Annotated in this window: 55 protein-coding genes and 1 pseudogene; 24 read left to right on the top strand and 32 right to left on the bottom strand. The window is 34.3% G+C overall.

Features of this window, described 5'->3' with window-relative positions:
* Positions 1 to 34: 34 nt before the first annotated feature.
* From ACM39_RS14120 to ACM39_RS14040, 17 genes are all read right to left on the bottom strand, one after another.
* A complete protein-coding gene (locus ACM39_RS14120; protein WP_048511703.1) occupies positions 35 to 943 on the bottom strand; it encodes a T9SS type A sorting domain-containing protein in 909 nt (302 codons plus the stop codon).
* Between the two features lie 174 nt (positions 944 to 1117).
* A complete protein-coding gene (locus ACM39_RS14115; protein ID WP_048511702.1) occupies positions 1118 to 2497 on the bottom strand; it encodes a dipeptidase in 1380 nt (459 codons plus the stop codon).
* A 169-nt stretch (positions 2498 to 2666) separates the two neighbouring features.
* Positions 2667 to 2945 carry a hypothetical protein gene (locus ACM39_RS14110; RefSeq protein WP_048511701.1) on the bottom strand — a complete coding sequence of 93 codons (279 nt, stop codon included), beginning with the start codon at positions 2943 to 2945 and terminating at the stop codon, positions 2667 to 2669.
* A gap of 55 nt (positions 2946 to 3000) precedes the next feature.
* Complete coding sequence (locus tag ACM39_RS14105) at positions 3001 to 4143, bottom strand: class I SAM-dependent methyltransferase (protein WP_048511700.1); 1143 nt, start codon at positions 4141 to 4143, stop codon at positions 3001 to 3003.
* A 106-nt stretch (positions 4144 to 4249) separates the two neighbouring features.
* Positions 4250 to 4693: a DinB family protein gene (locus ACM39_RS14100; RefSeq protein ID WP_048511699.1), complete on the bottom strand. Its 444-nt coding sequence runs from the start codon at positions 4691 to 4693 to the stop codon at positions 4250 to 4252.
* Entirely contained in the window at positions 4690 to 5853 is a 1164-nt protein-coding gene (locus ACM39_RS14095) for a methylmalonyl-CoA mutase family protein (protein WP_048511698.1), read from the bottom strand. The genes ACM39_RS14100 and ACM39_RS14095 overlap by 4 nt, the downstream gene beginning before the upstream one ends.
* 42 nt (positions 5854 to 5895) lie before the next feature.
* Positions 5896 to 6252, bottom strand: a complete 357-nt coding sequence (locus tag ACM39_RS14090) for an FtsB family cell division protein (RefSeq protein ID WP_048511697.1) — start codon at positions 6250 to 6252, stop codon at positions 5896 to 5898.
* 2 nt (positions 6253 to 6254) lie between these two features.
* Complete coding sequence (gene udk, locus ACM39_RS14085) at positions 6255 to 6869, bottom strand: uridine kinase (protein ID WP_048511696.1); 615 nt, start codon at positions 6867 to 6869, stop codon at positions 6255 to 6257.
* Positions 6870 to 6985: 116 nt separating this feature from the next.
* The gene (locus ACM39_RS14080) at positions 6986 to 7288 is read right to left on the bottom strand and encodes an ATP-dependent Clp protease adaptor ClpS (protein WP_048511695.1); all 303 of its coding nucleotides are present in this window, start codon (positions 7286 to 7288) and stop codon (positions 6986 to 6988) included.
* A 14-nt stretch (positions 7289 to 7302) separates the two neighbouring features.
* Positions 7303 to 8661: a hemolysin family protein gene (locus tag ACM39_RS14075; RefSeq protein ID WP_048511694.1), complete on the bottom strand. Its 1359-nt coding sequence runs from the start codon at positions 8659 to 8661 to the stop codon at positions 7303 to 7305.
* Between the two features lie 104 nt (positions 8662 to 8765).
* Positions 8766 to 9635 (bottom strand): ATP synthase F1 subunit gamma, encoded by an 870-nt coding sequence (gene atpG, locus ACM39_RS14070; RefSeq protein ID WP_048511693.1) that lies wholly within the window; start codon positions 9633 to 9635, stop codon positions 8766 to 8768.
* An 85-nt stretch (positions 9636 to 9720) separates the two neighbouring features.
* Positions 9721 to 11298 carry a F0F1 ATP synthase subunit alpha gene (gene atpA / locus ACM39_RS14065; RefSeq protein ID WP_048511692.1) on the bottom strand — a complete coding sequence of 526 codons (1578 nt, stop codon included), beginning with the start codon at positions 11296 to 11298 and terminating at the stop codon, positions 9721 to 9723.
* 18 nt (positions 11299 to 11316) lie between these two features.
* Positions 11317 to 11856: an ATP synthase F1 subunit delta gene (atpH, locus tag ACM39_RS14060; RefSeq protein WP_048511691.1), complete on the bottom strand. Its 540-nt coding sequence runs from the start codon at positions 11854 to 11856 to the stop codon at positions 11317 to 11319.
* 2 nt (positions 11857 to 11858) lie between these two features.
* Positions 11859 to 12356 carry a F0F1 ATP synthase subunit B gene (locus ACM39_RS14055; protein WP_048511690.1) on the bottom strand — a complete coding sequence of 166 codons (498 nt, stop codon included), beginning with the start codon at positions 12354 to 12356 and terminating at the stop codon, positions 11859 to 11861.
* Between the two features lie 86 nt (positions 12357 to 12442).
* Positions 12443 to 12637 carry an ATP synthase F0 subunit C gene (atpE, locus tag ACM39_RS14050; RefSeq protein ID WP_048511689.1) on the bottom strand — a complete coding sequence of 65 codons (195 nt, stop codon included), beginning with the start codon at positions 12635 to 12637 and terminating at the stop codon, positions 12443 to 12445.
* A gap of 38 nt (positions 12638 to 12675) precedes the next feature.
* Positions 12676 to 13776, bottom strand: coding sequence for a F0F1 ATP synthase subunit A (gene atpB / locus ACM39_RS14045; RefSeq protein WP_048511688.1), 1101 nt, complete (start codon positions 13774 to 13776; stop codon positions 12676 to 12678).
* A 59-nt stretch (positions 13777 to 13835) separates the two neighbouring features.
* A complete protein-coding gene (locus ACM39_RS14040; RefSeq protein WP_131701463.1) occupies positions 13836 to 14207 on the bottom strand; it encodes a hypothetical protein in 372 nt (123 codons plus the stop codon).
* A 216-nt stretch (positions 14208 to 14423) separates the two neighbouring features.
* Between ACM39_RS14040 and ffh the strand changes: the two genes are divergently transcribed.
* Both ffh and ACM39_RS14030 read left to right on the top strand, forming a co-directional pair.
* A complete protein-coding gene (ffh, locus tag ACM39_RS14035) occupies positions 14424 to 15785 on the top strand; it encodes a signal recognition particle protein (protein ID WP_048511686.1) in 1362 nt (453 codons plus the stop codon).
* A gap of 27 nt (positions 15786 to 15812) precedes the next feature.
* Positions 15813 to 16076, top strand: coding sequence for a TM2 domain-containing protein (locus ACM39_RS14030; protein WP_048511685.1), 264 nt, complete (start codon positions 15813 to 15815; stop codon positions 16074 to 16076).
* An 80-nt stretch (positions 16077 to 16156) separates the two neighbouring features.
* Here the strand turns inward: ACM39_RS14030 and ACM39_RS14025 are convergent, their stop codons facing one another.
* The 5 genes from ACM39_RS14025 to ACM39_RS14005 all read right to left on the bottom strand — a co-directional run bounded on the left by ACM39_RS14025 (position 16157) and on the right by ACM39_RS14005 (position 20423).
* On the bottom strand, positions 16157 to 16801 hold the full coding sequence (locus ACM39_RS14025) for an outer membrane protein (RefSeq protein WP_048511684.1): 645 nt from the start codon (positions 16799 to 16801) through the stop codon (positions 16157 to 16159).
* Positions 16802 to 16849: 48 nt separating this feature from the next.
* Positions 16850 to 17533 carry an outer membrane beta-barrel protein gene (locus ACM39_RS14020; protein ID WP_048511683.1) on the bottom strand — a complete coding sequence of 228 codons (684 nt, stop codon included), beginning with the start codon at positions 17531 to 17533 and terminating at the stop codon, positions 16850 to 16852.
* A gap of 75 nt (positions 17534 to 17608) precedes the next feature.
* Positions 17609 to 18223 (bottom strand): outer membrane beta-barrel protein, encoded by a 615-nt coding sequence (locus ACM39_RS14015; RefSeq protein WP_048511682.1) that lies wholly within the window; start codon positions 18221 to 18223, stop codon positions 17609 to 17611.
* Between the two features lie 433 nt (positions 18224 to 18656).
* Positions 18657 to 19313: a porin family protein gene (locus ACM39_RS14010; protein ID WP_048511681.1), complete on the bottom strand. Its 657-nt coding sequence runs from the start codon at positions 19311 to 19313 to the stop codon at positions 18657 to 18659.
* Between the two features lie 153 nt (positions 19314 to 19466).
* Positions 19467 to 20423 carry a PhoH family protein gene (locus ACM39_RS14005; protein WP_048511680.1) on the bottom strand — a complete coding sequence of 319 codons (957 nt, stop codon included), beginning with the start codon at positions 20421 to 20423 and terminating at the stop codon, positions 19467 to 19469.
* Positions 20424 to 20555: 132 nt separating this feature from the next.
* On the opposite strand from ACM39_RS14005, the gene ACM39_RS14000 reads away from it, so the two are divergent.
* The 7 genes from ACM39_RS14000 (at position 20556) to rplI (ending at position 27254) form a co-directional block, all read left to right on the top strand.
* Positions 20556 to 21383, top strand: coding sequence for an S-adenosyl-l-methionine hydroxide adenosyltransferase family protein (locus ACM39_RS14000; protein WP_048511679.1), 828 nt, complete (start codon positions 20556 to 20558; stop codon positions 21381 to 21383).
* Between the two features lie 63 nt (positions 21384 to 21446).
* Entirely contained in the window at positions 21447 to 22763 is a 1317-nt protein-coding gene (locus tag ACM39_RS13995; protein ID WP_048511678.1) for a dihydrolipoamide acetyltransferase family protein, read from the top strand.
* Positions 22764 to 23009: 246 nt separating this feature from the next.
* Complete coding sequence (locus ACM39_RS13990; protein WP_048511677.1) at positions 23010 to 24359, top strand: chloride channel protein; 1350 nt, start codon at positions 23010 to 23012, stop codon at positions 24357 to 24359.
* Between the two features lie 102 nt (positions 24360 to 24461).
* Complete coding sequence (locus tag ACM39_RS13985) at positions 24462 to 25808, top strand: T9SS-dependent choice-of-anchor J family protein (protein WP_048511676.1); 1347 nt, start codon at positions 24462 to 24464, stop codon at positions 25806 to 25808.
* A gap of 137 nt (positions 25809 to 25945) precedes the next feature.
* Entirely contained in the window at positions 25946 to 26287 is a 342-nt protein-coding gene (rpsF, locus tag ACM39_RS13980; RefSeq protein ID WP_048511675.1) for a 30S ribosomal protein S6, read from the top strand.
* Positions 26288 to 26316: 29 nt separating this feature from the next.
* Entirely contained in the window at positions 26317 to 26619 is a 303-nt protein-coding gene (gene rpsR, locus ACM39_RS13975) for a 30S ribosomal protein S18 (protein ID WP_034711446.1), read from the top strand.
* Positions 26620 to 26735: 116 nt separating this feature from the next.
* Positions 26736 to 27254 (top strand): 50S ribosomal protein L9, encoded by a 519-nt coding sequence (gene rplI, locus ACM39_RS13970; RefSeq protein WP_048511674.1) that lies wholly within the window; start codon positions 26736 to 26738, stop codon positions 27252 to 27254.
* A gap of 58 nt (positions 27255 to 27312) precedes the next feature.
* Here the strand turns inward: rplI and ACM39_RS13965 are convergent, their stop codons facing one another.
* Positions 27313 to 28116: a helix-turn-helix domain-containing protein gene (locus ACM39_RS13965; protein WP_228377121.1), complete on the bottom strand. Its 804-nt coding sequence runs from the start codon at positions 28114 to 28116 to the stop codon at positions 27313 to 27315.
* Positions 28117 to 28253: 137 nt separating this feature from the next.
* Between ACM39_RS13965 and ACM39_RS13960 the strand changes: the two genes are divergently transcribed.
* The 4 genes and pseudogenes from ACM39_RS13960 to ACM39_RS13945 all read left to right on the top strand — a co-directional run.
* On the top strand, positions 28254 to 29591 hold the full coding sequence (locus ACM39_RS13960; protein WP_228377120.1) for a TolC family protein: 1338 nt from the start codon (positions 28254 to 28256) through the stop codon (positions 29589 to 29591).
* Between the two features lie 4 nt (positions 29592 to 29595).
* Positions 29596 to 30642 (top strand): HlyD family secretion protein, encoded by a 1047-nt coding sequence (locus ACM39_RS13955; RefSeq protein ID WP_048511671.1) that lies wholly within the window; start codon positions 29596 to 29598, stop codon positions 30640 to 30642.
* A 165-nt stretch (positions 30643 to 30807) separates the two neighbouring features.
* On the top strand, positions 30808 to 32370 hold the full coding sequence (locus ACM39_RS13950) for a hypothetical protein (RefSeq protein ID WP_131701462.1): 1563 nt from the start codon (positions 30808 to 30810) through the stop codon (positions 32368 to 32370).
* Between the two features lie 21 nt (positions 32371 to 32391).
* Positions 32392 to 33774 (top strand): annotated as a pseudogene (locus ACM39_RS13945) (aldehyde dehydrogenase); the annotation flags it as partial.
* Between the two features lie 87 nt (positions 33775 to 33861).
* On the opposite strand, the gene ACM39_RS13940 reads toward ACM39_RS13945, so the two are convergent.
* Positions 33862 to 34425 (bottom strand): thioredoxin family protein, encoded by a 564-nt coding sequence (locus tag ACM39_RS13940; RefSeq protein WP_053073331.1) that lies wholly within the window; start codon positions 34423 to 34425, stop codon positions 33862 to 33864.
* Positions 34426 to 34504: 79 nt separating this feature from the next.
* Between ACM39_RS13940 and ACM39_RS13935 the strand changes: the two genes are divergently transcribed.
* The 3 genes from ACM39_RS13935 to ACM39_RS13925 are packed head-to-tail and all read left to right on the top strand — an operon-like array spanning position 34505 to position 36969.
* The gene (locus tag ACM39_RS13935) at positions 34505 to 35389 is read left to right on the top strand and encodes a lysophospholipid acyltransferase family protein (protein WP_048511668.1); all 885 of its coding nucleotides are present in this window, start codon (positions 34505 to 34507) and stop codon (positions 35387 to 35389) included.
* A 6-nt stretch (positions 35390 to 35395) separates the two neighbouring features.
* Positions 35396 to 36379 carry a glycosyltransferase family 2 protein gene (locus tag ACM39_RS13930; RefSeq protein WP_048511667.1) on the top strand — a complete coding sequence of 328 codons (984 nt, stop codon included), beginning with the start codon at positions 35396 to 35398 and terminating at the stop codon, positions 36377 to 36379.
* 35 nt (positions 36380 to 36414) lie between these two features.
* Positions 36415 to 36969 carry a 3'-5' exonuclease gene (locus tag ACM39_RS13925; RefSeq protein WP_048511666.1) on the top strand — a complete coding sequence of 185 codons (555 nt, stop codon included), beginning with the start codon at positions 36415 to 36417 and terminating at the stop codon, positions 36967 to 36969.
* 106 nt (positions 36970 to 37075) lie between these two features.
* Here ACM39_RS13925 and apaG read toward each other — a convergent pair whose 3' ends face one another.
* The 8 genes from apaG to glgB all read right to left on the bottom strand — a co-directional run bounded on the left by apaG (position 37076) and on the right by glgB (position 48113).
* Complete coding sequence (gene apaG, locus ACM39_RS13920; RefSeq protein ID WP_228377119.1) at positions 37076 to 37450, bottom strand: Co2+/Mg2+ efflux protein ApaG; 375 nt, start codon at positions 37448 to 37450, stop codon at positions 37076 to 37078.
* 98 nt (positions 37451 to 37548) lie between these two features.
* Positions 37549 to 38793 (bottom strand): 2-oxoglutarate dehydrogenase complex dihydrolipoyllysine-residue succinyltransferase, encoded by a 1245-nt coding sequence (gene odhB, locus ACM39_RS13915; protein ID WP_048511664.1) that lies wholly within the window; start codon positions 38791 to 38793, stop codon positions 37549 to 37551.
* A 39-nt stretch (positions 38794 to 38832) separates the two neighbouring features.
* Positions 38833 to 41646 (bottom strand): 2-oxoglutarate dehydrogenase E1 component, encoded by a 2814-nt coding sequence (locus ACM39_RS13910; protein WP_048511663.1) that lies wholly within the window; start codon positions 41644 to 41646, stop codon positions 38833 to 38835.
* Positions 41647 to 41770: 124 nt separating this feature from the next.
* Positions 41771 to 42811: an SRPBCC domain-containing protein gene (locus ACM39_RS13905; protein ID WP_048511662.1), complete on the bottom strand. Its 1041-nt coding sequence runs from the start codon at positions 42809 to 42811 to the stop codon at positions 41771 to 41773.
* A gap of 120 nt (positions 42812 to 42931) precedes the next feature.
* The gene (locus ACM39_RS13900; RefSeq protein ID WP_048511661.1) at positions 42932 to 44200 is read right to left on the bottom strand and encodes a glucose-1-phosphate adenylyltransferase; all 1269 of its coding nucleotides are present in this window, start codon (positions 44198 to 44200) and stop codon (positions 42932 to 42934) included.
* Between the two features lie 16 nt (positions 44201 to 44216).
* Positions 44217 to 44696, bottom strand: coding sequence for a hypothetical protein (locus tag ACM39_RS13895; protein ID WP_131701461.1), 480 nt, complete (start codon positions 44694 to 44696; stop codon positions 44217 to 44219).
* Positions 44697 to 44748: 52 nt separating this feature from the next.
* A complete protein-coding gene (locus ACM39_RS13890) occupies positions 44749 to 46155 on the bottom strand; it encodes a glycogen synthase (RefSeq protein ID WP_048511659.1) in 1407 nt (468 codons plus the stop codon).
* An 8-nt stretch (positions 46156 to 46163) separates the two neighbouring features.
* Positions 46164 to 48113, bottom strand: a complete 1950-nt coding sequence (gene glgB, locus ACM39_RS13885) for a 1,4-alpha-glucan branching protein GlgB (protein WP_048511658.1) — start codon at positions 48111 to 48113, stop codon at positions 46164 to 46166.
* A gap of 219 nt (positions 48114 to 48332) precedes the next feature.
* Between glgB and ACM39_RS13880 the strand changes: the two genes are divergently transcribed.
* The 8 genes from ACM39_RS13880 to ACM39_RS13845 all read left to right on the top strand — a co-directional run bounded on the left by ACM39_RS13880 (position 48333) and on the right by ACM39_RS13845 (position 57267).
* Positions 48333 to 49454, top strand: coding sequence for an alpha/beta hydrolase (locus tag ACM39_RS13880; protein WP_048511778.1), 1122 nt, complete (start codon positions 48333 to 48335; stop codon positions 49452 to 49454).
* Positions 49455 to 49458: 4 nt separating this feature from the next.
* Positions 49459 to 50874 carry a leucyl aminopeptidase family protein gene (locus tag ACM39_RS13875; protein ID WP_048511657.1) on the top strand — a complete coding sequence of 472 codons (1416 nt, stop codon included), beginning with the start codon at positions 49459 to 49461 and terminating at the stop codon, positions 50872 to 50874.
* A gap of 140 nt (positions 50875 to 51014) precedes the next feature.
* On the top strand, positions 51015 to 52226 hold the full coding sequence (locus ACM39_RS13870) for an acetyl-CoA carboxylase biotin carboxylase subunit family protein (protein ID WP_048511656.1): 1212 nt from the start codon (positions 51015 to 51017) through the stop codon (positions 52224 to 52226).
* Between the two features lie 37 nt (positions 52227 to 52263).
* Positions 52264 to 52977 (top strand): alpha/beta hydrolase-fold protein, encoded by a 714-nt coding sequence (locus tag ACM39_RS13865; RefSeq protein WP_048511655.1) that lies wholly within the window; start codon positions 52264 to 52266, stop codon positions 52975 to 52977.
* Between the two features lie 55 nt (positions 52978 to 53032).
* Positions 53033 to 53986, top strand: a complete 954-nt coding sequence (locus tag ACM39_RS13860) for a RimK family alpha-L-glutamate ligase (RefSeq protein ID WP_048511654.1) — start codon at positions 53033 to 53035, stop codon at positions 53984 to 53986.
* A 29-nt stretch (positions 53987 to 54015) separates the two neighbouring features.
* Positions 54016 to 55134: a carboxylate-amine ligase gene (locus tag ACM39_RS13855; protein ID WP_048511653.1), complete on the top strand. Its 1119-nt coding sequence runs from the start codon at positions 54016 to 54018 to the stop codon at positions 55132 to 55134.
* Between the two features lie 35 nt (positions 55135 to 55169).
* Positions 55170 to 56003, top strand: coding sequence for a type 1 glutamine amidotransferase (locus ACM39_RS13850; protein ID WP_048511652.1), 834 nt, complete (start codon positions 55170 to 55172; stop codon positions 56001 to 56003).
* A 79-nt stretch (positions 56004 to 56082) separates the two neighbouring features.
* Complete coding sequence (locus tag ACM39_RS13845) at positions 56083 to 57267, top strand: hypothetical protein (protein ID WP_048511651.1); 1185 nt, start codon at positions 56083 to 56085, stop codon at positions 57265 to 57267.
* Positions 57268 to 57671: the final 404 nt, after the last annotated feature.

Raw genomic sequence — 57671 nt, 5'->3', positions numbered from 1 at the left:
GAGTGTTTTATCCATACTAATATTTATCAGTAAATTATTTTTTAATGAATTTTTCAGAAACTATTCCTTTTTTGGTTTCTATATTAATAATATAATTCCCAGATTGAAGCTGGCTTACATCAACTTTATCATTATTTAAAACAGTATTAACTTTTCTTCCGCTAGAATCAAAAATTTCAACATTATTTATCTTATTTTTTGAATTAATAATAAGATAATCTGTAGTCGGATTCGGGAAAATAGAAATTTCTTTTATTGAGCTAAATACTTCTGTTGTTCCCAATACTGCTGACTGCCCTTCAATAGAAAATGCCAAACCATTAAGAGCTGCTGTCCCTGTCAGCGCAAAAAGGCTAGTCCATGAAGTAGCACCTGCTCCAAAAGCATTACTAGGATCCACTAATTTAGCCGGATTTCCTGTAACCTGACCTGCAAACCAATTAAATCTTGTCGTTCCCGTATATGCTGTTAAATTTGTTTTTGCAGCAAATACTAGCCAATAAATAGTATTTGATTGTAAAACTAAGGGTGTGCTAAGTGCTGCTGTCAAATCAATTTCAAAAGTATAGTTGGATGTACCCGTTTTTACGAGATTGTATCCGGCAGCACCTTTTGCAATATTAATAGCAGCCAGTGGGGTAACGGCAGCATTATTCGGAATTCCTGCAGGACTTCCTGCATTATTTGCATAAATATACAACATTGCACCGGTAGCGACAGTAGTTTCAAGAGTTCCGTCGTTCTGAAAGCCCTGAATCTTTATTTTCGTTATCTGGCTGGTTGCTGTTAATGTAAAATCATCAGCAGTAGCAACGAAACTTCCATTTGATAAAACATCCGAAACAATGCCATCAGTAGTGGTAGTAGGTTGTGAATAAATAACAGTTTGTGCATTCAGCCCTATTGTACAAAACAATAAGCCCAATAAGTAGTGTTTTCTCATGGTAAAAGTTTTTTATATTTTAAATAAAGCTAATTAAAAAAATTCACCCAAACAAGAAAATTAACACATAAATCATCTAAAGGCTTAGAAAACAATTATTTATCACAATACATCTACCAAAATACAATTTCATTATAAAAAATCCTTAAGCACTGATACTTAAGGATTTTTTTATTACTTCGAATAATTTTCGAAAAACAATGGAATACTTTCAATTCCTTTATAGAAGTTAAATAATCCATAATGTTCATTAGGAGAGTGGATCGCATCGGAATCAAGACCGAAGCCCATTAAAACAGACTTAGCTCCTAAAATCTGCTCAAACATGGCTGTAATTGGAATGCTTCCGCCACCCCTGTACGGAAGAACCTCTTTTCCGAAAGATGCTTCCATTGCCTTTTTAGCGGCTAAAAACTCTTTAGTATCTGTTGGCAAAACGTAAGGCATTCCTCCATGATGCGGAGTAACTTTAACCTTTACATTATCCGGAGCTATTTTATTAAAGTACTTTGTAAACTTTTCAGTAATTTCTTCCGGAGTCTGATAAGGAACCAAGCGCATTGAAATTTTAGCTGAAGCTTTAGAAGGAATCACTGTTTTAGCTCCTTCTCCTGTGTAGCCTCCCCAAATACCATTGCAGTCCAGAGTAGGACGGATTGAAGTTCTTTCAAGTGTGGTATAGCCTTTTTCGCCTTCTACTCCATTCAAACCGATTGATTTTTTAAATTCTTCGGGATTATCTTTCAATTTATTCATTTCAGTTCTTTCTTCTTCAGAAAGATCTTCTACGTTATCATAGAAACCATCGATAGTAATTTGTCCGTTTTCATCAATCAATTTAGTAATCATTCTTGAAAGCACATGAATAGGGTTTGGAACTGCGCCACCATAAAGCCCTGAGTGTAAATCCCTGTTCGGACCTTCAATTTCAACTTCCACATAGCTCAGACCTCTTAAACCTGTTGTTACAGTCGGTTGTTCATTACTGTAAATATGTGTGTCAGAAATTAAAATACAATCACAAGATAATTTCTCTTTGTTCTCATTAACGAAATCTCCTAAGCTTACAGAACCAACTTCTTCCTCTCCTTCTAAAATAAATTTAACATTACAAGGAAGAGTATTTGTCTTCATCATTGCTTCAAAAGCCTTCAAATGCATAAAGAACTGACCTTTATCGTCAGCGGAGCCTCTCGCAAAAATCGCTCCGTCCGGGTGAAGCTCAGTTTTCTCAATATAAGGTTCGAAAGGTGGCCTTGTCCATAATTCTAACGGATCAGCAGGCTGTACATCATAATGACCGTAAACCAAAACTGTCGGTAAGTTTTTATCTAAAATTTTCTCTCCGAAAACGATAGGGTAACCATTGGTTTTACAAACCTCTACATTATCAGCTCCTGCATTTTTAAGGTGTTCTGCAACCACATCCGCACATTTCAATACATCATCTTTGTAAGCCGGATCTGCAGAAATAGAAGGAATTCTCAATAACTCAAATAATTCATCCACGAAACGCTGTTTGTTTTCGTTAATGTAATTTAATGTCTCTTGCATTGTAAAATTTTGTTTTGCTAAAAGTAAAAAAAATGACCTGCAGGAACAAACAAAAACATATAATTTTCCTCAGGTTTATTATTTTCCGATAATAAAACGATTACCGGTTTTTATATAACAAAAAAATGTCCCACATTTCTGCAGGACATTTTTTATATTGTACTAATAATTAGTGTTCAGCTTTAGGTGTTTGAGCCTCAGTTGGTTTTGCAGTGGAAGTTGCACTGTCTGCTTTTGGAGCTTCAGCTTCATGTTTTTCTCCAGTTGCTTCTTCTTTGTGTGTAGCAGCAGCTTCATGACTGTGAGCTTCTCCTCCACCTTGTTCATCTTCAGAATATCTGTCTGCACCTTCTTCAAGCTTTATAATGTTCTTATTTCCACCAGCCTGAATTTTTTTACAGCTTACAGCAACAGTAGCAAGAGCCAAACATATAACTAATTTTCTCATGTTTAAATTTTTGATTGCCCAAAATTAAGAAATCCTACATTTTACAGCAACATTTTTATACTGATTTTAATATTATTTTACCTTTTTTGGATTGTGTAAAAATAAGATACCTTTCTCCACCGTCTTTTAAAGCATATTTTTTCTTTATTTCTTCGGGTTTTAAAGGATAGTTTTTTGAAATGATATTAAACTGCTCTTTCTTTTTAATTTGCTTAGCATCAATCATTTCCATCTCAATAATTCTTCCGGGAAAATCATCATTTTTTTCATTTGACGTATAAAAGTGCGAATTCGGATGAAATTTTTTTACCCTAAATTTTTCTGAAATTAAATTAAAAACTCCAGCTTTTAAAATAGAATTATTGGGAATATAGATAAATCTTTCCGGTTCAGAATAATCTGCAACCGCAATTTCTTCTTCCCTGAATTTAAATGTGAAAGTTGGTTCTCTGCTTTCAAGATTCACACAGTTACAAATAATTTCACCTGAATTTTGTTTTGCTAAAAAAGCAACAACTTCTTTTACCTCGTTCTTCAGCGCAATAATATCAATCCTGAAAATACCCGGTAAAACTGAAACTAAATATTTCAGATCAATTAAAGGCGAAAGTTTTATCACTACTTCATCCGAAATCATCATTAATTTTTCCTGAATTTCAAGAATATTCGGTGATAAATCTTCCAAAAGGAAAACCTTGTTTTTATCGTTATCTCTCCGAGCCGGATCAAGATAGATTACATCAAAATTTTCCTGATTTTCATCCAAAAAGTCTTCCAGTTTTTGATTAATAAACTTTGCCGTTTTTCCCAAAATCTTCCAATTGTGCTTTACAATTTCTAAAAGCTCCGAATTTTGCTCTACAAGTAGTACATTTTCAAAATCTCCAGATAAATAATAAGCATCAATTCCAAAACCGCTCGTCAAATCAACAAATTTTTTTCCTTTTAAAATTTCAGATTTATAAAGTGCTGTTTTTTCTGAGGATGACTGTTCTAAGTTAAGCTGTGGCGGAAAAATTATCCCGTCTTTCAATAAAAACGGAAATTTTTTCTGTGCGACCTGCCTTCCTTTGATTTGTTGAACGATTTCCTGCATGGAAACTTCACGAAACGGAGATGTTTTTAATAACAAAGAATGCAGGTCTGAATTTAGATGTGCATTGATATAGCCTTGAACTTCTTTATCTAGTATTCCCACAGATTTCGCAAATGATCGTGTTTAATTTTTAGAATGTTTTATTTATTTTCCGGAAAATATTCTTGTCTACGTTTACAGCAAATGTGAAAAATAGTGAGCGTTAAATTTACCTTTTATAAAAAATATAATCTGTCAATATGGGTTCAATTCCGTTTTGTTTTAATAAAGAATTGATTTGCCCTCTATGATATGTCGAATGATTAACTGCCTGAAAAAGCATTTCAAAAATACTGTTCTCAAACGCTGTTCCTCTCGAATTTTGATATTCAATTCTTTTATCCAAATCCGAATTTTGAACAATTTGAATACTTTTCTGAAAGTTTTCATGATTGATTTTGTCCAGTTTTTCAAAAGGATTTATCTGCCATACCTCAAATGATGTTTCGCTTAAAACTCTTGAGTTCCATATCTGTTGAGCATTCAACGTATGATTAATTAAACTGATTGCTTTTTCGTCTACTTTTGAGAAATTCTCAGAAATAACTTTTATCATCTCTTTGTTGAAATGATAGGTATATTCAAATAAATCAACCAGTTTTTCTTTCATCATTCAAACATTTCAGCCCAACGAACAGCTTTTATTTCTTTTTCATTATATAATTCGTTTACTGACTTTTTAACCTCTAATTTTGGATATAAATTAACCCCAATCAATTTTATTTTCCCTTCTTCAACCCATTTTTGTTCTTCAACAGCATGATCGTAGATTTTCTTTTGAATCATTCCTTGTTTCAAAAGCTCTAAATACCCCCCGTTTTCTTCAATTTCCACAAATAGCACCCAGGATTTTTCTGCAATTTGCCGGGTAATATCTTCAATATAATAGCTTCCGTTAGAAGCATCCTCAAATACATTGATGATACTTTCATAGGCTAAAACAATTTGTTGTTTGAAAGAAATTTCCTCAGAATTATCTGTACTTTTGTCAACCAGATAATTATTAGTGAAAACCGCATCAGCACCTCCAATCATCGCAGAAGCTAATTCTAAAGTCGAACGGATAAGATTGTTTTCATTATCCGAAACAGCTTTATTTCTCAATGAAGTTTCCGCAAAAATATAGGGAATTTCGTCTAGGTTATATTCTTTTGAAAGTTGATTAAAAACCATTTTAAAAGCTCTCAGTTTTGCTATTTCGAAGAAATAATTTCCTCCGACAGCAATTCTGAAAATCAGTTTATTTAAAATTTCAGGGCCATAAACCTCGAACAATTCTTTAGTTTTTGCTAAAGCAATCCCCAATTGCTGATAAATTGCTGCCCCGGCATTTTGATGAAAAGAAATATCAATACAGATATTTCTTTTAAATTCTTTTGCTAATAATTCCTTTACTAACTGATCATCAATTGTGGCTTCTTTTTCATTAAAAACATCAATTAGCGAAAAATACTGATCTTCTTCTTTAGGGCTGATGTGTCCTGCCAGATCAATATTATTAACGAAAATAGTTTTCTGTTCAAGATTTTCAACATTTTGATCTAAAATAAAGGCAAATACATCCTCTTCTAAACTTTCGTGATATCTTGCAACCAAATGAGTACTTTCTTCGATTTTCGGAAGATTTACCAGAGGTTTCTTCACAGAATAATAGAAAGGCTTTACATCAATTCCTTCTAAGTTTTCTTTTTTCAGAACTGAATAAATATCCTCACTTTTAAGTTGCTTTTTTACTAAATTTTCCCAGTTTGAAAGTATATCTACGTTTGACATTTAGTTTAGAATTATAAGTTTAGAATTATAAATTATGAGTGATTATTTCCTGGCAATATTTGCGCTGTCAACCACTAGAATGAAAATCTCTTCATCCGGTTTTTTCATAAAGTAATTTTCTCTTGCGTATTTTTCTTTTTCAGATTTATTATTCATCAGTTTTTTATAAAACGTGTCATTTTTTTCATATTCCGCTTTATAATATTGGAGTTGTTCTTCGTATTTGTTAATCTCTCCATTCAGTTCATTGATTACCAAAAACGAAGTTTTATCAAAGAAAATCATCCAAACCAGAAACAGGCAAATCGTAATTGTATATTTATTCAAAACATATTTTTGAATAACTTTTAATGTTTCAGACTTTGGCTGGATATCTTTAATAAGTTTATTCTCTTTCATTTTTAATGTTTTTTCAACGAGTTTTTAATAACAGTAGTCAAAAAATCAATGGCTACGGAATTCTGCCTCATGTTCGGGATAATTAAATCCGCTTCGTTTTTTGAAGGCTCAATAAATTCCTGATGCATTGGCTTCAGAGTCGTCTGATAACGGTGCAATACTTCACTCAAATCTCTTCCCCTTTCTTGTGTATCTCTCCTTATCCTTCGAATCAATCTTTCATCAGAATCTGCATGCACAAACACTTTTAAATCAAACTCTTTCAATAATTCCTTATTGGTAAGAACCAGAATTCCTTCTACTACCAATACATTTTTAGGTTCTACAGTGACATGATCTCCGGTTCTGGAATGCGTCACAAAGCTGTAAATAGGCTGCTCAATCGACTCATTATTTTTTAGTGCTTTTACGTGTTTCAACATCAGTTCAAAATCAATAGACTTAGGATGATCATAGTTTAAAGCTTCTCTTTCCGTAAGTGTAAGATTTTGATTATCATGATAATAATTATCCTGAGAAAGGATGTTCATACCTTCGATATCAAGCTGTTGAAGTATTTTGTCAACAACCGTAGTTTTGCCGGATCCTGTACCTCCTGCAATTCCTATTACAAGCATTCTATTTGTTTCTTTATAGTTTTTACAAATATACTATTTTAGATGAATGCAAATAAAATAAAGCAGATGGAAATTGTTTTAATTAAAAAAGCCCTAACCAAAGTTAGAGCTTCATTTTATACGATTTCACTTGTTAAACTTCTTGAAATAAGTTTTTCGTGCATCGGCTTCAGCAAATCCATTGAGCCTGTTTTTACCGTGCATTTACCTTTGTAATGCACCAACATGGTGCATTGTTCGGCCTGTTCTAAAGTATGTTTACAAATTTCTATGAGACAATCTATTACATAATCAAACGTATGAATATCATCATTATGCAAAATTAATTTATAAACTTCATCCGTATCATCCAAAACAAGGACTTCTTCTTCGTACTTACGTTTTGGATCTTCATAATCTTTTATGTTATAAAAAATCATTGTAATCTTATATATTAAACTTCACCTAATTTGTCTGCCAAATCATTGACATTATTTGGCTCGTTATAAACCAATTCCACCAATTCTACACTTTTATTATTCATTTTCAGTATTTTGAAATGGTAATGTTCAAGGTCAAATTCCTGGTTTTCTTCCGGGATATCTTCCAATGCATGAAGAATAAATCCTGCTAAAGAATTATATTCACTCTCTTCGGAAAGAGATAATTTTTTAGGTAAAAATTCGTTGATTTCGTCCAAAGGCTGAGTGGCCTGTACCCAATAGGTGTGATCTCCTATCTTATCAACAATTTTCTCTTCATCATCTTCTTCATCCTGAATTTCACCTACCAATTCTTCCAAAATGTCTTCAAGTGTGATAATACCTTCCGTACCTCCAAACTCGTCAATGACAATTGCTAAATGCTGTTTTTTCTGTTGGAAAATTTTTAATAAGTCTGAAATCTTTTTACTTCCAACCACGAAAAAAGCATCACGCATGAGTTCTTTCAGATCCTCATGATTAAGCTCTCCTTTTCTCTTAACAAACTCTCTTATAATCTCTTTTGTATATAAAATACCTATTACATTATCAATAGAATCTACATACACCGGGATACGTGAATATCCGCTATCCATGATTTTATTAATAATTTCGTTGATATCTTCTTCAAAATCAATTGACGTAATGTTTTGACGAGGAACCATGATTTGTTTTGCTGAATGATCTGTAAAATCAAACGCATTTTTAATAATTTCATAGTTTTCCTCTTCAATTTCTCCACTGTCAGCACTTTGTTTTACCAAAAGCTGAAGCTCTTCCGTAGAGTGTATTTCCTGTTCGGATGCAGGATGAATTTTTATTAATCTTAAAAAAGTATTAGACATTAAATTCATCAACCAGATAAATGGTTTGAAAACGGTATAAAAAACCCGTAATGGAACTGCAGTTGCCATTGTAGTAGATTCCGATTTTCTGATCGCTATTGATTTAGGAATAAGTTCACCAAATACAATATGCATAACTGTAATTAATACAAAACTGGTAACCACTGAAACTGTGGTAATTGTTGTCTGAGCCAATTCAACGTTCAGAGAATGAAAAATACTTTCAACAACATGGTGCAAAGCGCTTTCTCCTACCCAACCTAAGGCAAGGGATGCCAGTGTAATACCAAGCTGTGTAGCAGAAAGATATTCATCAAGATGCTTGATAATGTGCTCTGCCTGCTTTGCCATGGAATTACCTTCGGCTGCTTTTAACTGGATTTGGGAGTAACGAACTTTGACAATTGAAAATTCTGCGGCTACGAAAAAGCCATTTAATAATACAAGAAATAAGGCCAATAAAAGCCTGACTATGTCCGAATCCATTTAGAAATAATATATATTTAATTGGTACAAAGATATACAAAATAAAAATAACAAAAAAAGCATCGAGTTACCTCGATGCTTTAATATTTTGTTAAAAATACGCTTTACGAATTTTTCAAAGCTTCTGCTCCTGAAACGATCTCTAGGATTTCGTTTGTAATAGCGGCCTGTCTGGCTTTGTTGTAGAAGATTACAAGGTCATTTTTCAGAGCCTGGGCATTGTCTGTTGCTTTATGCATTGCAGTCATTCTCGCACCATGCTCAGATGCTACTGAATCTAAAACAGCCTTGAAAATTTGAGTTTTAATAGATTTTGGGATCAAATTATCTAAGATCTCAGCTCTATTGGGTTCAAAAATATAATCGGTTTCTACCTGAGGTTCTGTAACGTCAACTTCCGGCATTGAAATCGGAAGAACCTGCTCTGTAGTAACTTCTTGAGTCGCAGCATTAACGAATTTATTGTAAATTACATAAACTTCATCAAATTTACCCTCTTTGAAACTGCTCATTACTGCTTCAGTAACATGAGAAACCGTATCAAAGTTTAGATTGTCATAAACGGCGCTTTCATTAGAATATACCGTACGATTTCTTCTTACAGCGTCATAAGCTTTTTTACCGATTGTAAGAACTTCAATCTCATATTGAGAATTATTCTGAAACTGAATATTAAGCTCTTTTACGATAGATGAGTTGAAGGCACCAGCAAGACCTCTGTTTGAAGTAACAGCAATGAAAAGTACTTTTTTAACCTCTCTCTTTTGAGCGTAAACAGAAATCTGATCAGGATCAGAACTAGAATTTACATTCTGGATGATTTCTTGTAGTTTTTCAGAATAGGGTCTTAACATTACGATTGCATCCTGTGCCTTCTTTAGCTTCGCTGCCGAAACCATTTTCATAGCACGTGTAATTTGCATCGTAGATGAAATTGACGTAATTCTTCCTCGTATTTCTTTTAAGTTTGCCATATTGGGTTAGTTGTTGGTTGTCGGTTGTTGGTTGCTAGTTTTAGAAAATTCTGTCAACTATCAACCAAAAACCATCAACTAATTTTTAGTTATATTTTGCAGCTAAATCGTTAGCAGCCTGCTTAAGAACACCAGTGATAGAATCATCGATTTTCCCCGCTTTAATAGCAGCCATTGTATCCGGATGCTTAGATCTTAGGAACTCGATATATTCAATTTGGAATTCTTTTACCTTTCTGATAGGCACGTTTCTTAGCAAGTTCTCAGTTCCAGCGTAGATCATAGCAACTTGGCTGTCTACAGGAAGTGGAGAGTTTACTGGTTGTTTAAGAATCTCTACGTTTCTTTCTCCTTTAGAAATTACCGCTAAAGTAGAAGCATCAAGGTCAGAACCGAATTTAGCAAATGCTTCTAATTCTTTATATTGAGCCTGGTCTAATTTAAGAGTACCAGAAACTTTTTTCATTGATTTGATCTGAGCGTTACCTCCTACTCTCGATACAGAGATACCCACGTTGATTGCAGGACGCACCCCTGAGTTGAACAAGTCAGATTCCAAGAAGATCTGTCCGTCTGTAATAGAGATTACGTTTGTTGGAATATACGCAGAAACGTCACCAGCCTGAGTTTCGATAATAGGAAGTGCTGTTAATGAACCGCCACCTTTCACGATTGGTTTTAATGAATCTGGTAAATCGTTCATTTGGCTAGCAATTTGGTCATCAGCGATAACTTTCGCGGCTCTTTCCAATAATCTTGAGTGAAGATAGAAAACGTCTCCAGGATAAGCCTCACGGCCTGGTGGTCTTCTTAATAACAGAGAAAGCTCACGGTAAGCAACGGCTTGTTTAGATAAATCATCATAAACGATAAGCGCCGGTCTACCAGTGTCTCTGAAGAATTCTCCGATAGATGCCCCTGCCATTGCAGAATATACCTGCATTGGAACCGGATCTGATGCATTAGCCGCTACAATTACGGTATATGCTAAAGCTCCTTTATCAGAAAGGGTTTTTACGATTTGTGCTACAGTAGAAGCTTTCTGACCAATAGCAACATATATACAATATACAGGCTTGCCTGCATCAAAGAATTCTTTTTGGTTAATGATAGTATCAATCGCAACAGTAGTTTTACCTGTCTGTCTGTCACCAATGATAAGCTCTCTCTGACCTCTTCCTACAGGAATCATAGAATCAATCGCAACGATACCTGTTTGTAAAGGTTCAGTTACCGGTTGTCTGAAGATAACTCCAGGAGCTTTTCTTTCCAATGGCATTTCGTATAAATCCCCAGTAATAGGACCTTTACCATCGATAGGGTTACCAAGAGTATCTACTACTCTACCTAACATTCCTTCTCCTACTTTGATAGAAGAAATTCTGTTTGTTCTTCTTACTGTGTCTCCTTCTTTTACTAATTTACTTTCACCCAATAAAGCAACACCTACGTTGTCTTCTTCAAGGTTTAGTACAATACCTTCTACATCACTAGAAAATTTCACCAACTCTCCGTATTGTACGTTTTCTAACCCGTATACACGAGCAATACCATCACCGATGGTTAAAACTGTACCTACTTCCTCAACGTTTGATTGAGTATCGAAGTTGGCCAATTGCTGTTTTAAGATCGCAGATACTTCTGCCGGATTTATTTCTGCCATTGTATGGTTGTTTTTTTCTTAATTTAATTGAAAATCTTTTTTAACTTGGTTCAGCTTAGTCTTCACAGACGCATCCACTTGTTGGTCTCCTACTCTTAGGATATATCCTCCTAAAATTTCGGGTTTTACATGTAAATTCAAATCATAGTTTGAATTTTTGTTTACCAAATTGGTAGATTGTAAAATCTGATCAAGGTTCTCTTTTGAAAGCTGAGTCGCCGTCGTAAGAGTGATTCTCTGTACTCCGTTGATATCTTCAACTTTATTGATAAATTCTTGAGCGATATTTTTCAATTGGTTTTCACGGCCTTGTTTGATTACCAACGTAATTAAATTTTGGGAAGTCTGTGATAAACTTTTGAAAATCTCCTTTGCTACTTCTATTTTCTTTTTGGAATCAATGTACGGTGTAAGGAAAAATTTGTTCAAATCAGCAGATTGAGACATCAGTTTCACTACATCTTTCATTTCAGAAAATACAGTAGCCGTTTGCCCTGATTCGTTTGTAAAATCAAGTAAACCTTGTGCGTATCTTTTAGCTACTTTAGATGTAAGCATTATTAGTTAAGGTTAGATTTGTTTAAATAATTTTGAACTAATTCGTTTTGGGCCTCGCTGTTATCTAATTTTTGCTTCAAGATAGACTCAGCGATGTTTACAGATAAAACACCAATCTGAGTTTTGATATCTGCCATCGCAGCATTTTTCTCAGCTTGGATAGTCTGTTTAGCAGCTTCAATTAATTTATCTCCTTCAGATTTAGCAGCATCTTTAGCTTCACCTACGATTCTATCTTTAATTTCTCTGGCTTCTTTAAGGATAGCATCTCTTTCGATTTTAGCTTCACGAATGATTCTTTCATTATCCTCTTTTAAAGTTTCCATCTCTTTTCTAGCCAATTTAGCTTGATTAAGAGCGTCAACAATAGAAGTTTCTCTATCATTAATAGATTTTAAAATAGGCTTCCAAGCAAATTTACCTAACAAAAATAATAGTGCTAGAAAAATAACAGACTGGATAATAAATAATCCTGATGAAAACTGATGAATTAATTCCATTATATAATGTATAAATAATTATTACTTTTTTTCTTAAATAACCATTACCTGTAACCAACCGTTACGGGTAATGGTTTTAGTTTTAATTAGTTTACTGCGAATAGAGCAGCAAACGCAACACCTTCAACAAGTGCAGCAGCGATAAGCATAGCTGTTTGAATTTTACCAGCTTGTTCTGGTTGTCTAGCGATAGCCTCAAGAGCAGCAGCTCCGATTTTACCAAGACCAATACCAACACCTAATACTACGATACCAGCACCTACAATTTTAGGAATTTCCATAATATATAATTTTAAAAAATTTGTTTAACATTTTTTTATTAATGAGCGGCAGTATGATGCTCGTGCTCATGCTCCTGCACAGCCATTCCAATAAACAAAGCTGATAACATTGTAAAGATATAAGCCTGTAAGAACGCTACCAATACTTCTAATAAATAAATTACCAATGTTAAGAACGGGAATGCAACTCCTGCAATAACATTTTTAAATACATATATCAATCCAATTAAACTCATTACTACAATGTGACCCGCAGTCATATTTGCAAAAAGACGAATCATTAAAGCAAATGGTTTAGTAATAGTTCCTAATAACTCGATTGGCAACATAATTAATTTCATAGGAACAGGTACACCCGGCATCCAGAAAATATGTTTCCAATAATCTTTATTGGCTGAGAATGTAGTAATTAAATAAGTAAGAATTGCCAAGAAGAATGTCATTGTAATATTACCTGTAACATTGATTCCGAAAGGCATTAATCCTAATACGTTTAAGAATAAGATAAAGAAGAATACTGTTAATAAATATCCCATAAATCTTTTATACTTATGGCCGATATTAGGAATAGCAATTTCATCTCTAACAAAAATGATTAATGGCTCCAAAAACCTAGCAGCACCAGTAGGCACAACAGATTTCTTATACGATTTGGCCATTCCTCCAAATAATACCAACATAAAAATTGATACTAATAAAATAATAAGTACACTTTTAGTTATCGATAGATCTAAAACTTTTTCAGAAGTTGCATGACCTTCTTTATCAAAAGTTAAAGTTCCAGCCGCATCAGTTTTGTAAATTTTCTCGTGGTGTAATTTATAAAAAGAACCATCTACCTCTGTAGGCTCACCATGCATGAAACCTTCTTTGTTGCTCATGAAAGAATGAAAACCATTATCATAAAAAATAACAGGAAGAGGAAAACCAATATGATGACCTTCTTTATCAACCATCAATGTAAAGTCGTGTGCATCCAACAAGTGATGTTCGATGAACTCTTTGTTTTCTTTACTTACTTTATCCTTTTCTGATAGCTCTTGAGCCGGAACTGCCTCAGCAGTAGCCTCACTGTGCTGTGCAGACACTAAGTTTAATACAAAAATACTGTAGAATAAAACTGCGAATTTCTTAAACATTGATAGGTTTTTTTCGTTGTGCAAAAATATAATAATTTTTCAAGTTTCAATAAATAATTTTACTGTTTTTTGTCATGATTAATTAGCCGAATCGCATAGTATGTAAGCAGCGTTGTCAGGACAAAATACGGTATTATAAAATGAAATTTATAGTCTGGAACAGCTTCAAAGTTTAATTTTTTTCTAATCATATACATCAAGCCAAACTTTAAAAGTATCAAACCAATCACAGATAAACCTAAAAATTGCGGCGCCACTCTATTAATCAAAATAATGAGAGTTATCATCATCATAAACATAACGCTTAAGAAAAGATAAAACTTTACAATTATAATTTCATCTAAATGAAAAACAAATTTCCATAAAGAAAAATGCATTAAGAATGTTAAAAAAAATAATACTGTAACCAGGATATTAGGATTAGCTTTCATTATCAAATCTGTTTTCACCTAACGCTTATTTAGGAGCATTTTAATTATCGCAAAAATAGACTTTTTCTATCGTATTTTGCCATGATTTGATTTTTATCATCTCTCAGTTACATTTTGGCTACAATAATTTTATACCTTATATATAATATTACGTATCGAAAACTTTGGATATGCTAAAAATTCCCTATTTTTGCAAACCTATAATTTACAATAAATATGTTTAATAGTTTACAGGATAAATTAGACAAAGCGCTTCACAATATTTCCGGACGCGGAAAAATCACGGAAATCAATGTAGCCGAAACCGTAAAAGAGATTCGTAGAGCATTGGTAGACGCCGATGTTAATTATAAAGTTGCCAAAGATCTTACTAAAAGAGTTCAGGATAAGGCTTTAGGGCAAAACGTTCTTACTTCGCTTACACCGGGACAGTTGATGACAAAAATTGTTCATGACGAATTAGTAGATTTGATGGGAGGTTCTCAGGAAGGAATTAATCTTTCAGGAAAACCGTCTGTAATTCTTATTGCAGGTCTTCAGGGTTCTGGTAAAACCACTTTTTCCGGAAAATTGGCTAACTATTTAAAAACAAAAAGAAATAAAAAACCTCTTTTGGTTGCTTGTGACGTTTACCGTCCTGCTGCGATTGATCAGCTTAAAGTTTTAGGTGGACAGATCGGGGTTCCTGTTTTCACGGAAGAAGGTTCTACAAATCCTTCTACTATTGCCGAGAATGCAATTAATTTTGCAAAATCAAATGGTCACGATATTGTAATCGTCGATACTGCAGGCCGTTTAGCGATTGATGAGCAAATGATGAACGAGATTAAGTCTGTTCATTATTTCATCAAACCGGATGAAACACTATTCGTTGTTGACTCAATGACTGGTCAGGATGCTGTGAATACAGCTAAAGCATTTAACGATGCTTTAAATTTTGATGGAGTTGTACTTACAAAATTAGACGGTGATACACGAGGTGGTGCAGCATTGACAATTCGTTCCGTTGTAGAAAAACCAATAAAATTCATTTCTACGGGTGAGAAAATGGAGGCTTTAGACCTTTTCTACCCGGAAAGGATGGCAGACAGAATCTTGGGAATGGGAGACGTTGTTTCCTTAGTAGAAAGAGCTCAGGAGCAGTTTGACGAAGAAGAAGCAAAAAAACTTCACAAAAAAATCGCTAAAAATGAGTTTGGTTTTGACGATTTCTTAAAGCAAATCAATCAAATCAAGAAAATGGGTAATATGAAAGATTTGATGGGTATGATTCCCGGAGTTGGAAAAGCAATTAAAGATGTGGAAATCAGCGATGATGCATTTAAACATATCGAAGCTATCATCTATTCTATGACCCCGGAAGAAAGAAGAACTCCCTCTATTATCAATACACAAAGAAAAAATAGAATTGCTAAAGGCGCAGGAAGAAAAATTGAAGATGTAAACCAATTGATGAAGCAATTTGATCAAATGGGGAAAATGATGAAAATGATGCAGGGCCCTCAAGGAAAACAAATGATGCAGATGATGAGCAAAATGCCAAATATGCCTGGAATGGGCGGAATGTTTGGAAAATAACACCAACAATCATTAAAAAATATTATTATGGAAACACAAGGAAACTACAATCAACCTTACAAATCAGAAAAAAAACTAGTTGCAGGTATTTTAGGAATCTTGCTTGGAGCATTTGCCATTCACAAATTTTACCTGGGTTATACAAAAACAGGAGTCATTCAGTTGATTCTTGGTCTTGTAACATGTGGAGGTGCGGGTATTGTCGGTTTAATTGAAGGTATTATTTACCTGACAAAATCAGATGAAGAATTTGACCAGACTTATGTCCAAAACCAAAAAGAATGGTTCTAAAACATAGCTGTTTATCTTATTAAAAATAAAAACCAACTCTTTCGAGTTGGTTTTTTCATTATTATCTTAAAATAAATTGATTATTTATCAGATTTTTGAGCTTTAGCTTTGATGAAATAAGAAAAACCTACATTTACACCGAAATTACTTGTTGTAGTTTTCACTTCTGTGTTGTAATAAGTATCTTTAGTATAGAACTGGTCAAATCCAAGACCTAAGTTGATACCTAAAGACTGGGTTGCCAAATAAGTAACACCAGCTTTTGCCTTCCAAGCTAAACCATCTGTTGTTGTATCTCCATCGAAAAGTAGCGGATCAATAATTGAATTCGCAAAACTATATTTTGTTTTGTTTGATGCATATCCGATACCTGCTCCTACAAAAGGAATAAACTTACTTCCTGTCTGGAAATAATAAGTAGCAGTCGGCATCACTGAAAATGTAGAATTTGTTACTTTATCACCATCCTGCTTTAATGTATTGCTGTTGAATCCTAAGTCGATTCCTACAGCCAGACCATCGATTACAAAATATCCTACAGAAGGGGTAATAGAAAAGTTACTGATTTTAGGACCGTCTTCAGATTCACCGTTAACTTTTACCTTAGAGCTTTGAGTGTTAAAACCTAATCCTGTGTTTCCACTGATTACCCAATCCCCTTTAGACATTTGTGCATTTGACAATCCGAAAAGTGCTACTGCACCAGCTAGTAATAATTTTTTCATTGTAATTATATTTAAAGTATTAATTTGTTTTATATTTTATTGTTGATTTTATTTAGTGAAAACATATTTTATCCCCAAGGTAACTGAAGAAAGGTTTAATCCGAAATTATAATTTTCAACAGATCCCTCATCTCCTTTTGTCTTTGAGCTTTTATATCCAAATTCTCCTAAAGTCGCTTCAACGGTCCAGTTTTTACTTAAGAAGTATTCTACACCTGGTTTTACTCTAACTCCTATTGATGAAATTTTATGTTCGGATTGCACCTGATAAACTGTTATAAACCCAGTCATCGGATCAATAGTAGTTGTCATTCCGTTGCCTTCCAATTTACCAAACTGAATAGGTATTTCTAAGTGTCCGAAGAAATATAATTTGTCCGATAAAGTAAAATACTTTCTTACGAAAGGAGCAACTTCAAAAATATTACTCTTATTAGAAATGCTGAAATAAGATTCTGTAGCAGAATTAGAAATATCATAAAATTCATCAGCGCTCCACTTTGTGTGTAAGAATCCCACGCTTGTTCCTACCGCAAAATTTGAAGCAACAAAAACTCCTATAGAAGGACTGATTTTAAGCTCGTCTCCTTCTTTTTTCCCGGAAGGCGTTTCAGTTTTGAGATTGCTTTTAGAATAATTTATTTGTCCGGAAACATAGGTTGTTCCCGTGTTAATCTGAGCGTCCGAAAGTCCGAAAAATGCAACAGCACCTGTCAGTAATAGTTTTTTCACGGTTTAGTTTTAGTTTTTATATGGAGAAAAAGTCCCAAGAAAACCTCAGGACTTTAACTTTATATGCTTTGTTTATTATTTACCAAATACATATTTAACACCGAACGTTACAGAAGATAAGTTCAAACCAAAGTTGAAATTATCTGTACTTTTATCAGCATCTTTATATTTTTCGTTTTTGTAACCGAATTCACCAACAGTAGCTTCAATAGACCAGTTTTTATTTAAGAAATAATCTAAACCTGGTTTAACGTTTACACCGATTGAAGTGAATTTATTTTCAGTATTGATGTTAGTAACATCTCCTGAAACCTCTCTTTTATCTTTACCAAACTCCATAGGAACTTCTAATTGACCAAAGATGTACAATTTGTCAGCTAAAGTCCAATATTTTCTTGCGAAAGGCTTAATAACAAAAGCATCTCTAGTTGTTTTAGTTTTTACATCTTCTACAAAATAATTAGTTGTAGAACCGTTAGTATAACCAACACCTAAACCTACAGCCAAGTTAGTTCCAACAAAATATCCTACAGTAGGAGTAATTTTGAAATCTTCTCTTTTATAATCTGTATTGTTATCTTGAGTTGATGTATAGTTTATTTCACCAGACAAATAAGTAGTTCCTTTAGCGATTTGCGCATTTGATAAACCGAAAAGTGCAATAGCACCTGCTAATAATACTTTTTTCATTTTTCTAAAAATTTTAATACTTTCTGAGGGCAAAATTACAGAGGGTACCCTTAATATTAAAATTTGTTAATGTGATTAATATCATCCGTGAAATTTAGCTTTTCCCAAGAATAAAATGCAGAAAACATAGGTCTTTGAAGTTTTCATAATTTTTTGAGTAAAAAAAAGACAATTTTTCAATTGTTGTTTAAAAATACTTATTTTATTAAATCGTATTTTAAGAAGAAATTACAACTAATTTTAACAGATAATCTTCTTTCAAGACGTATATAATAGGCCAAAACCGCGCTTATTATTGATATTTTCAATCTTAATTACAATTAATTCCTAAGTTTCTATATTAAAAATTTATTAACATATAGTTAAAATCCTTTATCATAATAAAAAAGCGGAATAAATCATTCCGCTTTAATATCTTTTAAATTGATAATTCTTAGTTTCCTCCGAATTTGAAACCAACGCCAATTTGTGCAAAGCTGTTAGTTACTTTACCATCACCTGAATTTTTTGCAAGATTAGAGATACCTAAATTATATCTAGCATCGAAAAACAATCCATTTTCTAAAGCGTATTCAACACCAATGAACGGAGCTATATTGAGCTTGTTATAAGCATCTTTAACATCCACTTCTTTATCCCCTTCTAGTTCTAATCCCGGAATATTCAATCCTCCATCAAATACGGTTTTTGCTTTTGCAGAAAAAATAACCCCGAAACTAGCACCTGCAGAAACAGAAAAACCTTCAGTAATAAAATATTTTGCAGAAACCGGAACCAATAAAGTTCCCAAAGTAGTTTTTGTTTTAAGACCACTGAATTCTCCATCTTCTTCCTCAGCTTCGTATTTTGACTTACCACCAAGCGGAGAATAAAGCACCTCACCCTGAATACCAAATTTATCATTGATTTTATACTCAGCCAAACCACCTACATAGAATGTATGCATCGGATCTGTGTTCATCGAAGTTTCAGTATCCTTATATTTTAAAGTTGAAAAAGAGTAACCTGCTTTTGGTCCGAATCTAAATTCTTGCGCGTTTGCAGAAATTCCCATAACAGCAACTGCTGCAATTAACATAACTTTTTTCATGTTTTAATTAGTTTTTAAAATTAGAGCGCAAACATAAACATTAATTTTAAATTTAACAAATTTTAACAAAATAAAATTATATTTTCTTTATAAAAACTAAAATTTTAGGATTTTAAATAATAGCTCCCGATTTTACTTCTTTTAAGATTTAGACTAATCTTTTAATCTTTTATCTTCCTCATTATATGCCAAGATAATTTTTCTTACCACAGGATGTCTTACCACATCTTCTTCTGTAAGGTGTACAAAACCAATTTCTTTTACGTCTCTCAGAATTCTCATCGCTTCTTTCAATCCGGATTGTTGTTTTGGGGGCAAATCAACCTGACTTGGATCCCCTGTAATGATAAATTTTGCATTCATCCCCATCCTGGTCAAGAACATTTTCATTTGAGAATGAGTAGTGTTTTGGGCTTCATCAAGAATTACAAAGGCATCATCAAGTGTTCTGCCTCTCATAAAAGCTAAAGGAGCGACCTCTATAATTTTTTTCTCGATAAAACCTTCAAGCTTTTCATGCGGAATCATATCTCTAAGCGCATCATACAACGGCTGTAAATATGGATCAAGCTTCTCTTTAAGATCACCCGGTAAAAAACCCAGACTCTCCCCCGCTTCCACAGCCGGTCTTGTCAAAACAATTCTTTTAACCTGCTTATCTCTCAAAGCTTTTGCCGCCAGGGCAACACTCGTATAAGTTTTCCCCGTTCCAGCCGGACCGATGGCAAAAACCATATCTTTTTTTTCGGTTTCCTTTACTAGTTTTTTAAGATTGGTGGTTTTAGCTTTAATTATTTTTCCGTTTACTCCTTTTACGATAATATCCTGATCAAAGACCAATTGTTTTTCATTCTCATCTTTAATATTAAGGATATTTTCAACATCTTTAAGCTCAATAGAGTTATTTTTGGAAATATATTTTACTATGTCATCTAATTTTTGTTTAAAAATATCAAGAGCTTCCTGATTACCCATTGCAAAAATAAAGTGATCTCTTCCTGTTATTTTAAGAGTTGGAAAGCTGGATTTTATTAAATTGAAATATTGGTTATTAACACCGTAAAAGGTTTTTACGCTAACATCTTCCAAATCATATGTTAATTCAAACATGCAGTATTTATATTTTATTTAGATTTTAAATTTAAAGATTTTTTTCAAATTTATATCAAATTCTTTTCCACATTATTCGGGCTTTCCTTTATTTTTAAATAAATTTGCAGAACATCATTTCTAGAATTACAAATGTCGATTATCACCCTTACCTCGGATTTCGGAAATTTAGATTACAGAGTTGCCGCTGTGAAAGGCAAAATCCTGTCCCTAAAGCCAGAGGTGAATATTGTTGACATTACTCATGATATTCAAGCCTTTAATCTTATACAGACCTCTTATATTGTAAGGAATGCTTATAAATATTTTCCTAAAGGAACTATTCACATTGTTTCGGTAGACAGTTTTCATCACAAATCAAGAAAAAACATTCTATATAAGGCTGACGGACATTACTTTTTGGCAGCTGATAACGGAATTTTAAGTTTAATTTTTTTTGATATTAAACCGGAAGCTATCTATGAAATCACATTGAATAACAGATTTGATGATATTGTCAACTTCACTTCCACTGATGTTTTTGTTCCCGCTGCAGTACATTTGGCAAATGGCGGATTACCTGAAGTTATTGGCAGAAAAATAAGACATGCCAAAGAATTGCTGTTCCCGAAACCTGTTTATAATGAGTCTGAAAAAATGATTATCGGGGAAGTTACCTATATTGATAATTTCGGAAACATAATTTCAAATATCAGTAAAGATTTCTTCGAAAGCCTAGGCAAAGGACATGAAAATTTCACCATAAAATTCAGAAATCTAAGCCTTTCCAGAGTATTTTCAAGTCATACAGAAGTGGTTTCTGATTGGGAAAGAGAAACAGAATTCCACGGGCAGTCGGCGGCCATTTTCAATGACAGCCAGCTTTTGGAGCTTACAATCTATAAGGGAAGCAAAAAAAACGGAGCAAAATCTTTATTTGGATTAAATGTTGGGGAGAATATTTACATCGAATTTTTCTAAAATTATACATTTCATAAAAAAACCGATTTTTTTTATATATTTGTCAAAATCTAAAAATTAAAAATGGCAGAATACAAATTATTGCTTCCTTCCATGGGAGAAGGTGTTATGGAAGCTACAATTATCACTTGGTTATTCAATGAGGGTGATAATGTAAAAGAGGATGATTCCGTAGTAGAAATTGCAACAGATAAGGTAGATTCAGACGTTCCGACACCTGTTTCGGGGAAAATCGTGAAAATCTTAAAACAGAAAGATGAAGTTGCAAAAGTAGGTGAAGCCATTGCTATTTTAGAAATTGAAGGAGAAGGCGGAAATACAGCTTCAGAAGAAGTAAAAACTGAAACCAATGCCTCAAATCCAGACGCTGAAACATTAAAAACTATAGAAGAGCCTTTAACCCCTACGGCTACTTCACATGTAGAATTCTCAGGAGATCTTTATTTATCTCCGCTTGTAAAATCAATTGCACAACAAGAAAATATTTCTGAAACTGAACTTAAATCTATCAAAGGAAACGGTTTAGAAGGAAGAATTACCAAAGAAGATATTTTAGCTTACGTAAATAACAGAGGAAACCAGCCAGCTCAACAAGCTGCTATGGCACAAGCTGTTTCTGCACCAAAAGCCGTTGCTGCTTCTACGCCGGTTTCTACAGTTCCTGTTGCAGCAGGTGACGAAATCATTCCTATGGACAGAATGAGAAAAATCATCGCTGAAAATATGGTGAAAGCAAAACAAATTGCACCACATGTGACTTCTTTCATTGAAACAGATGTGACCAACGTTGTAAAATGGAGAAATAAGCATAAAGATATTTTCGAAAAACGTGAAGGTGAAAAATTGACCTTTATGCCAATTTTTGTGAAAGCCATTGTAAAAGCCATTCAGGATTACCCGATGATCAATGTCTCTGTAAACGGTGAAAATATCATCAAAAAGAAAAATATCAATATTGGTATGGCGACTGCTCTTCCGGATGGGAATCTTATCGTTCCGGTAATCAAAAACGCTGATCAATTATCACTTTCAGGTCTTGCAAAAGCCATCAATGACTTAGCTTTCAGAGCAAGGAACAAAAAACTGAGACCAGAAGACACACAAGGCGCAACCTATACAATTTCTAACGTAGGAAGCTTCGGAAACCTTATGGGAACACCTATTATTCCTCAACCTCAGGTTGCAATTCTGGCCATCGGAGCTATTGTAAAAAAACCTGCAGTGCTTGAAACTAAAGATGGTGATGTAATCGCTATCCGTCAGTTGATGTTTATGTCTCATTCATATGATCACAGAGTTGTAGACGGTTCTTTAGGAGGTATGTTTTTGAAACATGTCCACGACTATCTTCAAAACTGGGATATGAATACGGAAATCTAGTCATAAATGATAATGAATGACCAAGTGGTGAAATACTTTTTCAAATTTATCAAACATCTATAATATAAAACCTTCGATTTTTTCGGAGGTTTTTTTGTTTGAACTTTAGTCTAATTTACTTTAATTTTAAAATAAACTTTAAATAAATTGTTTATTTTTAAACAAAATAAAAACCTATCCCTGATGCAACATCAAACAATATAAAATTCTCAAAATTTATATATTTTTACACCTCAAAATTAACAAATGTTGAAAATTTTAACCTTCATTCGAAGAAGTCTTAAAAAATCCTTCGATAATATCCGAAACGAACAACTGAAGTACAATCTGCTTCAGGCAATTCCCTTTTGGATTGGCTCAGTGATTACAGGCTTTCTTGCTGTAATGTACGCTAAAATCTTCGCTTGGGGTGAGAATCTTTTACATTTCATTATGAATTGGCATTCTTGGATGATTTTTATTATCGCTCCGATTGGTTTTGTACTTTCCTGGTGGCTGGTAAAGGAATTTGCACCAAATGCCAAAGGAAGCGGGATTCCACAGGTAATGGCAGCCGTTGAACTAGCAAATCCCAAGGAGCATACAAAAATCAGGAGTCTATTGAGCTTAAAGATCATCTTCTTTAAAATACTTTCATCCGTAATCTTGGTTATTGGAGGTGGCGCTGTCGGCCGTGAAGGTCCGACAATTCAGATTGCAGGTTCGGTTTTCCGAAAGGTAAACGAATACCTTCCCCATTGGTGGCCAAAAATTTCAAAGAAAAACATGATTATGACGGGAGCAGCAGCCGGTCTTGCTGCCGCTTTCAATACACCCCTTGGAGGAATTGTATTTGCAGTGGAAGAGCTTTCAAAAACTCATATTAATTATTTTAAAACAGCATTATTCACAGCCGTTATTATTGCAGGTTTGACGGCTCAGACATTAGCCGGCTCCTATTTATATTTAGGGTATCCAAAAACACATGATGTTTCTTTGATGGTAATGTTTCCTATTACTCTGGTAGCAGGAGTTGCGGGAATTTTGGCAAGTCAGCTTTCCGTAACGATGCTGAAGATGAATGACTGGAAGAAAAGAAAATTAAAAACAGATAAAGCAAACATAATATTTTTAGTAATCTGTGCTTTAATTATTGCATCGATAGCCTATTTCATCAACCAAGAAATCTTAGGTTCGGGAAAAGAAATTATGGAGCGTGTTCTTTTTACAAAAAACAAACATGAAGATTGGTATGTACCCATTTTGAGAATGTTTGGCCCTGCTTTATCTTTCACTTCCGGAGGAGCAGGTGGAATTTTCGCACCTGCATTAACTGCCGGAGCAAGTATCGGGTCTGTAATTTCAGGAGCTATCCATCTATCGCCAAATGAAACAAATGTTGTCGTTCTCGCAGGAATGGTCGCTTTTCTTACAGGAATAACCAGAGCCCCATTCACATCAGCAATTATTGTTCTAGAAATGACCGACAGACATTCATTAATTTTTCACTTAATGCTAGCAGGTATGGTTTCATCTATTGCTTCCATTTTAGTAAGCCGTCATTCCTTATATGATGTCATTAAAACCAACTTCTTATCAGAAATAAGAAAAGATTAAAACATCATCAGAGAAATATTAAAAATTTTATATAAAAAACTGACAAATTGAATTTTTGTATAATTTTTTATTATATTTGAGATTAATAAAAAAATAATAATTATGAGAAAAGTTTTACTGAATGCAATGTTAGTATCTCTTCCTGTATTTGGCTTCGGGCAAATATTTCAAGAGAATTTTGATGGAAATGGACCGGGTATCGCCGCCTGGACAGTAATTGACGCTGATGGATTGACCCCAGCTACAGCTGTAAATTTTATTACAAATGGATGGAATAGGATTGACAGACAAGGCGCTAATGGCAGTTTTGGAGGGCCTGCGGGAAACTACGCTGCAATGAGTACCTCTTGGTATACTCCTGCCGGAACCTCAAATGATTGGTTAATATCACCACAAGTAGCTGTATCAGGAGCTTCTCCCACTTTATATTGGGATGCTAAAGCTCAGGATGCAGAATACCCTGACGGCTACAAAGTAATGCTCGCGCCGAATGGAGGAAATACCATTGCAGATTTTACGGTACAACTTTACAGCACAGCAGGTGAAAACCCTTCGTGGACAAGCAGAGCTGCAGATTTGACACCTTATATCGGGCAAAATGTAAGATTTGCTTTCGTAAATAATAGCAATGACAAATTTATGTTGCTAGTAGACAACATAAAAGTTGATTACACTTATGTACAACCACCTCTAACCTATTGCGGACCTTTAGTCTTTGCAGACAGCTTTTTTGGAGAAGATGGTGACGAGCCTATCACTTTAGTGAATTTTGCAGGAATCAATAATGTAACAGACGACGAACTTTATGTGGGAAATTCTCATGAATTTTTCTTAGACCAGATAGCTACTGTTACTCAAGGACAATCTTACGATATTACACTTAAAGGAAATACAGGAGGAGATTACGAAAACAGTTTCGCTGTATTTATTGACTGGAATCAAAATGGTATTTTAGATGATGCAGGAGAAGTATATCAGGTAACTCAAACAATTGAAAACTCCACAGGTACAGATGCTATTCAGGCTGTTCATTCAATCGCTGTTCCGTCAACTGCTCTTACAGGAAACACCAGAATGCGTGTTAAAAAAATCTACGGAACCATTGACGATGACCCGAATTTGATTAATCCTTGTCTAGGCTCAGACTACGGCCAGGCAGAAGATTATACTGTAAATGTACTTGCTTCATCACTAGCCGTAAACGAAATAAATAAGAAAAATTCATCGTTGAAAGTATATCCAAACCCTGTAACTGATATTTTAAATATTGATTCTCAGGCAAAAGTGAAATCTATTAAAGTATATGATTTAAGTGGCAAAAATGTTCTTAGTTCAGAAATTAATCAAACTAAATTCGATGTTAATTTATCCCGATTGACTTCCGGAACTTACATTTTAACTGCTGAAACGGAAAACGGTTTACAGTCTGCAAAAGTAATTAAAAAGTAATTTTTAAAATAAAAATAATTCTTAAAGACCTGCATTGCGGGTCTTTTTTATTGAATAAAGTTTTTTAAGATATTGCATATTACAAATAAAATGCATAATTTTGCACCTCGAAATAATTAACAAATTCATTTAACATTATGAACAATTACGAAACTGTTTTCATTTTAACTCCCGTTCTATCTGACGCTCAGGTGGAGGAAGCAGTGAAAAAATTCGAAGATCTTATCAAAGAGAAGAACTGCGAAATCGTTGCCAAAGAAAATTGGGGACTAAAAAAATTAGCATATCCGATTCAATTAAAAAAGAACGGATTTTACACTTTAATCGAATTTAAAGGTGAAGGTACTGTAGTTGCTGATCTAGAATTGGCATTCAAACGTGACGAAAGAGTAATTCGTTACCTTACTACAAAACTAGACAAGCATGCTATCGAGTACGCTATCACTAGAAGAACTAAAGTAAAAACAGCTAAGGCTTAATTATTAACCCAATTTAAAAAAGACAAGACATGGCAATAGATGATATGGCTAAACAAGCCTCAGCTGGAGGAGAATCAGAAGTAAAATTCCTTACTCCGCTTGATATCAATACAAAATCTGAAAAGAAATATTGTAGATTCAAAAAATTCGGAATTAAGCACGTTGATTACAAAGATGCTGATTTCTTATTACAATTCGTAAATGAGCAAGGTAAAATCTTACCAAGAAGATACACTGGAACATCTTTGAAATACCAAAGAAAAGTTTCTGCTGCTATCAAAAGAGCAAGACATTTATCTTTGATGCCTTACGTAGCTGACTTATTAAAATAGGCCAAGTAAAAAAATAAATAAAAGAAGAAGGTTCGCTTTCTTCTTTTGTTGCTGAATAAATAATTTTAATTCTAACTTGATTTTAGACATCTAAAATCTAAAAAAGGACAACAACAATGGACATTATCCTAAAAAAAGACGTAGAAAACTTAGGTCTTGAATTCGATACAGTAAGCGTAAAGCCAGGGTATGCTAGAAACTTTTTAATTCCTCAAGGAATTGCTCTTTTAGCTACGCCTAAAAATAAAGCAGCTCTGGAAGCTACTTTAGAAGCTAGAAAAGAAGAAGAAGCTAAATTAATCGCTGCTGCTAACGCTGTAGTTGAGCAATTGAAGAAAACTTCTATCACTATCCCTGCGAAAGTAGGTTCAGGAGATAAATTATTCGGATCTATCAACAATGCAGATCTTTCTGCTGCTCTAGAAAAAGCTGGAGTTTCTGTAGAGAAGAAATATATCAAAATTCCAGGGAATACTATTAAGAGAACTGGTAAAGTAATTGCCAACATCAGATTACACAGAAACGTTGAGTACAATTTTGAATTCGATATCGTATCTGATGCTCCGGTAGAAGCTCCTAAACCGGCTGCTGCTCCTAAAGCTAAAGTAGAAGAAACTCCTTCTGAAGAAGCTTAAAATTTAAGAGATTTTCTCAAAATATATAAAAACCACTTCGTTTGAAGTGGTTTTTCTTTTATCTGTTACCTTTTAGACGTTGTTGATATTCCGTCGGGGGTATACCAATAACTTTTTTGAAAATATTACTGAAAGAGGACAAGCTGTTGTACCCTACCATCATTGCAATCTCATACATATTATATTTTTCTTCAATCATTAATTCCAAAGAACGGGTAATTCTTAAAGCACGAAGAAAGCGAACATAATTCATCCCTAAAATCTCTTTAAATTTCCTTGATAAGGTTCTTGTGCTCATCCCGAATTCTTTTGCAGTAGATTCAATCGTTAAAGGCTTTTCAAGATTTGCATGGATGTATTGGGCGATCTTTAATAAAGTTTCATCATTGGGAAAAGGATGCTGAACGGGGAATGCCAGTTTTTTATCTCTTTTTTCAGGTAAAATTGCTTTTAATGCTTTGAGAAAAAAATATTTATCATTATCATTTTTTGTGATTTTCCCATCCCAATCTTTTGTATACAGAATCATCTCTCGCAGCAAATGACTGACTGAATAAATATTAATTTCATCAAAAAAGCCACTCTCATTTTCTTCTTTTTTAAAATAAAAATTATATAAATCTACTTTCGGACTGGTGGAAAAAATATAATGGGGCGTTCCTGCAGGAATCCACATAAAGCACCTGGCCGGTAGATACCAGTGTTTCAAATCTGTAAAAATATGCACTATACCGCCTTCCGCATATACTAATTGTGCAGAACTGTGATGATGTATTTCTGTTTTCACATTTCCTGTGAGAACATGATAAACATAAAATTCTGCATCAACTTCTTCAACGGCTCCGAAATGACTGTCATTCATAAAATAAAGGTAACAATAAAATTTTAATTTGGCGTAAATGAGAAAATCTTTTTCTGTTTTCACAAATAGTGTCCGATACTTCACAACGTAAATTTGCAGTATCAAAATCAATTTAGCAAAAAAACTTTAATAAATTTATGAAAATGATATTTGACGCACACAGATATCACTGTATTGCGTTGTGCTTATTACTGATAAGCAGTCTTTTACATTCACAAATGATAGATTATCAGCATCTCAGCTTACAACAGGCAGTTGAGATTGGACTAAAGAATAACAAAAACATTCAGATAAGTCATTTAAAAAACGAAATGTCCGAAACCAAAGAAAAAGACCTCAAAATGGAAAAACTTCCGGATATTGAATTTCATACAAGTTACAATCAGGTTACCAATCTTTTTCAGCACGAAAATGGCGTATTTGGAAAAGCAACAAAATATGATATTATCAACGGAATGTATGACTTTACTCTTTCCGCATCAATTCCGGTTTATATGGGAGGAAAAATTAAAAATACAGAGAAAAAAGCAGCGATTGATACCGAAATCTCCTCATTAAAAACTCAGCTGGATGAAAGACAACTGACAATGCAAATTATTACTGCCTTTCTTCAAATTCATCATTTAAAAGAACAGCAGGGTTTAATTAATGATAAAATGAAAGAAGATTCTGTGAATATCAAGCAAGTAAAAGCCTTAAAAGCAAATGGAGTTGTAACGGTGAATGAAGTGTTGAGAACATCTTTACAACTGTCTAATCACAAAATGAGCTGGACAGAACTGGATAACGATATTCAGATTGCAGAACACCAATTAAAAACAATTCTTTCACTTCCCGAAAATCAGGAAATGCACGTTGATACAGTAGATTTAATTTCAGAAAAAGCAGAAGTCCCTTATATAGATGAATTGACAGAAACCGCTTTATATAAAAATGAATCCAATAAAATAACACATAAAAATCTTTCGCTTAAAGAATTAGACCAAAAAATTACAAAAGCTGATTATTTACCGAAAATTACAGCAGGCGGTGAGTATTTTTTGAAGTATCCAAATATGATGTTTTTTCCTCCCGAACCCTACGCTTACCGTCTAGGAATGATTGGAGCCAGCCTTACCTATCCTATCGAAAGTTTATATAAAAATAAGTACAAAATGCAGGAGGCAAAAGAAAATATCAACTTGGCAAAGCTTCAGATTGAGGAAAATGAAGAAAATATCAGACATAGTGTTTACGAAGCTTACAAAAAGTTTGAAGAAACCGGCCAAAAGGTAAAAATCGCTGAAGAGGCAATCAATCAGGCAAAGGAAAACTATCGCATTGTAAGAACAAAATATGCAAATAAATTAAGCCTAATAACCGAATTAATCGATGCCGACAACGCTTATTTGGAAGCTCAATCTAACCTTATTTCCGTAAGAATCAACAGACAACTTAAATATTATCAACTCCAATATACGATTGGAAACTTGTAAAACTATGGCACAAAAGCAATTGACCCGAAAGGAGAAAAGAATCAACAAAACGATTACCTTATTGGCATGGATTTTAATTATCAGCGGAATAGCGGGGATGATAAGTTTCTATCTTTTTTCCAGAAAAAATGTTACGACAAACGATGCACAAATCGAGCAATATATTACTCCTGTTTCAAGTAAAGTATCAGGTTTCATTACAACTATTAAGTTTAACGAAAATCAATTCGTTCATAAAGGAGACACCTTAATTATTATTGACAATCGTGAATTCGTCAATCAGGTGAAAATGGCTGAAGCCAATCTCCATGCAAATTCTGAGAATATTAATACGATTGAAAGCGGTGTCAACACAAAAGAAAGTGACACCAAAATTATCGATGCCAAAATCGCTTCCGCAAAAATCGATATCTGGAGAACCGAACAGGATTTTAAAAGATATAAAAACTTAGTTTCAGAAGATGCTGCAACCGAACAGCAATTTGAAAATGTAAAAGCATCTTACGAACAGGCAAAAGCTAACCTTTTGGCTTTAGAACAACAAAAAAATGCAGTAAGAGCCAGTGTCAATGAGCAGGAAACAAAAGTTGCTCCGGTAAAAAGCCAGATTCAGCAAAGTTCCGCAAGTCTGAACAATGCTAAGCTTTTTCTTTCCTATACAGTTGTTACAGCCCCTTATGACGGTTGGGTGGGTAAGAAAACCATTCAGGAAGGTCAGCTGATTAAAGAAGGTCAGGCTTTGGTGCAAATCGTAAGCAAAGAAAAATGGATTATTGCCAACTATAAAGAAACCCAGTTGGGGCAAATCGACCAAAATAAAGAAGTTATCATCACAGCGGATGCTTATCCTGACGTAGAATTTAAAGGAAAAATAGTTTCTGTTTCTCCTGCTTCCGGTTCACAATTTTCTTTAGTAAAACCGGATAATGCAACCGGAAATTTTGTAAAAATCGAGCAGAGGTTTCCGGTAAAAATTATTCTCAATAATAATCAAAACAACGAAAAACTACTTTCCGGAATGAATGTTCTGGTGAGTGCAAAAAAGATATAGAGCTTGAGTGTGTGGGTATAAAATATGTAACTCCCTTAATTTTCAAATTATCTCATTTTTCAAATTAAATTATTTTTTAGCGAAAAGGCAGAATCGCAAGTTTGTCATCTTACCTTTACTTTTATACCTTGCCTCTTTGTCTTTTCGCATTTCTTTCAAAAAATCATGCAGCACAATACAATCTATCATAAATGGGTACCACAATGGCTAAAATTACCACTTTTGGTTTTAGCACTGTTTCCCCACCTGATGTTGTTGTCGATATTACACTCTAATAGCGCTTTTACATCTTCTTTTATGGATGTAGATTCAGACGACATCCAATACTTAATGATTTTGATGTATGGGACATTTGTAGTTACCCTTTTAGTGATACAAAGGTTTATGGCTTATTTCAGTGTGAAATATTATGTTCTGCTGATGTCTTCCATTTCCGTTATAATCCTCTATCTTTTATCGGTCACCAATGATTATCATCTCATTTTGGTTATCCGGTTTTTAGAAGGAATTTTCGGAGTATTGGAAGGCGCTATTTTTTTACCATTGATTATTGCCGAATTAAAAACCAGACACGCTAAAATCATCGCCTATCTTTTTATGTATACAATAATGCTGACAGGCGGAACCATCACAACATCTTTATTAAAATCCAGTATTGAAGATTATGATTTCCAGCATATGATTTTAATGATGGTATATTTTCATATTTTTATTTTAATTATCGGAATTGCCATTTTCAACAGAAACAGATTTTTCCCAAAAAAGCCCTTGTATCAATTGGATATTACAAGCTGGTTTTTGCTTTGGGCTTGCCTGCAATCGGGAGGTTATGCCATTATTTATGGGAAAAGGCTGATGTGGTTTGAATCCGATATCATCATTATTTGTCTTTTCGTTTTTATGATTTCGGGAGGATTATTTATGTTAAAACAAAGGAATTCCAAACGCCCGATTTTTCATTTTGAGGTTTTCAGTTCTAAAAATGTGATTGTCGGCATGTTGTTATTCTTTATATTTTATTTAATTCGTTCCGGTTTAAATAATGTTTACATTATCATGGCAACCGTCTGGAAATGGCCATGGGATTATATTGTCAACATACAATACTGGAATGTTTTCGGGACACTTTTAGGTGTTTTTATATCCGGAATTTGTTTAACCAAAGGTATTTCCTCAAGAATCGTTTTCTTCACAGGATTTTTACTATTAGCGGTTGATTGTGCCTGGTTTACCTATACTTTTTATCCTGATACTACCCTTTCAACGATTTGTCCGCCTTTATTTTTACAGGGAATCGCGCAAGGTTTATTATTTACGCCCCTGGTTTTCTTTTTAATTTCAGGAATGCCGGAAGAATATGTTTCCAATGCGACAGCCTTAGGAACGACAACCCGTTTCTGGACCACCGCAATCGGATATGCTTTGATGCAGAATTTGATGTTATTTTTAACCTTAAAACATTCAGATGCTTTAAGTTATAATCTAACTGATACAAACCCTGTTTTTTATTCCCAATGGAACCAGATTTTCGGAGCAAATATTTCAAAATTACCCACGAATGAGTCTTTATCGATGACCGCAGGGGCTTTTAAAGCAAAAATTAACGCACAGGCAATCCTGCTTTCCAATATGGAAATTTTTACGGGCTTATTCTGGTTGGCATTAATTACAGCCCTGCTTTTATTATTATATCATCCTGTAAAAATAGTTATCAGAAATATTATGTAGAGTTTAGGCAGAAAATTTGCATTAATTCCTCAAATTCATGGTATGGAAATTCAGGAAATCGCAGCAAATCAGAAAGAGTTTTTCAAAACACAACAAACAAAAAATATTAAGTTTAGGAAAATTTATCTTGAAAAACTAAAAGAGATTATCATTAAAAATGAAAACCTTTTATATGAATCGATATACAAAGATTTCGGCAAATCAAAATTCGATACGTTTACAACGGAGATTTCCTTTATTGTAAATGATATTAATTATTATTTAAAGAATCTAAAATCCCTTTCCAAACCTGAGAAAGTCAGAACCAATCTTGTCAATCAAATCGGAAAAAGCAGAATTCATCCTGAGCCTTTAGGAAACATTCTGGTCATCGGAGCGTGGAATTATCCTTATCAATTATCAATATCTCCTGTGGTTGCGGCTTTGGCAGCAGGCAATTGTTGCATTCTAAAACCAAGTGAAATTGCCGAAAATACCATGAAAGCAATGGCACAAATCATTAATGAAAATTTTCCACCGGAATATTTATATGTTTATGAGGGCGGAATCGAAGAAACAACAGAGCTTTTAAAATTAAAATTTGATAAAATATTTTTCACCGGAAGTACAAAAATTGGGAAAATTGTTTACAAAGCAGCAGCAGAACATTTAACTCCGGTTACTTTAGAATTAGGAGGAAAATCTCCTGCGATTATTACAAAAGATGCCGACCTTGAAGTTTCAGCCAAAAGAATCATTTGGGGAAAATTCTTAAATGCAGGTCAGACTTGTGTCGCTCCGGATTATTTATTGGTCGAAGAATCTATTCAGGAGCAATTTTTAGAAATGCTTAGACATTACATCAAAGAATTCAGCTATCAGCCAAATTCTGAACATTACACCAGAATTATTAATCAAAAGAATTTTGAACGGTTAATTCAACTAATTGATAGAAATAAAATTTACTCCGGCGGAAATTTTAATAGAGAAAAATTATTTATCGAACCAACTATTTTAACGAATATTAGTTGGAATGATAAAGTAATGGAAGAAGAGATTTTCGGACCGGTTTTACCTGTAATATCTTTTAATAATTTTAACCTTGTTTTAAGCGAAATTTTGGAACTGGAAAAACCTCTGGCTGCTTATTTATTCACCAATAATTCTGAAGAAAAAGAAAATTTTAAGAATAAACTTTCTTTTGGAGGAGGCTGTATCAATGATGTGATGATGCATTTGGGAAATGAACATCTTCCATTTGGCGGAGTTGGAAATTCGGGAATTGGAAATTATCACGGAAAATTTGGTTTTGAAACTTTTTCACACCAAAAAGCAATCCTGGAAAAAGTAACCTGGGGAGAACCTGATATAAAATACCCGCCTTATTCTGAAAAAAAATTCAATTGGATTAAAAAACTGATTTAAATTATTCCTAATCAGTGAATTTAAAACGCTTTTTTTATTTATTAAATACCCCTCCTTAATAAACTAAAGAGGGGTTATTTATTAATATTAAATTTTTCCTTTTTCTAAAAACTCTTTCACTTTTTCCTTACTGTATCCCTTTCCGTCTTCTAAAATTTCACTTTGTTGAACATGAATTTTTTTACCATTTTTATCTAAGATAATAAAAAAAGGATAAAACTGTTGTGCATTGATATCGATATATTGAGCAAAAACTTTTTCGTTTTTATTATCCGGGGAATAATTCAAATGATAATAAAGATAATTTTTATCAACCAATTCCTTTAGTTCAGGAGTAGTCTGCACAAATTGATTGAAACGTAAACACCAAATGCACCAGTTTCCGCCAGCCTGAATCATTATATTTTTTCCTTCTTTTTTAGCCTGGGTTACTAATTGATTAATATCGGCTTGTGCATCAGCCTTTGGATTATAAGGTTTAGGTAATTTTGCTTTCTCTTCAGCAGCTTTTTTCTTGGCATCCAGTTCTGCGTGGTCAGTTTTCACCAACAAAGCCTTTTCAGCTTCTCTTACATCGGGTTTATCTTTCATTTCCTGGGAGAAAGCGAAAAAACTTAATCCTAAGAACGCTGTTAAAAGTAATTTTTTCATACTATAAAAATAAAAAAATAATACTTATTGCAAGCAAAAATAGAACCATAATTTTATTATCCGTAAATTTGCCTGTTTTATGAATTTCTTAATCAAAATACTGTACTTCATTTCTAAGCTTCCGCTAAAAATTTTATATATTTTTTCGGATATAATATTCTTTTTAAATTATTATTTCGTGGGATACAGAAAAATTGTAATCACCAGGAATCTTAGAAATTCCTTTCCAGAAAAAACAGAAGATGAAATCAGAGAAATCAGAAAAAATTTTTATCACAATTTCTCCGATTATTTAGTGGAAACAGTGAAATCTTTCAGTATTTCTGAAACAGAATCAAGGGTGAGAATGCAGCATATCAACCAAGATGTATTTCATGACGCTAAAGCAGAAGGAAAAAATATCATTTTGCTGGCAGGACATGTTTTTAACTGGGAATGGATTAACGCCTTAGCAAAAACACTTCCGCAAGCCCACTGCCACCCTGTTTACAGAAAAGTAAACAGTGATTTTTGGGAAAACCAGATGAAAAAAGTCCGAAACAAATTCGGAAACGAAGCTTTGGAAGCCAATGAGGTGATCCGCAACATATTGAGAAATAAAAACAACGGAGATTCAATATATATGTTTGTTGCAGATCAGACTCCGCATTCAGCGAGTGTTACCTATGGTTTGGAGTTTCTCAATCAAAGAACCCCTGTATTTATCGGATACGACAAGCTTGCCACCAGACTGGATCTGGCTTTCATTTATTGCGAAATGAAGAAGGTTAAACGTGGCTATTACCAGGTAAATTATCAAAGAATTTATCCTGACGGAGAAAAATTTGTAGATCATGAAGTCGTGAAAAAATTTCATAAATTATTGGAAAATACTTTACACAAGCGTCCTGACAATTATCTTTGGTCACATAGAAAATGGAAATACCAGGATTCTATAAAAGAATACGATTCTGAAAAAATTTAGATTTAAATGTCAAAAAAATTAGCTGTTGCCATATTAAACTGGAATGGAAAAAACTGGCTTGAAAAGTTTCTCCCAAGCGTAGTTCATTTTTCAGAAAATGCAGATGTTTATGTGATTGATAACCTTTCTACAGACGATTCTATAAAATTTTTACAGAACAATTTCTCATCTGTAAAAGTTATTAAAAATAACAGAAACTATGGTTTTGCAGGAGGTTATAATGAAGGTTTAAAACATATTGAAGCTGAATATTATTGCCTTTTAAATTCAGATGTAGAAGTTACCGAAAACTGGATAAACCCTGTCTTGAATTTATTTGAAAAAGACCCGTCAATTTCAGCAGTTCAGCCAAAAATTTTATCTTTCAACAATAAAAATTATTTTGAATTTGCAGGAGCAGCAGGTGGTTTGATAGACAATTTAGGATATCCCTATTGCAGAGGCCGTATTTTTGATAGTTTGGAAGAAGATAAGGGGCAATATAATGATGAAACAGAAATTTTCTGGGCTTCAGGGTGCTGTTTTTTTATTCGTTCCAAGGATTTTTGGGAACAAAGGGGTTTTGATGAAAGATTTTTTGCGCATCAGGAAGAAATAGATCTTTGCTGGAGGCTTATCAACTCCGGAAAGAAAATCTTTTATACCGGAAAATCTAAAGTGTATCATGTCGGAGGAGGAACTTTAAATAAACAAAGTCCTCACAAAACATATTTAAATATCAGGAATAATCTTTCTATGCTGCTGAAAAATTTACCCTTTCCAAAACTGATTTGGTTAATATTTTTCAGGCTTTGCTTAGATGGACTTGCTGCTGTATATTTTGCTTTTAAAAACGGGTTTTCCCACCTCTGGGCAGTTGCAAGAGCCCATTTTGCTTTTTATGGACAAACTTTGGAAACATGGAAGCTTCGACAACGGCATCAGAAAGAAAAATTTTATCAGACTAAATGGTTAATTTTTAAACATTTTTTAGGAAGAAAAACGAATTAGATTTAGGTAAAAAATAATTCATAACTAATTTAAAGATGGATTTTTGTGCAATAGATTTTGAAACAGCTACCCACGAGAAAAGCTCTGCGTGTGAGATGGGCATCTGTATTGTACAGGACTCTAAAATTGTGGAAACAAAAACATGGCTTATAAAGCCCCCTAGTTTCCCTTATTTCAGCAGGTTTAATATAGATGTTCACGGCATTTATCCGGAAGATGTAAAAGATGCTCCTACATTTGATGAAATCTGGTACGAAGCAGAAGAAATGATGTACGGAACATTGATGATTGCACACAATGCCGGTTTTGATGCTGGGGTTCTAAGAGGATGTCTGGAACATTACGGTATGTTTACTCCAAAATTACAATATTTATGCAGTATCCAGCTGGCTAAAAAATCGTGGAATTACTTACCTAAATATGGCCTAAAACACTTGGCTGAATATCATCAAATCAAGTTCAATCATCACAGAGCGGGAGCTGATGCGGAAGTTTGTGCAAAAATTTCTTTACTGGCTTTTGAAAAATTATTTCTTACAAGCAATGAAGAGGTTTTAGACTATATGAAGCTAAAAATTAAAAAGCTGTAATTTTCATTTTACCACAGGGTTAACACAGAATGGCTGCATATCATTATTTATTAAACACAATCCTTCTCATTTGCCTCCTTTGCATTAATACTTTCTTTGTCTTAATTTAGTTACTTAAAACTTCGGACAATAAATTAAATTTCGGAATATCTATTTCAAAATTCTCCTGTGTTTCCATGTTTTTAACTAAGTATTTTCCGCTCATACTTCCCACTCCGGAGCGGAGCATAACATTAGAAAAATACGCAAAATTATCACTTATTGGAATTTCGGGTGTCAAACCTATAACTCCATCGCCAATAATCTCTGTATATCCAAAACCAACATCGAAAATAAGCCATTTTCTTTTAAGAACTTTGATCGGAAAACTTCCTTCATTTTCAATTGTAATGTTGTATTTAAAAACATAACGGTTTTCTGACGGATAACTGTTTTTACTATCATATTCAGGTATAACTGAAACTTTGATATTTAAAGTCATTTTTGAAAACATCACTTCTAAGTATTTCTTGAATAAATACAAAAATCTCGCCTTTTTTAAAGCGAGATTGTGATTTTATATTATAATTTTATTAAAATCTATAATCCAAGACCTTTTCTTTCGTCACCTCCCATTAGAATTCCAACAGGATTGTCGATAGCTTCTTTTACTGCAACAAGGAATCCTACAGATTCTTTACCGTCAATAATTCTGTGATCGTAAGACATTGCAACATACATCATTGGACGAATTACCACCTGCCCGTCAACAGCAACAGGTCTTTGGATAATGTTGTGCATTCCCAAAATTGCAGATTGAGGAGGATTGATAATCGGTGTAGACAACATCGATCCGAAAGTACCACCATTTGTAATAGTGAAAGTACCACCTGTCATTTCGTCAACAGTGATTTTTCCGTCTCTTACTTTAGTCGCCAAATCTTTGATGTTTGCTTCAACGCTAGCAAAAGACATATTCTCAGCATTTCTCAATACAGGAACCATTAATCCTTTTGGACCTGAAACTGCAATTGAAATATCGCAAAAATCGTAGTTTACTTTGAAATCTCCATCAATAGACGCATTTACATCCGGATAAAGCTGTAAAGCTCTTGTAACCGCTTTAGTGAAGAAAGACATAAAACCAAGTCCTACTCCGTGTTTTTGAGCAAATTCTTCTTTATATTGTTTTCTTAATCTAAAGATTTCAGACATGTCAACTTCATTGAAAGTAGTCAGCATTGCAGTTTCATTCTTTACAGAAACTAATCTCTGAGCGATTTTTCTTCTAAGAACTGAAAGTTTAGTGGTAGTTGTAGATCTAGAACCCGTAGCTGATAAAGAACTTCCTCCCATTGCAGGAACAGCAGCCAATTCAGCATCAGATTTAGAGATTCTACCATCTCTGCCGGATCCGGAAACCTGAGAAGCATCAATACCTTTTTCGTCAAGAATTTTCTTAGCAGCGGGAGACGGCGCTCCTGTTGCATAAGTTTGAGGGGCAGCAGCCGGTTTTGGAGCTTCCTGCTTAGCTGGTTCAGCCACTTTAGCTTCCTCTTGCTTTGGCGCTTCCGCAACAGGAGCAGCTGAACCCGCAGGTTTAGCAGCATCCACATCAATTAAACAAACTACCTGACCTACCTGTACTACGTCACCTTCTTCTGCTTTCAAAGTAATGATTCCACTTTGCTCAGCCGGCAATTCAAGAGTAGCTTTGTCTGAATCTACTTCAGCGATTGGTTGATCTTTTTCTACGTAATCACCATCCTTTACAAGCCAAGTTGCAATTTCAACTTCTGTAATTGATTCGCCTGGGGAAGGAACTTTCATTTCTAAAACTGACATATCGTATTTTTTATTTTTTTATTAATTATTATTTTAAAATTAGGCTGTTACCGGTCTTTTTACAGGAGCATCATTTCTGTCGAATACTCTGTTGATTACCACATTTTGGTTTTTCTCAAACATTTTGTGACTTCCAGGAGCCGGAGCACCACTCGGAACCGGAGCAATTACCTGAATTCCTGTATCCCTGAAGTTTCTCAGGATATAAGACCAAGCGCCCATGTTTTCTGGTTCTTCCTGAGCCCAGACAATTTCTTTTCTGTTTTCATATTTGTTGAAAATAGCTTCGATCGCATCTGTCTGAAGCGGGTATAATTGTTCAAATCTTACCAATGCAATATTATCAGCATTTAACTCTTCTTTTTTGGCTAATAACTCGAAGTATAATTTACCGGAACAAAGAACTAATTTTTCTACTTTTTTAGGATCTGCACTTGGATCATCTAAAATCGGCTGGAATCCTTTTTCTGAAAAATCTTCAAGCGGAGAAACCACTCTTGGATGTCTTAATAATGATTTTGGACTCATCACGATTAATGGTTTTCTGAATGACCATTTTAATTGTCTTCTTAACAAATGGAAATAGTTTGCCGGTGAGGTAATGTTTGCAACCACCATATTTTCATTAGCGCAAAGTGTCAAGAATCTTTCCAGTCTGGCTGAAGAGTGTTCCGCACCCTGACCTTCCGAACCATGCGGCAATAACATCACCAAACCGTCCTGAATTTTCCATTTTTCCTCTGCAGCAGCCAAATATTGGTCAACGATAATCTGAGCTCCATTTACGAAATCTCCAAACTGAGCTTCCCAAATCGTCAATGTATTAGGAGAAGCCATAGCGTAACCATAATCGAACCCTAAAACACCATATTCAGAAAGATGAGAGTTGAATACATCAAATCTGCTTTCAGAAACATGTCTTAACGGAATATACTCTTCTTCAGTATCTTCTGTTTTTACAACCGCATGTCTGTGAGAGAAAGTACCTCTTTCTACATCTTCTCCGGAAATTCTAATGTTGTGGCCTTCCACAAGAAGCGTAGCATATGCTAACCATTCTCCTAAAGCCCAGTCCAAAGAATTTCCTTCGATAGCTTTTATCCTGTTTTCGAAAAGCCTTGTAATTTTATTGATAAACTTTTTATCAGCCGGAAGTGTTGACATTTTAATCGCCAATTCTTTAAGCTTTGTCAGGTCATACTTTGTATCAACGGGTAACTGAACGGCTCCTCTTTTTCCAATCGGATAGTTTGTCCAGTCTTCAGCCATAAACACATCCATAATGTTTTTTTCTATTTCTTTAGAAGCGTCAAAGTCTTTATCTAAAAGTCCTTTAAAATCTGCTTCCATTTTAGAAATAACATCATTAGAAGTAATGCTGTCCTTTAATAATTTATCTTTATAAATTTCTCTTGGGTTCGGATGTTTTGAGATTAGTTTATACAAATTAGGCTGAGTAAATCTTGGCTCATCACCTTCGTTATGACCATATTTTCTGTATCCTAATAAATCAATGTAAACATCTTTCCCAAATTTAGCTCTGAAATCAGCAGCAAAGTGAATCGCATGAACCACAGCTTCTGCGTCATCAGCATTTACGTGCATTACCGGTGATTCTGTAACTTTTGCAATGTCTGTGCAATATGTTGAAGATCTTGCATCTGCATAGTTAGTTGTAAACGAAACCTGGTTATTCACAACAATATGTACCGTACCTCCTGTTTTATACCCTTCCAAAGTCATCATCTGTGCAACTTCGTAAGCAATACCCTGACCGGCGATAGCACCGTCACCATGTATTACAATTGGCAGAATTTTAGTATAATCTCCTTTATATTTATCATCTACTTTTGCACGGCAGATACCTTCTACAAGGGCCGCTACAGTTTCCAGGTGAGATGGGTTCGGAGTCAAATTAATAGAAACTTCTTCTCCTGAAGCTGTTTTAATTTTCTTAGATGACCCTAAATGATATTTCACATCACCAGAGAATACATCTTCTTCGAATTCTTTACCTTCAAATTCTGAGAAAATTTGTTTGTAAGATTTACCGAAAATATTAGATAAAACATTCAGCCTGCCTCTGTGAGCCATTCCTAATACAACCTCATCAACACCCAATTGAGAGGATCTTGAAATCAGCTGATCCAAAGCAGGAATCAAAGTCTCGCCTCCTTCTAGTGAAAATCTCTTTTGTCCAACAAATTTTGTGTGAAGATAATTTTCAAACGCAACCGCCTGGTTTAATTTTAATAAAATTTCAGTTTTTTCGTTTGCAGAAAGACTCGGGTGGTTTTCATTTACCTGTAGCCACTGTTTAATAAAATCTTTTTCTTCTACACTATTGATGTATGTATATTCTACACCGATAGAATCGCAATAGATGTTTTCTAAATGAGTAATAAGCTCTTGCAAAGTTGCAGGGCCTTTCATTCCTGTTTCAACGGCACAATTGAACTTTGTATTTAAATCAGACTTATCAAGACCAAAATTTTCGATATCTAAAGTCGGTGTATAATGTCTTCTTTCTCTAACCGGGTTTGTTTTTGTAAACAAGTGCCCTCTTGTTCTGTAAGCTTCAATAAGGTTTACTACCTTAAATTCTTTCTTAATGTGCTCTGGAACCTCCCCGTTTGATACAGCCTGAGAAACTTGCGCTACCGCAGGTGAAGAAGCAGGAGTTTGAATATATTGGATGTTATCGTCATCTCCGTAATTCTCCAACGCAAAATCGAAGCCTTGAAAGAAGGCTTTCCATGATGGTTCTAAGGAATCCGGGAACTTTAAGTATTGTTGGTATAAATCCTCAATTAACTGAGAATGAGCTGCGTTTAGGAATGAAAATCTGTCCATTATTACAGTTTATCTATTATTAAAATTTATTTGTAGAATTAATCTTCAAATTTAATAAAAAAAACCGACTTGGGACAGCCTTCAATCATTAAAAAAAACTATGAAACAGATAAAATTTGTTAAATTACTTAAATACTGATAATGAGAGCTTCAAATTAACTTCCTGCCCTTCTATAGGACGCTCAATAAAAGTCTGGCGAATATCTCCGAAACGCATTTCATCTTTCTTAGCTTTTAGGATAAGTTGCTGGATTGCCTTCACTCTTCCATCATACGTTCCTTTGTAATAAATAATATAATTCTCCGTAGGATTTATCGTTCTGAAACTAAAATTATTATCTGTAACTCCAAACTTTTTAGATAACGGGATACCCAGGAAATAAGATACTTCTTTATCCTTATAATTATCGGCATCAGTTATCAAAACCGGATAACCAAATTCGTCATCTTTCTTACCCAAATCCATTGTGGTATAATTATACACTTTATTATAGTTCATCACAATGTTTTTGTAAAGCGCATCTTTTTTGTTTGAAGTACTTACATTAATTCCGAGCAATAATTTTTCTTCTTCTTTTTCTACCATCAGGCTGTCATATTTTATCGCTGCCATCTGATTGTCTTTTTCTACTTTATTGCCTAAAACATTTTTAAGATTCACCATACTTTTATCAATATTTTCAGCAAATCTATCTTCCGTCCAGAAATTTTCAACTCTTTTAAAAACCGATAATTTAGGCGTAGTTACATACCAAATAATTTGTGTTTTTTCAGGAGCAAGAGATTTAAATTTCACATCGACCAATGTCGGGTTTTCATTTTTATCTTCAAAAAGCTGAAATTTCAACGTTTTATTTAAGTTTTGATATCTGATAAACATTTCACCATCCGTATCATTTTTCGGATCTACATAGCTCATCGAGCTGCCCTGCCCTTCGTACGGTGTATAATAATCAATATCAATAGATTGGGAACTTGTGAAAAAATTGTTCCAACGGGTAAAATGCTGGAGATTATTAAACTGGGAAAAGACTTTATCTACAGGATAATCTACTTCCTTTACAATTTTAAAATTTTTGCTTTCATCCACGAAATAGTACATAGAAGCAGCATATGCTCCCACTAAAAGCACAATAATTACAGCTATAATTTTGAAAAAACGCATCGCACAAATGTAATACAAATAAAAAAAGTGACCAATATGTTGATCACTCTTGTTAAATTTATTTTAAAGGATTAATGACGGTGAAATAGATAACTTCGATCTTCAAACTTCATCACGCAATTACCCAATATGAGTTCCGGGAGATAATACAGCTCCTTTCTTCACTACCACAATTCCATCCTGAACAGAATGAGTTCCGTAATCTCCGTCTTGTAAATGCTTTCCTCCGATAATTCTTACATTATCACCGATGTAGCAGTTTTTATCTAAAATAGCTTTTTCGATATAACAGTATTTTCCGATCCCCATGTTTGGCTTACCCTTTTTATCATTCATTACAATTTCTGTAGTATTTTGATAGAAATCAGCTCCCATAACATACGAGTTCACAATAGTGCTTCCTTTGTCAATTCTAGTTCGGTTTCCGATCACTGAATTTTCTATTTTATCAGCCATAATAATGCATCCATCTCCAAAAACAGCTTTACTTACATAAGAACCATTGATTTTCGATGGCGGAAGCATTCTTGCTCTTGTATAAATCGGTGAGGGAGAAAACAGATTAAACTGGGGGAAATCCTGACATAAATCTAAGTTCGCTTCGTAGAAAGATTCGATAGTACCAATGTCTGTCCAATACCCTTCGTACTGATAGCTCAACGTTTTATACTTTCCGATAGAATTTGGGATAATATCTTTTCCGAAATCATCTCCCGCTCCTTCGTCAAACATTTTTTTAAGAATAGTTTTCGTGAAAATATAGATTCCCATCGAAGCCAGATATTCTTTCCCTTTATGTTTATTATCTTCGGAAACCTCAGATTTTAAGCCTTCTAAAAAATCATACCCGGGCTTCTCAACAAAAGATGTAATATTTCCCTCATCATCAGAGCTTAAAATTCCAAAACCTGTAGCGTCTTTCGCATTCACAGGAATGGTAGCTATCGTCACATCACCTCCTTTTTCAATATGATAATCCAGCATTTCTCGGAAATCCATCTGATATAACTGATCTCCCGAAAGAATAAGGATATAATCGTAATCATACTTTTCAAGATGTTTCATTGACTGGCGAACTGCATCTGCAGTTCCCTGATACCAACTTTCATTCTCTACATTCTGTTCTGCAGCTAAAATATCTACGAAACCTTTGCTGAAAATATCAAAATGATAAGAGTTTTTGATATGTGAATTCAAAGAAGCAGAATTAAATTGTGTTAAAACCAGAATTTTATTCAATCCCGAATTTAAACAATTTGAAATAGGAATATCCACCAACCTGTATTTTCCCGCAATCGGTACAGCTGGTTTTGACCTAGAATATGTTAATGGAAAAAGTCTGGTTCCTCTACCTCCTCCCAAAACGATGGAAATAACATTGCGATTCATAAATTATGTTGCGTTTTTATCTTATTAAATTTACTGTTCTATCTTTAGTATTTACGCTTACGGTAAAGCATTCTTTATTTTTAGCTTTTAGCTTTTCATTATAAACTACAACTTCATATAGATCGTCACTCAATTCCTTTACATTCTTATCAACATCATAAATTTCTATATAATATTTTTTCAGCTCGTTTCTGAATAGTTCATTGGTAATTAAAACATCCATGACATCAACTTTTTTCATCATGAATCCATCTATGTCTTTATTATATTTTTTGCGCCAATCTTTCCCATATTTCTTCTCGATTTCAGCGTAAGTCTTTTTGTTTTCAGATTCCACACTATCCATCAGCTTTTGATCAATCAAACATCCAGAAACTGAATGATATTTAATTTTCCATTTTTCTGAAATTCCTTCGGCGGCTTCATAAAAATCCATTCTTGGATAACCATAACTGTAAATCCAATAGTAACCTCCACGATAACTTCCTTTTTTCACACATGAAAAAAATATCATTAATATCAATAGAAAAGGAAGCTTTTTCAACATTTTAATTTCTATATAAAGCTATATATTTTTCTGCCGATTTCTCCCAGGCAAAATCAAAATTCATATTTGCGTGAATCAGATTTTCCATCACTCCCTTTTGGTTGTAGATTCCCATCGCTCTATTCATCGTGTGAATAATATCATCCACTCCCGGAAATGTAAAATTCAGCCCGGCTCCGCCTGTCGAAATATCTTCTACCGTATCTCTCAGCCCCCCTGTATATCTCACAATCGGCACCGTTCCGTATCTCATGGAATACATTTGATTTAAACCACAAGGCTCAACCCTTGACGGCATCAGTAAAAAATCCGCCGAAGCATATATTTTATGAGAAAGGTGTTCTTTATATCCTAAATCCAATGCAAAATTGGTATAAGTATAATCGTACTCTTTCAGCTTATTTTCAATATAAGAATTTCCTGAACCCAAAATCATAATATTCAAAGCACCATAACTTTGTTTAATGCTTCTCCAGACTACATCGGGGAGGAAATCAGCCCCTTTTTCCGTGGCAAATCTTCCAATAAAAGCAAACAAAGGAAGTTCTGGTTTTAAGCCATACTCTTTGCAAAGCTTTTCTTTATTTTTTTTCTTTAGCTCAACTGCATTTTTGCTATTAAAGTTAAAATCAAGCATCGGATCTGTTTCAGGGTTCCAGACTTCCGTATCAATTCCGTTGATAATTCCATATGCTTTTCCGAATTCATCACGCACCAGACTTTCCAAACCTCTGAAACTTACAAAAAGTTCTTCCAGATACCCTTCGGAAACAGTTGTGAAGGCCGTAGAACATTTAATCATACTCGCCAAAGGATTAATGTATCCATTCCAATCCATCAGCCCCCATTTGTAAGAATCAAAAGAAGGCAAATAATTTGCCATTTCCCAATTCATCATTCCCTGATATTCGCCATTATGAATAGTTCCGATAGTTTTCACCCCTTTTAATACAGAAAATTCAGGGCAATATTCAATCATAAAAGGAACTAATCCTGTGTGATAATCATGGCAGTGCAAAACATCAGGACGAATTTCCATTGCGCTCAACCAATGTAAAACACCATGCTGAAAAGCCAGAAACTGAAAGCTTTCATCCTGGTAACCATAAGGATTATCCCTGTCTAAAAGTCCAGGAATTTTCACCAGATACAATTCAAATCCCAAAACATCAGTTTTCTCCTTTAAGACCTGCACCTGAAGCATATTTGGCCCCTGATGAATAAATCCATCAAAAACTATGTCAAACTCATGTTCGCTTACAAAAGGTTTGTTATACCAAGGCATAACCACCTTAGCATCAACATCTTTTATTTTATTCTGATATTTTGGCAAAGCTCCTACAACATCAGCCAAACCTCCTACCTTTGCTACCGGATAACACTCCGTACTGAGATGATAAACTATCATGTTTACTTTTATCTTTTGTGTTGTTTAATTCTGTTTAATTTATACTTTTTATCTTTCTTCTGTCTCAGAATAATTCCGGAAAGTGGTGGTAAATTGATACTGATAGACTTTGGATGGCCTAAATATTCTTCATTCTCTTCTTTAAAAATATTTGGCACTACTCCGCTTCCATTATACCTTTCATCATCGGAATTGAAAATAACTTCCCAATATGTCCCTGCATGTACCCCAATTTTATAATCTAAGGCTTGTGGTTTTAAATTTAAAATCACCATGAAAACATCATCTCTTCTTTTTCCCTTTCTTACATATACATAAACAGAATTTTCCAAATCATCAGCTTGCACCCATTCAAAACCATTTTTATTAAATTGATTTGCATAAAAAGCGGTTTCATATCTGTAAATATGATTTAAATCCTTCACTAAAGTCTGCAAACCTTTATGAACAGGGTATTGCAACAAATGCCAATCTAAACTTTGGGTAAAATTCCATTCCCTTGTCTGTCCGAACTCATCCCCCATGAAAAGCAGTTTCGCTCCCGGATGTGTAAACATATAGACATATAGAGCCCGAAGGTTTGCAAATTTCTGCCATTCATCACCCGGCATTTTATAAATCAGACTTGCTTTCCCATGTACCACTTCATCATGTGACAGGGGCATCATATAATTTTCATTATACATATACATGGAAGCAAAAGTCAATTTATGATGCTGAAATTTTCTGTTATCATAATTTTCTTTAAAGTAGTCTAAAGTATCATGCATCCAACCCATCATCCACTTCATCCCAAAACCAACTCCGCCATCATGGACAGGTTTCGTCAGCATCGGAAAATCCGAGCTTTCTTCTGCAATTGTGATAATATTATCTCCAAATTCTTTGTAAACAGCCGTATTGAATTCCTGTAAGAAAGTTTTGGCTTCCAGATTTACATTTCCTCCATAGATATTAGGCTCCCACTCACCTTCATTTCTTGAATAATCCAAATGAAGCATCGAAGTCACCGCGTCAACACGCAGCCCGTCTGCATGATAACGCTCAAACCAAAACATGGCATTTGAGATTAAAAAAGATTTAACTTCATTTCTTCCATAGTTGAAAATATAGGATTTCCAATCCGGATGAAAACCTTTTCTGGGATCTTCATGCTCATATAAATAAGAACCGTCAAATCTGTGTAAACCATTGGCATCACCGGGAAAATGAGAAGGAACCCAATCTAAAATAACACCAATATCATTTTTGTGAAGCTGATCAACCAGGAACATCAAATCCTGTGGTGAGCCAAAACGTGAGGTCGCGGCATAAAATCCTGTAATCTGATACCCCCAGCTTGGATCATAAGGATATTCCATGACAGGCATAAATTCTACGTGGGTAAAACCCATTTCTTTTATATAAGGAACGAGCTTTCTTGCCACATCCCTATAATTCAAAAATAGATTTGGATTATCTCCTTCCCGCAGCCATGAAGCTAAATGAAGTTCATATACAGAAACCGGAGCATTAAGACTGTTTTTTTTCCATCGGTTTTCAAGCCAGTCTTTATCATCCCACTCATACCAGGTTGTTGAGACAAGTGACGCTGCCTGAATATTTTGTTCCCAGCTTAAAGCATAAGGATCACTTTTTTCTAAAATTTCACCACGAGCAGTTTCAATGGCGTATTTATATAGTGTCCCCCAGGTCAAACCCGCAATAAAACCTTCCCAAATCCCCGATTCGTCCCATCGGGGAAATAAAATATGGTCTTTATCATTCCAGTTATTAAAGTTCCCGATCACCGAAACTTTTTTTGCATTTGGAGCCCAAACCGAAAAATAAACTCCTTTTACACCATCTTTCTCTGTAGAATGTGCACCAAATTTATCATATAGCTTATAATGTTTACCCTCTTTAAAAAGATAAATATCCTGATCAGTAAAAAGCGTATATGTTTTAACCGAATTCATCACGGTTTTGTTTTAATTATATATTTTGTTTGAAACTACGAAAAAAAACAACAGAAACCATTAATTATTATTGAAATAATTATTATGTTAATCTCCTTCCATCACTTGTTTCTACCAAATATATAATTTTTTCGTCCACTCTTTTATGATTTCAAAAATAATTTGTTATAAAAAGATTTTTTATAAATTTATCTTTTAAAAATTATTTAAACACACATGATGAGGTTTGAACTTTATACCGAGGAAAGTGATGATAGAGCCATATATATCACAGGAAATTTCAACAATTGGAACCCGAAAGATGATAACTACCAACTTAGAAAACTAGATCTTAATACCTATTTTATAGAAATTGACAATCAGATTCTTACAGATATTATCGATTATAAATTTACAAAAGGGGGCTGGGAAAACGTAGAACTGGACAAATACGGAAATATTACTCCCAATCGTAAAATTCCTAAATCAATTGGCAAAACTTCTGATATTGTTGAAAAATGGAGATTAAACTGGGGTCCATTCAAAGATGAATATTTCCCGATTGCAGAAATTATTTCAGAAGAATTTTACATTCCACAGCTTGAGCGCTACCGAAAAATTTGGGCGCTTTTGCCTTACGATTATTATATTTCCAATAAAGATTATCCTGTTTTATACCTTCAGGATGCTCAAAACCTCTTCAATGAAGGAAGCGGGTACGGAAACTGGGAAATTGATAAAAAACTTTCCATTTTAGCTGAATATGGACGTGGTGACATCATTATTATTGCTATTGAACACGGAAGCGAAGAAAGAATCAAAGAATATATTTTTGATAATGACAATGTAGCAAATGGCTCTGAAGGAAAAAAATACATCCGTTTTATTACCGACACCCTGAAGCCTTATGTAGACCAAAATTACCGCACAAAAAGAGACAGGGATAATACAGGAATCGGGGGAAGCTCTTTAGGTGCCTTGATTAGTATTTACAGCGGCTTCCTTTATCCTGAAGTTTATTCTAAATTATTAATTTTTTCCCCGTCACTTTGGGTTGAGCCGAATAATAATTTTCCGTTGATGAATTTCAGAATTCCTTATAAAACTAAGATTTATCTTTACGGAGGCGGTCAGGAAGGTTCTAAAATGGTAAAAAGAATTCGCATTTTTGAAGAATATTTGAAACGCTGGGAAAAGAAAAATCTGTTTGATTTTGAATTTAAAACCAACATCAACCCGGAAGGAACGCATAGCGAATTTTATTGGTCACAGGAGTTCCCAAGAGCCATTGAGTGGTTATTCTACGATAACAGAGAAAATCCGGTAGAGGTAAAACCGCAACAAAAAAGCATTAAAAATTAAAATTATGAAGTTAATTAATAAGAAAAATACAAATTACACCCAGGTTTTTCATCTATTTACCGAAGAGGAATGGGTAAAAACAAGTAAAAATTTCAATAAAAATATTTCCACTTTTTTCACAGGGAAAAAGCATGAAGTTTTCATAAATGCTCACGAAGAAGGCATCACCTATTTTATAGGCTTAGGAAAGTCAGCTTTGCAAAATTTCGAAATCCAACAGGTTGCGGTAAAATTTTCACAAATTCAAAAGGAAAAATTACAGGCAGTTCCCACATTGTTTTTAGGAGACTTCATGAGTGAAAAACAATTTGAGGAATTTATAAAAGGCCTTTTAATTGGAACCTATAACTACCCTTTTGAGAAAAACCATCCTTTTTGGAATGCAAAATTCGAACTTCATTCTGAAAATATAAGCCAAAAAAAATTAGATATAATTAGTCAAAGAGCGACGGCCCTGAGCAACGGACAAATTGCCTGTCAGGATTGGCTGAATAAACCAGCCAACCTCAAGAAACCTGATACTTTTAGTTTATATCTAAAAAATTTAGCAAAAAAATACGACTTAAAATATACTTCATATAACAGAAAAAAATGCGAAGAACTTGGTCTAGGCGCTTATCTTTCTGTAAATCAAGGAAGTGCTTATGATGCAGCTTTTACAATTATTGAATATAAAACCACCGTAAAAAATGCCAAAACTTTCGGGTTGGTCGGAAAATGCGTATTGTTTGACACGGGCGGAGTTTCCTTAAAAAACCCCGACAATATGCATTATATGAAGTCTGACATGGGCGGTGCAACGGCTGTTTTGGGAACATTGATTTACGCTGCAGAAATGCAGCTTCCCATCAACATCGTTGCTATTTTACCCATCACAGATAATGCAGTTTCTGAAAACGCTTTCCTTCCCAGTGATGTGATTACAGCTTATAACGGAAAAACAATTGAGGTTCTGAATACCGATGCAGAAGGCAGGATGATTTTAGCAGACGGGCTTTCTTATATGGCGAAAAATTTCAAAACAGATTTCCTCATCGATCTTGCTACTTTGACAGGAAGTTCTGTGAGAATGTTTGGTGATACGTGCGGAGCGATGTTTTCGAATAACGAAGAACTGAAAAATCTTTTGATAAAAACGGGTGATAAAACCAATCAAAGACTTTGGAATTTACCTCTTTGGGATGTTTGGAAAGATGATATAAAGTCTGATGTTGCAGATTTGAAAAATATTTCAATGAAACCTATCGGAGACTGTATTATTGCTGCAAAATTTTTAGAGCAATTCATAGAAAACCATCCCAAATGGGCACATCTCGATATTGCGGGAGTAGCCTTCGGAAATGTCGGATATGCCAAAGAAAAGGCAGCAACCGGCTTTGGAGTACAATTATTGGCAGATTTAATCGAAAATTATCACTAAAAATTAGTTTATTACAAAAATTCTCTGTATAATTGATATAGAATTCTCAAATACGCACTTTATTTCTTATTTTCATATTAAATAATTAATAAAAAATCACTTTTATATTTGAAAATTCATCAATATTAAAAAAACATTATATGGAGGAGAAAACAATAGTATGTATTTCGTGCTATTACAAGGGCTATGATTTCATGGATGAAATGAAAAAGCTCGGTAACAAAATCATCTTGGTAACATCTGAGAATCTTAAAGAAAAAAACTGGCCGTGGCATGCTATAGACGAGGTATTTTACATGCCCGAACTGAAACCGTCTGTCTGGAATTTAGAGCATCTTATTCAGGGATTTTCACATCTTATGCAAACACGAAAGGTGGATGCAGTAATTGCACTTGACGATTATGATGTAGAAAAAGCCGCACTTATCAGGGAAACTTTCCGTATTCCGGGAATGGGACAAACAACGCATCGTTATTTCAGAGATAAATTGGCGATGAGGCAAAAAGCAAAAGATTCAGGAATTAATGTCCCAGAATTTACACCGGTTTTTAATAATGATGAGGTTAATAATTTTATCGATAACGTTTCTGCGCCCTGGGTATTAAAACCCCGCTCAGAAGCTTCCGCATCAGGAATTAAAAAAATCATGTCAAAAGATCATCTTTGGGATGCTTTGAATGCTCTTGGAGAAGAGAGACACCTGTTTTTATTGGAAAGCTTCAAACCCGGGGATGTTTATCATGTTGACAGTTTGACATTTAACAGGGAAATTGTTTTCACATCAGCATCAAAATATTTAGCCCCACCAATGCAGGTTTCTCATGAAGGCGGCGTTTTCAGAACTAAAACATTAGGAAGATATTCAGATGAATTTCAAGCTCTTGAGCAGGTAAATGCCAAAGTACTTTCAAGCTTTGGCCTCATGAATGGTGCTACCCATACAGAATTTATCAAAAGTAAAGATGATGGAAAATATTATTTCCTTGAAACATCTTCAAGAGTCGGAGGGGCTCATATTCCTGATTTGGTAGAGGCATCAAGCAATATTAATATCTGGAGGGAATGGGCTATCATTGAAGATGCATTATTGAGAGGTAAGAATTACGAAGTTTCAAAGCCGACAGGATATTATTCCGGGCTGATTGTAGCTTTAATTAAAGATAAAGAACCCGATTATAACGAATTTGAGTGTGAAGAAGCAGTGAAATTCCTTCCTATAGATTATCATGTCGGGATTGTTTATAAATCAGCTGATGCTACCCTTGTACAGGAAAGGCTAGACAAGGCTGCCGAAAAAATACATGCAGAACTGCTGAATATTCTTCCGCCAAAAGATAAGCCGATGAGCTAACATTACCTATTACATTTAAAATCAAATAAGAAAAAAAATGCCGCAAATAGAGCATACAGATTATTATTCGCATATTTTAGGAATAAGCCTTAAAGTAGAAGTTACAGGACACTACGGTTATCCAATTATTATGTTTCCAACTTCACAAGGGCAATATACACAAAACCATGATTTTCATCTGAACGGAAGCATCAATTGGTTTATAGAGCAGGGAAAAGTAAAGTTATACAACATTCAGACTATCGATGCATGGAGCTTTTATGACGATAATATTTCGCCTCAGCAAAGAATTAAAAATTATGAAAAATATGTTCAGTTTTTGATTCAGGAGTTTGTTCCTTATATCCAGAAAATCCATCAGACACATCGCGTAGCAGTCGCAGGTGCGAGTTTTGGAGGTTATCATGCTGCCAATTTTGCATTCAGGTTTCCGGATGTGGTTTCACACTTATTCTGCCTTTCAGGAGCTTTCAGCATAAGAAATTTTATGGACGGATATTCTGATGAATTGGTATATTTCAATTGTCCAAGAGAATTTGTAAAAAACGATGAAGCCTGGAAATATAAACATATGCACATTGTTTTGAGCACATCTGATCAGGATATTTGCAAAGATAAGAATATTGAAATGGCAGAAATTTTAAGCTCAAAAGGAATTGATTTCTGGTATGATGAAAGAAAATGGATTAATCACGACTGGCCGCTTTGGAGAATGGTTTTTCCTACATTTATCGGCACTTTCTTCTCTTAAAATCATTAAATTTATTAAACTAAAATATTAATATACAACATTAAAAAATACAATTATGGCAAAAAAAGTTGGAATTCTATTCGGTATGGAAGATACTTTCCCTTGGGCTTTTATCGATAAAGTAAATGAATTGGGGGGCGGAGAAATCATCGCTGAACCTGTAAATATTGACAAACTGGAACAAGGCGCTGATTATGGCTATGCAGTAATTATCGACAGAATTTCGCAGGATGTTCCTTTTTACAGAGCTTATCTTAAAAATGCAGCGCTGAACGGTACTTATGTAATTAACAATCCTTTCTGGTGGAGTGCAGATGAAAAATTTTTCAATAATGCATTAATGTCAAAACTGGGAATTCCACTTCCGAAAACAGTTTTGCTTCCTTCGCACGAAAGGCCGACAGATACCACAGAAACATCATTCAGAAATTTAAAGTTTCCTCATGACTGGGAATATATTTTCGAATATGTGGGTTTCCCGGCTTATATGAAGCCTCATGACGGAGGTGGTTGGAAAAGTGTTTACAGAGTGGAAAATCCGGAAGATCTTTGGAATAAACTAAGCGAAACAGAGCAATTGGTAATGATGGTACAGGAAGAAATCGTTTTTGATGATTATTACAGAGTATATTGTCTCGGACAGAAATATGTTCATATTATGCCTTATGAACCAAGAAATGCCCATCATTTGAGATATGCAACCACTCATCAGACTCAAGGTGAAGAATTGGAAAAATTATTAAAAACAATTCATGACTATACCATCAAGATGAATGAAGCTCTTGGATACGATTTCAATACAGTTGAATTTGCAGTAAGAGACGGAATCCCGTATGCAATTGATTTCTGCAATCCCGCCCCCGATGCAGACAGAAACTCTGTAGGAGAAGAAAACTTTGGATGGATCGTAGAACATGCCGCAAAATTAGCCATAGAAAAAGCAAAAGAATATGTTCCCGGAAAACCAAATATCTCTTGGGGAACTTTTGTAAAAGATTCTGTAAAATAAGAACATAAAAATAAAAAGCACGAAAAAAAATGCATCAATTTACCATTGGAATCGAAGAAGAATATCAAATCATTGATGTTGAGAGCAGGGACTTAATCTCTCATGTTTCGAAAATTATTGAAGGCGGAAAAGCCGTTCTAAGTGAAAACTTAAAACATGAAATGCACGAATCCATGATTGAAATGGAAACAGGAATCTGCCAAAACATTCAGGAAGCAAAAGCTGAACTGACGAATTTAAGAAGACATCTTATCAAAACCGCACACGAACAAGGTCTGCGTGTATCAGGTGGTGGTACGCACCCCTTTTCAAACTGGGAGCATAATACCATCACAAACGGAGAGCGTTATAATAAAATTGTAGACGATATGGGTGATGTTGCCCGTGGAAACCTTATTTTTGGCCTCCATGTGCATATCGGAATCCCGAATCGTGAAGAAGGTGTGAGAATTCAGAATGTAATGCGTTATTTTCTTCCGCACGTTTATGCCTTATCTACCAACTCACCATTTTGGATTGGAAGAAATACGGGCTTCAAATCATACAGACAGGAAATATTTGTAAAATTCCCAAGAACCGGTATCCCGAGTTTTTTTAACTCTCTGGCTGAGTTTGACAGCTATGTTGACCTTCTGGTAAAGACAGGAACTATCGACAATGCTAAGAAAATCTGGTGGGATTTGAGGGTTCATCCCTTCTACCCTACGATTGAGTTCAGAATTTGTGATATGCCTCTGAGAATTGACGAAACAGTTTGTTTAGCCGCAATTATGCAGGCTTTAGTAGCAAAAATCTATAAGCTCCATCAGCAGAATTTGAGCTTCAGAAGCTACAGAAGATTATTATTAAACGAAAATAAATGGCGTGCTTCCAAAAGCGGAATCGAAGCCCATCTTATTGATTTCGGAAAAGAAGAATCAGTTCCTTATCCGGATTTATTGAAAGAACTTTTGGAGTTCATCGATGATGTTGTGGATGATTTGGGCTGCAGAGAAGAGGTAGAATATGCCTGGCAAATTTTAGAAAACGGAACGGGTGCAGACAGACAGCTCCAAATCTTCAAAGAAACTGGCGACTTAACGAAAGTTGTAGACTATATGATTTCAGAAACCGAATATGGTATAACGCATGGTGAATCCGCTTCATAATATTTTTGGTAACTTTGTAAAAAATATGAAGTAGTATGAGAGATATTCGAATTGCCTTGCTTGACATGAATAACAACCATGTAAATCAAGGTTTTAGAAATATTAAAGAAATTTCGGAAGCTTTTCAGCTTAGTTCTGAAGACAACGTAATTATCCAAACTTTTGATGTAAGATTTAAAAACGAAATCCCGGATATTGAAGATTTTGATATTTTCATTTCTTCCGGGGGCCCAGGAGATCCACACAGGGAAGGTCTTGAATGGGAAGATAAATTTTCAGGTTTTTTAGATTCTGTTTTTGAACATAACAAATATAATGACGATAAAAAATATCTGTTTTTGATTTGTCATTCTTTCCAGTTAGCAAGCATTCATTGGAAGCTGGGAAATATCTGCAAAAGAAGGTCTTATTCTTTCGGAGTAATGCCGGTACACAAAACAGAAGAAGGCAAACAGGAGTTTTTATTTAAAAACCTTCCGGATCCTTTCTATGCAGTAGATTCGAGAGCTTTCCAATTTATTGAGCCTAATCATGATCGTTTTGACGAACTGGGAATGAAAATCGTTGCCATTGAGAAATTCCGTCCTCACATTAATCTGGAAAGAGCGGTGATGGCAATACGTTTTTCAGAAGAAATTTTTGGAACCCAATTCCATCCTGAAGCTAATCCTGCAGGTATGGTTGAGAATCTGAAAGATGAGAAAAACAAACAGGCAATGATTGAAAATTTCGGAATGGAAAAATATCTTGAAACTGTGGACAGAATGGATGATGAAGATAAAATTGTGCTTACCCAGGCCCAAATACTTCCTAGATTTTTACAGTTTGCAAAAAAAAACATTCTGAAAGGAACCGAAGCAATGGTGTAAATTGACATTAATAAATTAGCTATTAATAAAAAAATCGGGCAAAAATTGTCCGATTTTTTAAAATCACAAAGAAAAAAATATGATTCCGAAGTATAGAAAACAATTTAATCAGGAATTTTCACAGGAAAAATATGACCTGTTTAAGCAGCTTTTAAAACAAAAAAGCGGTCTGGAACCCGGTTTCAGAATCTCTGAAAGCCCGTTTTTCCTCACCAATAAGTTTAAAAACAAACTTATTGAGGCGAGTGAGAGCATTATTGATCAAATAAAAGCTCTGCCGGCCGGAACATTAGAAAAAGCTATTCCTGAAAATTGTAAAGTGCCCAATGATACCAAACAGCCTCATTTTTTCACTATCGATTTTGGAATCTGCAAAAGTGAAAACGGAGAAATAGAACCACAGCTTATCGAATTACAGGCTTTTCCTTCATTATATGCTTTTCAGAGAGTCTTTGAAAATACTTTTTGTGAAGTTTATCCTTTTCTTTCAGAAATTAAAAACAATATGTCTCATGAAGAGTTTGAAAATTATTTAAAAGAGCTTATTGTTGCTGATGAAAATCCTGAAAATGTAATTCTGCTTGAAATTTATCCTGAGAAACAAAAAACAGCAATTGATTTTGCCCTAACTGAAAAATTATTAGGAATAAAGACCGTCTGCCTTACAAAAATTAAAAAAGATGGACGACAATTATTCTATGAAAAAGATGGAAAGCCCGTTGAAATTAAAAGAATTTATAATCGTGTGATTTTTGATGAGCTGGACAGTATCCCGGATCTGAAAACTGAATTTGATTTCCGTGAAGACGTAGATGTAACTTGGGTTACCCATCCCAACTGGTTCTTTAAAATATCAAAGTTTCTTTTGCCATTACTGAAACATGAATTTGTTCCAAAAAGCTATTTTTTACATGAATTTCCTGAAAATGAACATCTTGAAAATTTTGTTTTAAAACCTCTGTTTTCTTTTGCTGGAAGCGGTGTCAATTTAAACCCGACAAAAGAAATCACTGACGCGATCAAGGACAGGGAAAACTATATTTTGCAAAGAAAAGTAACTTACGAACCCATTTTTGAAGATATCAACGGAGAATTTTCAAAAGCAGAAATCCGTCTGCTGTATATCTGGCGGGAAAACGACGAGCGCCCTATTCTATTGGAAAATCTGGGGAGAATGACAAAAGCAGCAATGGTAAATGTTGACTTCAATAAGAAAGATGCCATTTGGATCGGTAGCTCAAATGCTTTTTTTGCCGGAGAATAATTTATTTTAAAAATTTCTCTATTTTTGCTTAAACAATAAAACAAAATTATAAGAACAGATTAATATAATTTAAATATAAAATATTGCGTTTAGCAGTTCATTTTCTAACTCAAATACTGGTAATATTTAAATATCTAGGAATAATGACTGTAAGATGCACCCGATCGGGTGTGTTTTGCTGCATTTCTTAGATGGGTTATACCAGTAACCTGAGTTAGAGTGTAGTATATTCACACCCTTTTTGTATGCCATTACATACAGCAGCAAAAATAAATTCATAAATAAAAATAACACCATATGAACAACATGGAATTAAGATAAATTAATTATATTTGTTTAACACAAAAACAACGAAAAAAAATTATGGAAACCCCCGACCTTGATGCCGCTTTCGGCACGTCCAA

The organism is Chryseobacterium sp. FH2, assembly GCF_001045455.1.
Lineage (GTDB): Bacteria > Bacteroidota > Bacteroidia > Flavobacteriales > Weeksellaceae > Chryseobacterium.
The sequence above is the reverse complement of the archived record's forward strand: the minus strand, read 5'-3'. Positions and strand labels throughout refer to the sequence as shown.

Coding starts and splice junctions, on each gene's coding strand:
- ACM39_RS14120 (WP_048511703.1), bottom strand. CDS start 943: ATGAGAAAACACTACTTATTGGGCTTATTGTTTTGTACAATAGGGCTG.
- ACM39_RS14115 (WP_048511702.1), bottom strand. CDS start 2,497: ATGCAAGAGACATTAAATTACATTAACGAAAACAAACAGCGTTTCGTG.
- ACM39_RS14110 (WP_048511701.1), bottom strand. CDS start 2,945: ATGAGAAAATTAGTTATATGTTTGGCTCTTGCTACTGTTGCTGTAAGC.
- ACM39_RS14100 (WP_048511699.1), bottom strand. CDS start 4,693: ATGATGAAAGAAAAACTGGTTGATTTATTTGAATATACCTATCATTTC.
- ACM39_RS14095 (WP_048511698.1), bottom strand. CDS start 5,853: ATGTCAAACGTAGATATACTTTCAAACTGGGAAAATTTAGTAAAAAAG.
- ACM39_RS14090 (WP_048511697.1), bottom strand. CDS start 6,252: ATGAAAGAGAATAAACTTATTAAAGATATCCAGCCAAAGTCTGAAACA.
- udk (WP_048511696.1), bottom strand. CDS start 6,869: ATGCTTGTAATAGGAATTGCAGGAGGTACAGGATCCGGCAAAACTACG.
- ACM39_RS14080 (WP_048511695.1), bottom strand. CDS start 7,288: ATGATTTTTTATAACATAAAAGATTATGAAGATCCAAAACGTAAGTAC.
- ACM39_RS14075 (WP_048511694.1), bottom strand. CDS start 8,661: ATGGATTCGGACATAGTCAGGCTTTTATTGGCCTTATTTCTTGTATTA.
- atpG (WP_048511693.1), bottom strand. CDS start 9,635: ATGGCAAACTTAAAAGAAATACGAGGAAGAATTACGTCAATTTCATCT.
- atpA (WP_048511692.1), bottom strand. CDS start 11,298: ATGGCAGAAATAAATCCGGCAGAAGTATCTGCGATCTTAAAACAGCAA.
- atpH (WP_048511691.1), bottom strand. CDS start 11,856: ATGCTTACATCTAAAGTAGCTAAAAGATACGCACAAGGTTTACTTGAT.
- ACM39_RS14055 (WP_048511690.1), bottom strand. CDS start 12,356: ATGGAATTAATTCATCAGTTTTCATCAGGATTATTTATTATCCAGTCT.
- atpE (WP_048511689.1), bottom strand. CDS start 12,637: ATGGAAATTCCTAAAATTGTAGGTGCTGGTATCGTAGTATTAGGTGTT.
- atpB (WP_048511688.1), bottom strand. CDS start 13,776: ATGTTTAAGAAATTCGCAGTTTTATTCTACAGTATTTTTGTATTAAAC.
- ACM39_RS14040 (WP_131701463.1), bottom strand. CDS start 14,207: ATGAAAGCTAATCCTAATATCCTGGTTACAGTATTATTTTTTTTAACA.
- ffh (WP_048511686.1), top strand. CDS start 14,424: ATGTTTAATAGTTTACAGGATAAATTAGACAAAGCGCTTCACAATATT.
- ACM39_RS14030 (WP_048511685.1), top strand. CDS start 15,813: ATGGAAACACAAGGAAACTACAATCAACCTTACAAATCAGAAAAAAAA.
- ACM39_RS14025 (WP_048511684.1), bottom strand. CDS start 16,801: ATGAAAAAATTATTACTAGCTGGTGCAGTAGCACTTTTCGGATTGTCA.
- ACM39_RS14015 (WP_048511682.1), bottom strand. CDS start 18,223: ATGAAAAAAGTATTATTAGCAGGTGCTATTGCACTTTTCGGTTTATCA.
- ACM39_RS14010 (WP_048511681.1), bottom strand. CDS start 19,313: ATGAAAAAAGTTATGTTAATTGCAGCAGTTGCTGTTATGGGAATTTCT.
- ACM39_RS14005 (WP_048511680.1), bottom strand. CDS start 20,423: ATGTTTGAATTAACATATGATTTGGAAGATGTTAGCGTAAAAACCTTT.
- ACM39_RS14000 (WP_048511679.1), top strand. CDS start 20,556: ATGTCGATTATCACCCTTACCTCGGATTTCGGAAATTTAGATTACAGA.
- ACM39_RS13995 (WP_048511678.1), top strand. CDS start 21,447: ATGGCAGAATACAAATTATTGCTTCCTTCCATGGGAGAAGGTGTTATG.
- ACM39_RS13990 (WP_048511677.1), top strand. CDS start 23,010: ATGTTGAAAATTTTAACCTTCATTCGAAGAAGTCTTAAAAAATCCTTC.
- ACM39_RS13985 (WP_048511676.1), top strand. CDS start 24,462: ATGAGAAAAGTTTTACTGAATGCAATGTTAGTATCTCTTCCTGTATTT.
- rpsF (WP_048511675.1), top strand. CDS start 25,946: ATGAACAATTACGAAACTGTTTTCATTTTAACTCCCGTTCTATCTGAC.
- rpsR (WP_034711446.1), top strand. CDS start 26,317: ATGGCAATAGATGATATGGCTAAACAAGCCTCAGCTGGAGGAGAATCA.
- rplI (WP_048511674.1), top strand. CDS start 26,736: ATGGACATTATCCTAAAAAAAGACGTAGAAAACTTAGGTCTTGAATTC.
- ACM39_RS13965 (WP_228377121.1), bottom strand. CDS start 28,116: ATGAATGACAGTCATTTCGGAGCCGTTGAAGAAGTTGATGCAGAATTT.
- ACM39_RS13960 (WP_228377120.1), top strand. CDS start 28,254: ATGAAAATGATATTTGACGCACACAGATATCACTGTATTGCGTTGTGC.
- ACM39_RS13955 (WP_048511671.1), top strand. CDS start 29,596: ATGGCACAAAAGCAATTGACCCGAAAGGAGAAAAGAATCAACAAAACG.
- ACM39_RS13950 (WP_131701462.1), top strand. CDS start 30,808: ATGCAGCACAATACAATCTATCATAAATGGGTACCACAATGGCTAAAA.
- ACM39_RS13940 (WP_053073331.1), bottom strand. CDS start 34,425: ATGAAAAAATTACTTTTAACAGCGTTCTTAGGATTAAGTTTTTTCGCT.
- ACM39_RS13935 (WP_048511668.1), top strand. CDS start 34,505: ATGAATTTCTTAATCAAAATACTGTACTTCATTTCTAAGCTTCCGCTA.
- ACM39_RS13930 (WP_048511667.1), top strand. CDS start 35,396: ATGTCAAAAAAATTAGCTGTTGCCATATTAAACTGGAATGGAAAAAAC.
- ACM39_RS13925 (WP_048511666.1), top strand. CDS start 36,415: ATGGATTTTTGTGCAATAGATTTTGAAACAGCTACCCACGAGAAAAGC.
- apaG (WP_228377119.1), bottom strand. CDS start 37,450: ATGACTTTAAATATCAAAGTTTCAGTTATACCTGAATATGATAGTAAA.
- odhB (WP_048511664.1), bottom strand. CDS start 38,793: ATGTCAGTTTTAGAAATGAAAGTTCCTTCCCCAGGCGAATCAATTACA.
- ACM39_RS13910 (WP_048511663.1), bottom strand. CDS start 41,646: ATGGACAGATTTTCATTCCTAAACGCAGCTCATTCTCAGTTAATTGAG.
- ACM39_RS13905 (WP_048511662.1), bottom strand. CDS start 42,811: ATGCGTTTTTTCAAAATTATAGCTGTAATTATTGTGCTTTTAGTGGGA.
- ACM39_RS13900 (WP_048511661.1), bottom strand. CDS start 44,200: ATGAATCGCAATGTTATTTCCATCGTTTTGGGAGGAGGTAGAGGAACC.
- ACM39_RS13890 (WP_048511659.1), bottom strand. CDS start 46,155: ATGATAGTTTATCATCTCAGTACGGAGTGTTATCCGGTAGCAAAGGTA.
- glgB (WP_048511658.1), bottom strand. CDS start 48,113: ATGAATTCGGTTAAAACATATACGCTTTTTACTGATCAGGATATTTAT.
- ACM39_RS13880 (WP_048511778.1), top strand. CDS start 48,333: ATGAGGTTTGAACTTTATACCGAGGAAAGTGATGATAGAGCCATATAT.
- ACM39_RS13875 (WP_048511657.1), top strand. CDS start 49,459: ATGAAGTTAATTAATAAGAAAAATACAAATTACACCCAGGTTTTTCAT.
- ACM39_RS13870 (WP_048511656.1), top strand. CDS start 51,015: ATGGAGGAGAAAACAATAGTATGTATTTCGTGCTATTACAAGGGCTAT.
- ACM39_RS13865 (WP_048511655.1), top strand. CDS start 52,264: ATGCCGCAAATAGAGCATACAGATTATTATTCGCATATTTTAGGAATA.
- ACM39_RS13860 (WP_048511654.1), top strand. CDS start 53,033: ATGGCAAAAAAAGTTGGAATTCTATTCGGTATGGAAGATACTTTCCCT.
- ACM39_RS13855 (WP_048511653.1), top strand. CDS start 54,016: ATGCATCAATTTACCATTGGAATCGAAGAAGAATATCAAATCATTGAT.
- ACM39_RS13850 (WP_048511652.1), top strand. CDS start 55,170: ATGAGAGATATTCGAATTGCCTTGCTTGACATGAATAACAACCATGTA.
- ACM39_RS13845 (WP_048511651.1), top strand. CDS start 56,083: ATGATTCCGAAGTATAGAAAACAATTTAATCAGGAATTTTCACAGGAA.